At 43.1% G+C, this 57,671-nt stretch carries 59 protein-coding genes, 2 tRNA genes and 2 rRNA genes (1 of these 63 only partly in view); 62 read left to right on the top strand and 1 reads right to left on the bottom strand.

The window, feature by feature from the left end; translation table 11 throughout:
* Positions 1–43 precede the first annotated feature (43 nt).
* The 13 genes from csfB (at position 44) to rsmI (ending at position 9,312) form a co-directional block, all read left to right on the top strand.
* Positions 44–238 carry an anti-sigma-G factor gene (csfB, locus tag NYE20_RS00180; protein ID WP_003243294.1) on the top strand — a complete coding sequence of 65 codons (195 nt, stop codon included), beginning with the start codon at positions 44–46 and terminating at the stop codon, positions 236–238.
* Positions 239–357: 119 nt separating this feature from the next.
* Positions 358–972, top strand: a complete 615-nt coding sequence (locus NYE20_RS00185) for a 5-bromo-4-chloroindolyl phosphate hydrolysis family protein (RefSeq protein WP_072174172.1) — start codon at positions 358–360, stop codon at positions 970–972.
* 18 nt (positions 973–990) lie between these two features.
* On the top strand, positions 991–2,151 hold the full coding sequence (locus tag NYE20_RS00190) for a toxic anion resistance protein (protein WP_064672102.1): 1,161 nt from the start codon (positions 991–993) through the stop codon (positions 2,149–2,151).
* Positions 2,152–2,232: 81 nt separating this feature from the next.
* A complete protein-coding gene (locus NYE20_RS00195; protein WP_038827633.1) occupies positions 2,233–3,675 on the top strand; it encodes an aminotransferase class I/II-fold pyridoxal phosphate-dependent enzyme in 1,443 nt (480 codons plus the stop codon).
* Positions 3,672–4,310 carry a dTMP kinase gene (tmk, locus tag NYE20_RS00200; protein ID WP_069322312.1) on the top strand — a complete coding sequence of 213 codons (639 nt, stop codon included), beginning with the start codon at positions 3,672–3,674 and terminating at the stop codon, positions 4,308–4,310. The genes NYE20_RS00195 and tmk overlap by 4 nt, the downstream gene beginning before the upstream one ends.
* Before the next feature lie 73 nt (positions 4,311–4,383).
* Positions 4,384–4,713 carry a cyclic di-AMP receptor DarA gene (gene darA, locus NYE20_RS00205; RefSeq protein ID WP_003242755.1) on the top strand — a complete coding sequence of 110 codons (330 nt, stop codon included), beginning with the start codon at positions 4,384–4,386 and terminating at the stop codon, positions 4,711–4,713.
* A gap of 12 nt (positions 4,714–4,725) precedes the next feature.
* Entirely contained in the window at positions 4,726–5,166 is a 441-nt protein-coding gene (locus NYE20_RS00210; RefSeq protein WP_009966249.1) for a YaaR family protein, read from the top strand.
* An 11-nt stretch (positions 5,167–5,177) separates the two neighbouring features.
* Positions 5,178–6,167 (top strand): DNA polymerase III subunit delta', encoded by a 990-nt coding sequence (gene holB / locus NYE20_RS00215; protein WP_003226770.1) that lies wholly within the window; start codon positions 5,178–5,180, stop codon positions 6,165–6,167.
* 2 nt (positions 6,168–6,169) lie between these two features.
* Positions 6,170–6,997, top strand: coding sequence for a competence/sporulation regulator complex protein RicT (ricT, locus tag NYE20_RS00220; protein WP_003226767.1), 828 nt, complete (start codon positions 6,170–6,172; stop codon positions 6,995–6,997).
* Positions 6,998–7,011: 14 nt separating this feature from the next.
* Complete coding sequence (yabA, locus tag NYE20_RS00225; protein ID WP_003218308.1) at positions 7,012–7,371, top strand: replication initiation-control protein YabA; 360 nt, start codon at positions 7,012–7,014, stop codon at positions 7,369–7,371.
* A gap of 58 nt (positions 7,372–7,429) precedes the next feature.
* Positions 7,430–8,173 carry a tRNA1(Val) (adenine(37)-N6)-methyltransferase gene (locus NYE20_RS00230; RefSeq protein WP_161621072.1) on the top strand — a complete coding sequence of 248 codons (744 nt, stop codon included), beginning with the start codon at positions 7,430–7,432 and terminating at the stop codon, positions 8,171–8,173.
* On the top strand, positions 8,160–8,459 hold the full coding sequence (locus NYE20_RS00235) for a GIY-YIG nuclease family protein (RefSeq protein ID WP_103804198.1): 300 nt from the start codon (positions 8,160–8,162) through the stop codon (positions 8,457–8,459). The genes NYE20_RS00230 and NYE20_RS00235 overlap by 14 nt, the downstream gene beginning before the upstream one ends.
* Positions 8,434–9,312 carry a 16S rRNA (cytidine(1402)-2'-O)-methyltransferase gene (rsmI, locus tag NYE20_RS00240; RefSeq protein ID WP_087614199.1) on the top strand — a complete coding sequence of 293 codons (879 nt, stop codon included), beginning with the start codon at positions 8,434–8,436 and terminating at the stop codon, positions 9,310–9,312. The genes NYE20_RS00235 and rsmI overlap by 26 nt, the downstream gene beginning before the upstream one ends.
* A gap of 48 nt (positions 9,313–9,360) precedes the next feature.
* Here the strand turns inward: rsmI and abrB are convergent, their stop codons facing one another.
* Positions 9,361–9,651, bottom strand: coding sequence for a transition state genes transcriptional regulator AbrB (gene abrB, locus NYE20_RS00245; RefSeq protein ID WP_003226760.1), 291 nt, complete (start codon positions 9,649–9,651; stop codon positions 9,361–9,363).
* A gap of 494 nt (positions 9,652–10,145) precedes the next feature.
* Here abrB and metG point away from each other — a divergent pair, with 494 nt between their 5' ends.
* The 49 genes from metG to NYE20_RS00490 form a co-directional block, all read left to right on the top strand.
* Positions 10,146–12,140, top strand: a complete 1,995-nt coding sequence (gene metG / locus NYE20_RS00250) for a methionine--tRNA ligase (RefSeq protein WP_015253011.1) — start codon at positions 10,146–10,148, stop codon at positions 12,138–12,140.
* A gap of 78 nt (positions 12,141–12,218) precedes the next feature.
* Positions 12,219–12,986: a TatD family hydrolase gene (locus tag NYE20_RS00255; RefSeq protein WP_038827637.1), complete on the top strand. Its 768-nt coding sequence runs from the start codon at positions 12,219–12,221 to the stop codon at positions 12,984–12,986.
* 155 nt (positions 12,987–13,141) lie between these two features.
* On the top strand, positions 13,142–14,455 hold the full coding sequence (locus NYE20_RS00260; protein ID WP_015715099.1) for a ubiquitin-like domain-containing protein: 1,314 nt from the start codon (positions 13,142–13,144) through the stop codon (positions 14,453–14,455).
* 144 nt (positions 14,456–14,599) lie between these two features.
* Positions 14,600–15,160 (top strand): ribonuclease M5, encoded by a 561-nt coding sequence (gene rnmV, locus NYE20_RS00265; RefSeq protein ID WP_151870504.1) that lies wholly within the window; start codon positions 14,600–14,602, stop codon positions 15,158–15,160.
* On the top strand, positions 15,153–16,031 hold the full coding sequence (gene rsmA / locus NYE20_RS00270; protein ID WP_015253009.1) for a 16S rRNA (adenine(1518)-N(6)/adenine(1519)-N(6))-dimethyltransferase RsmA: 879 nt from the start codon (positions 15,153–15,155) through the stop codon (positions 16,029–16,031). The genes rnmV and rsmA overlap by 8 nt, the downstream gene beginning before the upstream one ends.
* 161 nt (positions 16,032–16,192) lie before the next feature.
* On the top strand, positions 16,193–17,065 hold the full coding sequence (gene prtG, locus NYE20_RS00275) for a sporulation-specific protease PrtG (RefSeq protein ID WP_014475574.1): 873 nt from the start codon (positions 16,193–16,195) through the stop codon (positions 17,063–17,065).
* 210 nt (positions 17,066–17,275) lie between these two features.
* Complete coding sequence (locus NYE20_RS00280) at positions 17,276–17,536, top strand: Veg family protein (protein ID WP_003218330.1); 261 nt, start codon at positions 17,276–17,278, stop codon at positions 17,534–17,536.
* A gap of 159 nt (positions 17,537–17,695) precedes the next feature.
* Positions 17,696–17,881 carry a small, acid-soluble spore protein, alpha/beta type gene (locus tag NYE20_RS00285; RefSeq protein WP_003218333.1) on the top strand — a complete coding sequence of 62 codons (186 nt, stop codon included), beginning with the start codon at positions 17,696–17,698 and terminating at the stop codon, positions 17,879–17,881.
* Between the two features lie 147 nt (positions 17,882–18,028).
* Positions 18,029–18,898, top strand: a complete 870-nt coding sequence (gene ispE / locus NYE20_RS00290) for a 4-(cytidine 5'-diphospho)-2-C-methyl-D-erythritol kinase (RefSeq protein WP_003226742.1) — start codon at positions 18,029–18,031, stop codon at positions 18,896–18,898.
* Between the two features lie 55 nt (positions 18,899–18,953).
* Positions 18,954–19,811 carry a pur operon repressor gene (gene purR / locus NYE20_RS00295; RefSeq protein WP_003218342.1) on the top strand — a complete coding sequence of 286 codons (858 nt, stop codon included), beginning with the start codon at positions 18,954–18,956 and terminating at the stop codon, positions 19,809–19,811.
* Positions 19,808–20,185, top strand: coding sequence for a 2-iminobutanoate/2-iminopropanoate deaminase (gene ridA / locus NYE20_RS00300; protein WP_003226738.1), 378 nt, complete (start codon positions 19,808–19,810; stop codon positions 20,183–20,185). The genes purR and ridA overlap by 4 nt, the downstream gene beginning before the upstream one ends.
* 194 nt (positions 20,186–20,379) lie before the next feature.
* Positions 20,380–20,673 (top strand): septation regulator SpoVG, encoded by a 294-nt coding sequence (gene spoVG, locus NYE20_RS00305; protein WP_003218346.1) that lies wholly within the window; start codon positions 20,380–20,382, stop codon positions 20,671–20,673.
* A gap of 192 nt (positions 20,674–20,865) precedes the next feature.
* A complete protein-coding gene (gene glmU, locus NYE20_RS00310) occupies positions 20,866–22,236 on the top strand; it encodes a bifunctional UDP-N-acetylglucosamine diphosphorylase/glucosamine-1-phosphate N-acetyltransferase GlmU (protein WP_015382564.1) in 1,371 nt (456 codons plus the stop codon).
* A 22-nt stretch (positions 22,237–22,258) separates the two neighbouring features.
* Positions 22,259–23,212: a ribose-phosphate diphosphokinase gene (locus tag NYE20_RS00315; RefSeq protein ID WP_003218353.1), complete on the top strand. Its 954-nt coding sequence runs from the start codon at positions 22,259–22,261 to the stop codon at positions 23,210–23,212.
* Positions 23,213–23,296: 84 nt separating this feature from the next.
* Positions 23,297–23,911: a 50S ribosomal protein L25/general stress protein Ctc gene (locus NYE20_RS00320; RefSeq protein WP_161621070.1), complete on the top strand. Its 615-nt coding sequence runs from the start codon at positions 23,297–23,299 to the stop codon at positions 23,909–23,911.
* 106 nt (positions 23,912–24,017) lie between these two features.
* Positions 24,018–24,584 (top strand): aminoacyl-tRNA hydrolase, encoded by a 567-nt coding sequence (pth, locus tag NYE20_RS00325; protein ID WP_003226727.1) that lies wholly within the window; start codon positions 24,018–24,020, stop codon positions 24,582–24,584.
* Between the two features lie 59 nt (positions 24,585–24,643).
* Positions 24,644–24,874, top strand: a complete 231-nt coding sequence (fin, locus tag NYE20_RS00330; RefSeq protein WP_003243417.1) for an anti-sigma-F factor Fin — start codon at positions 24,644–24,646, stop codon at positions 24,872–24,874.
* Positions 24,875–24,943: 69 nt separating this feature from the next.
* Positions 24,944–28,477, top strand: coding sequence for a transcription-repair coupling factor (gene mfd / locus NYE20_RS00335; RefSeq protein WP_339184174.1), 3,534 nt, complete (start codon positions 24,944–24,946; stop codon positions 28,475–28,477).
* A gap of 135 nt (positions 28,478–28,612) precedes the next feature.
* Positions 28,613–29,149 (top strand): stage V sporulation protein T, encoded by a 537-nt coding sequence (spoVT, locus tag NYE20_RS00340; protein WP_003218365.1) that lies wholly within the window; start codon positions 28,613–28,615, stop codon positions 29,147–29,149.
* A gap of 181 nt (positions 29,150–29,330) precedes the next feature.
* Positions 29,331–30,929: a polysaccharide biosynthesis protein gene (locus NYE20_RS00345; RefSeq protein ID WP_161621069.1), complete on the top strand. Its 1,599-nt coding sequence runs from the start codon at positions 29,331–29,333 to the stop codon at positions 30,927–30,929.
* A complete protein-coding gene (gene mazG / locus NYE20_RS00350) occupies positions 30,919–32,388 on the top strand; it encodes a nucleoside triphosphate pyrophosphohydrolase (protein WP_161621068.1) in 1,470 nt (489 codons plus the stop codon). The genes NYE20_RS00345 and mazG overlap by 11 nt, the downstream gene beginning before the upstream one ends.
* Positions 32,389–32,390: 2 nt before the next feature.
* Positions 32,391–32,651, top strand: a complete 261-nt coding sequence (locus NYE20_RS00355) for a S4 domain-containing protein (protein ID WP_003226716.1) — start codon at positions 32,391–32,393, stop codon at positions 32,649–32,651.
* 78 nt (positions 32,652–32,729) lie between these two features.
* Positions 32,730–33,032: a sporulation protein YabP gene (yabP, locus tag NYE20_RS00360; RefSeq protein ID WP_003226714.1), complete on the top strand. Its 303-nt coding sequence runs from the start codon at positions 32,730–32,732 to the stop codon at positions 33,030–33,032.
* Entirely contained in the window at positions 33,029–33,664 is a 636-nt protein-coding gene (yabQ, locus tag NYE20_RS00365; RefSeq protein WP_021479720.1) for a spore cortex biosynthesis protein YabQ, read from the top strand. Before yabP ends, yabQ begins: the two co-directional genes overlap by 4 nt.
* A gap of 17 nt (positions 33,665–33,681) precedes the next feature.
* On the top strand, positions 33,682–34,059 hold the full coding sequence (gene divIC / locus NYE20_RS00370) for a cell division protein DivIC (protein WP_003243211.1): 378 nt from the start codon (positions 33,682–33,684) through the stop codon (positions 34,057–34,059).
* Between the two features lie 80 nt (positions 34,060–34,139).
* Positions 34,140–34,526, top strand: a complete 387-nt coding sequence (locus NYE20_RS00375; protein WP_003218379.1) for a S1 domain-containing RNA-binding protein — start codon at positions 34,140–34,142, stop codon at positions 34,524–34,526.
* 168 nt (positions 34,527–34,694) lie between these two features.
* Positions 34,695–34,771, top strand: a tRNA-Met gene (locus NYE20_RS00380).
* Positions 34,772–34,780: 9 nt separating this feature from the next.
* Positions 34,781–34,852: transfer RNA gene (locus NYE20_RS00385), tRNA-Glu, on the top strand.
* 199 nt (positions 34,853–35,051) lie between these two features.
* A complete protein-coding gene (gene spoIIE / locus NYE20_RS00390; RefSeq protein WP_015253002.1) occupies positions 35,052–37,535 on the top strand; it encodes a stage II sporulation protein E in 2,484 nt (827 codons plus the stop codon).
* An 84-nt stretch (positions 37,536–37,619) separates the two neighbouring features.
* A complete protein-coding gene (locus NYE20_RS00395; RefSeq protein WP_003243782.1) occupies positions 37,620–38,357 on the top strand; it encodes a VWA domain-containing protein in 738 nt (245 codons plus the stop codon).
* Entirely contained in the window at positions 38,323–39,339 is a 1,017-nt protein-coding gene (gene prkT / locus NYE20_RS00400) for a serine/threonine protein kinase PrkT (RefSeq protein ID WP_213419825.1), read from the top strand. Before NYE20_RS00395 ends, prkT begins: the two co-directional genes overlap by 35 nt.
* A 103-nt stretch (positions 39,340–39,442) precedes the next feature.
* On the top strand, positions 39,443–40,861 hold the full coding sequence (gene tilS, locus NYE20_RS00405; protein WP_070548359.1) for a tRNA lysidine(34) synthetase TilS: 1,419 nt from the start codon (positions 39,443–39,445) through the stop codon (positions 40,859–40,861).
* The gene (gene hpt / locus NYE20_RS00410) at positions 40,858–41,400 is read left to right on the top strand and encodes a hypoxanthine phosphoribosyltransferase (protein ID WP_003226700.1); all 543 of its coding nucleotides are present in this window, start codon (positions 40,858–40,860) and stop codon (positions 41,398–41,400) included. The genes tilS and hpt overlap by 4 nt, the downstream gene beginning before the upstream one ends.
* Before the next feature lie 97 nt (positions 41,401–41,497).
* Positions 41,498–43,411: an ATP-dependent zinc metalloprotease FtsH gene (ftsH, locus tag NYE20_RS00415; RefSeq protein ID WP_003243881.1), complete on the top strand. Its 1,914-nt coding sequence runs from the start codon at positions 41,498–41,500 to the stop codon at positions 43,409–43,411.
* A gap of 194 nt (positions 43,412–43,605) precedes the next feature.
* Entirely contained in the window at positions 43,606–44,382 is a 777-nt protein-coding gene (locus tag NYE20_RS00420) for a type III pantothenate kinase (protein ID WP_010886388.1), read from the top strand.
* Positions 44,383–44,393: 11 nt separating this feature from the next.
* Positions 44,394–45,269 (top strand): redox-regulated molecular chaperone HslO, encoded by an 876-nt coding sequence (hslO, locus tag NYE20_RS00425; protein WP_003226695.1) that lies wholly within the window; start codon positions 44,394–44,396, stop codon positions 45,267–45,269.
* Between the two features lie 46 nt (positions 45,270–45,315).
* The gene (locus NYE20_RS00430) at positions 45,316–46,209 is read left to right on the top strand and encodes a peptidyl-prolyl cis-trans isomerase (RefSeq protein WP_124048694.1); all 894 of its coding nucleotides are present in this window, start codon (positions 45,316–45,318) and stop codon (positions 46,207–46,209) included.
* A gap of 75 nt (positions 46,210–46,284) precedes the next feature.
* Positions 46,285–47,211, top strand: a complete 927-nt coding sequence (gene cysK / locus NYE20_RS00435; protein WP_003218399.1) for a cysteine synthase A — start codon at positions 46,285–46,287, stop codon at positions 47,209–47,211.
* Between the two features lie 166 nt (positions 47,212–47,377).
* Positions 47,378–48,790 (top strand): anthranilate synthase component I family protein, encoded by a 1,413-nt coding sequence (locus tag NYE20_RS00440; RefSeq protein WP_072173763.1) that lies wholly within the window; start codon positions 47,378–47,380, stop codon positions 48,788–48,790.
* Positions 48,791–48,803: 13 nt separating this feature from the next.
* Positions 48,804–49,388: an aminodeoxychorismate/anthranilate synthase component II gene (pabA, locus tag NYE20_RS00445; protein ID WP_017696363.1), complete on the top strand. Its 585-nt coding sequence runs from the start codon at positions 48,804–48,806 to the stop codon at positions 49,386–49,388.
* On the top strand, positions 49,388–50,269 hold the full coding sequence (gene pabC / locus NYE20_RS00450; RefSeq protein ID WP_161621767.1) for an aminodeoxychorismate lyase: 882 nt from the start codon (positions 49,388–49,390) through the stop codon (positions 50,267–50,269). Before pabA ends, pabC begins: the two co-directional genes overlap by 1 nt.
* On the top strand, positions 50,251–51,108 hold the full coding sequence (folP, locus tag NYE20_RS00455; protein WP_161621067.1) for a dihydropteroate synthase: 858 nt from the start codon (positions 50,251–50,253) through the stop codon (positions 51,106–51,108). The genes pabC and folP overlap by 19 nt, the downstream gene beginning before the upstream one ends.
* On the top strand, positions 51,101–51,463 hold the full coding sequence (folB, locus tag NYE20_RS00460; RefSeq protein ID WP_014478613.1) for a dihydroneopterin aldolase: 363 nt from the start codon (positions 51,101–51,103) through the stop codon (positions 51,461–51,463). The genes folP and folB overlap by 8 nt, the downstream gene beginning before the upstream one ends.
* Positions 51,460–51,963, top strand: coding sequence for a 2-amino-4-hydroxy-6-hydroxymethyldihydropteridine diphosphokinase (gene folK, locus NYE20_RS00465; RefSeq protein WP_161621066.1), 504 nt, complete (start codon positions 51,460–51,462; stop codon positions 51,961–51,963). Before folB ends, folK begins: the two co-directional genes overlap by 4 nt.
* Positions 51,915–52,124, top strand: coding sequence for a helix-turn-helix transcriptional regulator (locus NYE20_RS00470; RefSeq protein ID WP_003226678.1), 210 nt, complete (start codon positions 51,915–51,917; stop codon positions 52,122–52,124). Before folK ends, NYE20_RS00470 begins: the two co-directional genes overlap by 49 nt.
* Positions 52,125–52,147: 23 nt before the next feature.
* Positions 52,148–53,149 carry a tRNA dihydrouridine synthase DusB gene (dusB, locus tag NYE20_RS00475; protein ID WP_014475588.1) on the top strand — a complete coding sequence of 334 codons (1,002 nt, stop codon included), beginning with the start codon at positions 52,148–52,150 and terminating at the stop codon, positions 53,147–53,149.
* Positions 53,150–53,240: 91 nt separating this feature from the next.
* Positions 53,241–54,740, top strand: coding sequence for a lysine--tRNA ligase (gene lysS / locus NYE20_RS00480; RefSeq protein WP_003226674.1), 1,500 nt, complete (start codon positions 53,241–53,243; stop codon positions 54,738–54,740).
* Positions 54,741–55,114: 374 nt separating this feature from the next.
* Positions 55,115–56,664 (top strand): 16S ribosomal RNA (locus tag NYE20_RS00485).
* A gap of 170 nt (positions 56,665–56,834) precedes the next feature.
* Positions 56,835–57,671: ribosomal RNA gene (locus NYE20_RS00490) — 23S ribosomal RNA — on the top strand (it continues 2,091 nt past the right edge of the window).
* Together the 16S and 23S rRNA genes form the textbook arrangement of a ribosomal RNA operon.

The raw sequence follows: 57,671 nt of genomic DNA on the forward strand, positions 1-57,671 counted from the left end.
ATATCCGTTTTAAGGGGAGGCTAATTGTACGGAGGTGGAGAAGATGGACGAAACAGTTAAACTTAATCATACATGTGTGATTTGTGATCAAGAGAAGAATAGAGGCATTCATCTTTATACGAAATTCATATGCTTAGATTGTGAGAGAAAAGTAATTTCTACATCAACTTCTGATCCTGACTATGCGTTTTACGTAAAAAAACTAAAGAGCATTCATACACCGCCATTATATTCATAGACCTGAAAAGGTCTTTTTTTGTACTCTTAATAATAAAAAGAAGATGAAACTTGTTTAAGGATTGAACGTAGTAGATAATAATATTAAAACTGAGTATAGACACAGGAGTCGATTATCTCATGCAGAGATTTTTTCACTTTTTGATGTGGAGTTTAACTAGCAGTGCGACTTTTGTTTTCATTGGAATATTGAGCTTTTTTGGTTTAAACCAGTCGCTTTTTTTATCTATTGTTTATGGGCTTGCTTCTGGAGCAGCCGTATATATAGCTGGCATCTGGAATGCAAGACGGTTATTTCTTAAAAAGCATGAATTGACAGGAAGAGAGTATGCTTACATTAAGAAAAACTTAGAGGAAGCAAGGCAGAAAATGGTCCGTCTTAGGAAAACCTTGTTTCAGGCTAAAAGTATTCAAATGTTTAAGCAAAATGCAGAAATGCTAAGGATTGTGAGAAGGATTTATCTCCTCACCAAAAAAGAGCCAAAGCGGTTTTATCAGGCAGAACGATTTTTTTATCAAACTCTCGATTCGGTTGTTGAATTGACAGAGAAGTATGCTTTTCTATCATCTCACGCAAAAAAAAGCAAAGAACTGTCGATGTCGTTAAGTGAGACACGCATCACTCTTACTGAATTGACCAAGCGTTTAGAGGAAGATTTAACTCAAGCAATGGGTGATGAAATTGACGAGTTGCAGTTTGAATTAGACGCAGCAAAACATTCATTAAAGAAATAAGGGAAGAGGGTAAGAGCGATGAACCGAGACCAAAGCGACCTTCATATAGATGAATTATTGGCAGATCCTTTTGGTGGTAACATAGAGATACCAGGTTCGGAGGCTGTAAAAGCAGAGAAAGAGCAAGTACGGCTTGTTGATGTTCTTCCTGAGGAAAACAAGGAAAAAGCAATTCAGCTTGCTGGACAGATTGATCATAAAAATATGCAAAGCATTGTCTTATACGGTTCACAAGCTCAATCTAAACTGCTGAACTTTTCTCATGATATGATTAATCATGTTCAAAAGAAGGATGTCGGGGAGATTGGCGAAATACTTGGAGAGCTGATGAAAAAGCTGGAGCAAGTAAATCCTGATGATCTCCAATCTAAGAAAAAGGGTATTTTGGCACGCATGTTTGGAAGAGTATCAAGTTCTCTTCAAGAGGTGCTGTCTAAATACCAAAAGACCAGTGTGCAGATAGACAGAATCAGCTTGAAGCTGGAGCACTCTAAAAATGCTTTAATCAGTGACAACAAGCTGTTAGAGCAGTTATATGAAAAAAATAAAGAATATTTTGCCGCGCTGAATGTTTATATTGCTGCAGGAGAACTGAAGCTGGAGGAATTAAAAACAAAAACGATTCCTGAACTGAAGCAACAGGCTGAATCGAGTGATCATAACCAAATGGCCGTTCAAGAGGTGAATGATTTAATTCAATTTGCTGACCGGTTAGATAAAAGGGTGCATGATTTGCTGCTGAGCAGGCAAATTACAATTCAAAGTGCACCGCAAATCAGGCTGATTCAAAATACAAACCAAGCGTTAGCTGAAAAGATTCAGTCATCCATTGTGACAGCGATTCCGTTATGGAAAAATCAAGTTGCCATTGCGCTGACGCTTTTAAGGCAGCGCAATGCAGTGGATGCACAACAGAAAGTATCTGATACAACCAATGAGCTTTTGCTGAAAAATGCGGAGCTTTTAAAAACCAATACAATTGAAACTGCACGGGCAAATGAAAGAGGCCTTGTTGATATAGATACCTTGAAGAAGGTGCAGGAAAGCTTAATAAGCACGCTTGAAGAAACACTGACTATACAAGAAGAAGGACGAATCAAACGCCGTCAGGCAGAAGAAGAGCTCATGATGATGGAAGGCGACCTGAAGCAAAAGCTGCTTACAATAAAGGAAAGATAGTTACCAGTAAGTCTGGCTTTAAGTTCTGTCAGAGGCACGATATAATAAGGTGTAAGAAGACACATTCAAAGGATTGTTTTCATGAACACACCTTTATATAAAGCATTAATTCAACATGCGAGAAGAAATTCTCATTCATTTCATGTTCCGGGACATCACAATGGAGATGTCTTTTTTGATGACGCTAAGTCAATATTCGATCCGCTTCTCACCATTGATGTAACTGAACTGGCAGGACTGGATGATCTCCATCATCCTTCCGGGGTGATTAAGGAAGCTCAGGAGCTTGTCAGTCAATTATATGGATCGGCGGAAAGTTTTTTTCTGGTAAATGGTACGACTGTCGGAAACTTAGCGATGATTTTATCTGTTTGTGAACCTGGTGATACAATTCTGGTTCAAAGAAACTGTCATAAATCTGTATTTCATGCTGTTGATTTGGCCGGTGCTGAGCCGGTTTATCTTGCACCTGACGTTGATTCAGCGATGCATGTGCCTACGCATGTTCCGCTTGGAACAATTAAAGAGGCCCTGGCAGCATATCCAGATGCGAAAGGCTTGGTACTGACCAATCCGACATATTACGGACATAGTGCTGATTTGACTGAGATCATTACTGAAGCCCATCATTACGGGATTCCTGTTTTGGTCGATGAAGCGCATGGCGCACATTTTATTTTAGGTGAGCCTTTTCCGGTCTCAGCTTTAAAAATGGGGGCAGATATTGTTGTTCAGTCGGCCCACAAAACGCTGCCTGCCATGACGATGGGTTCTTATTTGCATCTCAACACCAGCTGCAGGATTAACAGGGATCGGGTGGCAGAGTATTTAAACCGATTACAAAGCAGCAGCCCGTCTTATCCGATTATGGCTTCGTTAGATATTGCCCGCGCTTATGTACAGCATATTATAGAAGAACAAAAGCTTTCTGACATTCTGCAGCGGATACAAACACTTAAACAAACGTTTGATTCACTTACAAATGCAGAAGCTGTTAACCCTGCTAATCCACTGATCATCACGGACCCGCTGAAGCTCACAATTCGTTCAAAACGCGGGCATTCTGGCTATACGCTGCAAAGCATATTAGAGCGTGCCAACATATTCACTGAGCTTGCTGATGAAAATCAAGTTCTGCTCGTTCTCCCATTGGGAGGAAAACGGAGAATAAACGCTGAAACCATTAGAAGCATCGATGAAGAGATTGAGAAAACGCCTCCGGATCAGACGTTTGTTTCTGCAGAATGGGGTGTGCAGCCTGTTACTGTCTTGCCTTATCCAAAAAAGGTCTTACATTCGTTTAAGAAAGAATATGTGAGCTTTGAGGAAGCAGCTGGCCGGCTGAATGCAGAAGATATCATCCCTTATCCTCCGGGTATCCCGATGATTATGGCGGGAGAAAGAATAACAAAAGAAAGTGTGCAAAAGCTCAGCCGCTTGATCAGCATGAAAACGCATGTTCAAGGGAATATGAAAATCAAAGAGAAACAACTACTTGTTTATATAGAAGAGGAGAAATCATGAGCGGTTTATTTATTACATTCGAAGGTCCTGAAGGTGCAGGAAAAACGACTGTTCTGCAGGAGATCAAAAACATACTGACAGCAGAAGGCCTTCAGGTTATGGCAACTCGAGAGCCAGGCGGAATAGATATTGCAGAACAAATTCGAGAGGTTATTCTGAATGAGAACAATACATTAATGGACCCAAAAACAGAAGCTCTCTTATATGCGGCTGCAAGACGCCAGCATTTAGTTGAAAAAGTAAAACCTGCTTTAGAACAGGGGTTTATCGTTCTTTGCGACAGATTCATAGACAGTTCTCTTGCGTATCAAGGATATGCAAGAGGACTTGGAATTGATGAGGTTCTGTCCATTAATGAATTTGCCATTGGAGATATGATGCCCCATGTAACGGTTTATTTTTCAATTGATCCGGAAGAAGGACTGAAGCGTATTTACGCAAACGGCTCACGGGAGAAAAACAGGCTCGATTTAGAAAAACTGGACTTTCATACAAAAGTACAAGAAGGTTATCAAGAGCTGATAAAGCGATTTCCGGAAAGATTTCATTCAGTTGATGCCGGGCAATCCAAAGACCTCGTCGTTCAGGATGTTCTAAAGGTGATCGATGAAGCGTTGAAAAAAATTCAATTGTGACCTGTTTCCCAATAGTTGATATAATAATGTAAACGAGATCACGTTGTTTCCAATCTAAAGGAGGCCTTCACAGATGAAATTGATAGTGGCAGTTGTACAAGATCAGGACAGCAACAGACTTTTGAAAACCTTAACGGATCACAACTTCAGAGTCACAAAGCTTGCGACGACAGGAGGATTTCTTAAATCAGGCAATACAACGTTTATGATCGGTGTCGAGGATATACGCGTCAATAAAGCGTTGAGTCTCATTAAAGAAAACGGGCAGAAACGTGATCAGATGATTGCCCCTGTATCTCCAATGGGCGGAAATGCTGATTCCTATGTCCCTTATCCAGTCGAAGTTGAAGTTGGCGGAGCGACAGTATTTGTCCTTCCAGTCGATGAATTTCATCAATTTTAAGGATCTGAAACTGTGAAAATTAATAAAGATATACGTACATTTATAGATAATAAACAGATTCCCTCTGTGAAAACATCTGAGATCACGGCATCGTTTAAAACATCAATGGAAAACCAAAGCAGCAAAATGAAGCTTGATCAGCTTACCAGGCTGTTATCTGATATAGAAGCATTCGGAAAAAGGCTAACGAAATCTCGGAATTTTAAAGACTTAGCGAGATTTAAAGGACTTGTGAAACGTTTTGTCAAAGAAGCTGTGGACAGCGGCCTTTCACATGAAACATCGAAAAGCTTTGACCTTTACGGGAACAGCAGAACGCTGGGACTTGTGAAAGAAATAGATGACAAATTGATACAGCTTACGGAAGAGATGATGGATCAGGAAAAACCGGCAATTGATTTGCTGGAGCGTATTGGCGAAATAAAAGGTTTATTAATTAACCTTTACACATAGAGAGTGATACAATGGCAATATCCTGGAAGGAAATGAACGAGCTTCAGCCCAGAGTGATGAAGCTTTTATATAATAGTATTGAGAAGGACAGACTATCACACGCTTATTTGTTTGAGGGAAAAAAAGGAACAGGCAAGCTTGATGCCGCGCTGCTTCTTGCAAAAAGCTTCTTTTGTCTGGAGGATGGCGCGGAGCCTTGTGAGAGCTGCCGAAACTGTAAACGGATAGAGTCAGGGAACCATCCTGATCTCCATCTTGTTCAGCCTGATGGCTTATCAATCAAAAAGGCGCAAATTCAAGCGCTCCAAGAAGAGTTTTCTAAGACAGGACTTGAATCGCATAAAAAGCTGTATATTATTTCGCACGCAGATCAAATGACAGCAAATGCGGCGAACAGCCTGCTGAAATTTTTAGAAGAACCGAACAAAGACACAATGGCCGTCCTCATCACTGAGCAGCCCCAAAGGTTATTGGATACCATCATTTCAAGATGCCAAACCCTTCCTTTTCAGCCTTTGCAGCCGAAAGCAATTGAAGATAGACTGATCGAACAGGACGTCTCGCCTCATATGGCAAGGCTTCTGGCCAACATGACCAATAATGTAGCAGAAGCAGTCGAATTAAGTCGAAATGATGAGTTTGCAGAGTCTAGAGCGAAAGTGATAAAATTGTATGAAGTCCTACACCAGCGGAAAGGACATGCTTTTTTCTTTATTCAAGATCAATGGATGCCCTTTTTCAAAGAAAAAACCCATCAAGAAATGGGTCTTGATATGCTCTTATTGATATATCGTGATGTGTTGTCCATCCAAATAGGAAATGAAGATAAATTGATTTATCAAGACTTATTCCAATCAATAAAACAGCATGCGCTACAATCAACACAACAAAGCGTTACGAATCAGATACTTGCTGTTTTAGAAGCAAAGAAACGGCTTCATTCCAATGTGAATGTACAAGGATTAATGGAGCACTTGGTGTTAATGTTGCAGGAGGGATAAGCTTGTACAATGTAATTGGTGTCCGCTTTAAGAAAGCGGGTAAAATATATTATTTTGATCCGAATGGATTTCATATAGAACATGACAGCTGCGTAATTGTAGAAACTGTCAGAGGCGTTGAGTACGGCCAGGTCGTGATTGCAAATAAACAGGTGGATGAGCATGATGTGGTGCTTCCCCTTCGAAAAGTGATACGTGTGGCTGACGAGCGCGATCTTCTCATTGTAGAAGAAAATAAACAGGAAGCACTATCAGCATTTGATATCTGCCAAAAGAAAGTGATTGAGCATGGCTTGGATATGAAGCTGGTCGATGTTGAATTCACGTTTGATCGCAATAAAGTCATTTTTTACTTCACTGCTGACGGTCGAGTCGACTTTAGAGAGCTTGTAAAGGATTTGGCTTCTATCTTTAAGACAAGAATTGAGCTGCGCCAAATCGGAGTGAGGGATGAGGCAAAAATGCTCGGAGGAATCGGTCCTTGCGGAAGAATGCTTTGCTGTTCAACGTTTCTTGGAGATTTTGAACCCGTTTCCATTAAAATGGCCAAGGATCAGAACTTGTCTTTAAATCCTACGAAGATTTCGGGTCTTTGCGGACGGTTGATGTGCTGTCTAAAATATGAGAACGATGAGTATGAGACGGCAAAAGAACAGCTTCCGGATATAGGAGAAATGATTACGACAGCAAACGGCCCCGCGAAGGTCGTCGGACTAAATATTCTGGAACGGGTGCTTCAGGTGGAACTGATAAACCGTGAAAAAGTGATAGAATATACTTGGGAAGAGCTCTTGGAAGAGGGCGTCGTATCCGCACAAACCACAGATTAACGAGGTGTGGAACCTTGGATAAAAAAGAGTTATTTGATACAGTCATTAACTTAGAAGAACAAATTGGCTCACTGTACCGGCAGCTGGGGGATTTGAAGCAGCATATCGGTGAGATGATTGAGGAAAATCATCATTTACAGCTTGAAAACAAGCATTTGCGCAAACGGCTGGACGATACGACGCAGCAGATTGAAAAGTTCAAAGCTGATAAAAAAGAATCAAAAACACAGAAGACAGAGCAAACTGATATAGGGGAAGGATATGATAATCTGGCACGTCTGTATCAAGAAGGATTTCATATCTGCAATGTCCACTATGGAAGTGTTCGAAAAGAGGATTGTCTTTTCTGTCTGTCATTCTTAAATAAAAAATAGGGAAAAGGCTTCCGCATAAGACGGGAGCCTTTTTCAAAGGTACTGAAAGGATAAGAAGATGGTTTCATTACATGATGATGAAAGATTAGACTATTTGCTGGTAGAGGACATGAAAATCATACAAAGCCCAACAGTGTTTGCTTTTTCGTTGGACGCTGTGCTTCTGTCCAAATTTGCGTACGTTCCGATTCAAAAAGGGAAAATCGTTGATTTATGCACCGGCAATGGTATTGTGCCGCTGCTGCTCAGTACAAGATCAAAAGCAGACATTCTGGGAGTCGAAATACAAGAAAGGCTGCATGATATGGCTGTTCGCAGCGTGGAGTATAATAAGCTGCAGGATCAGATTCAGTTCATACATGATGACCTGAAAAACATGCCGGAGAAACTTGGACATAATCGATATGATGTTGTCACCTGCAATCCGCCGTATTTTAAAACACCGAAACAAACTGAACAAAACATGAATGAGCATCTCCGAATTGCAAGACATGAAATCCACTGCACACTGGAGGATGTCATTTCAGTCAGCAGCAAGCTGCTCAAGCAAGGGGGAAAAGCAGCTCTTGTTCACCGGCCGGGAAGGCTTCTAGAGATTTTTGAACTGATGAAGGCTTATCAAATCGAGCCAAAACGTGTACAATTTGTCTATCCGAAGCAAGGGAAAGAAGCCAATACCATTTTGGTTGAAGGTATCAAAGGCGGGCGCCCGGATTTAAAAATTCTTCCTCCTTTATTCGTTTATGATGAACAAAATGAATATACAAAAGAAATCAGGACCATTTTATATGGAGACAAATAACCATTTCTTCTACGTCGTGAAATGTAAGGACAATAGCTGGTATGCCGGGTATACCAACGATCTGCATAAACGAGTGAAAACACACAATGATGGAAAGGGCGCAAAGTACACTAAAGTAAGACGTCCGGTTGAATTAATTTTTGCCGAGAGCTTTTCAACAAAGCGGGAAGCTATGCAGGCGGAATATTATTTCAAAAAACTAACTCGAAAGAAAAAAGAGCTTTATATAGAAGAAAAGCGGAACACCAAGGAGGCTGTATATGTTAAGGCGGCAAATGAGCTTTAATGGAAAGTCGGACATGGGAATTCTTTACTTGGTCCCAACCCCAATCGGAAATCTAGAGGACATGACATTCCGGGCGATCGACACGCTGAAATCAGTGGATGCGATTGCTGCGGAAGATACGAGGCAAACGAAAAAGCTTTGTCATGTATATGAAATTGAAACACCGCTCGTCAGCTATCACGAACACAATAAAGAAAGCAGTGGGCACAAAATTATTGAATGGCTGAAATCGGGAAAAAACATTGCTCTTGTCAGTGATGCCGGTCTGCCGACGATTTCTGATCCCGGAGCGGAAATTGTAAAGGATTTTACGGATATAGGCGGTTATGTTGTTCCGTTGCCGGGAGCAAATGCTGCATTAACAGCTCTTATTGCTTCAGGTATTGTACCGCAGCCTTTTTTCTTTTACGGTTTTCTCAACAGACAGAAAAAAGAAAAGAAGAAGGAGCTTGAAGCCCTTAAAAAACGGCGGGAAACGATCATTTTTTATGAAGCGCCTCACAGATTGAAGGAAACCTTGTCAGCGATGGCAGAGATATTAGGAGATCGGGAAATCGCTGTAACACGTGAACTCACTAAGAAATATGAAGAGTTTATCCGAGGAACCATATCTGAGGTCATTGGTTGGGCAAACGAGGATCAGATACGCGGCGAGTTTTGTCTTGTCGTAGAAGGAAGTAATAATGAAGAGGTAGATGAGGAAGAACAATGGTGGGAAACCCTCACTGCGAAAGAACATGTCGAGCATTACATCTTGAAAGGCGCTACGTCTAAAGAAGCCATTAAAAAAGCAGCAGTCGATCGCAATGTACCAAAGCGTGAAGTGTACGATGCTTACCATATTAAGCAATAAAAAAACGTTCTTGTGTCATAACAAGAACGTTTTTTGTACAAGAAATGATTATTTAAGGTTTTGAAGCTGGTTTTGGATTTCGCTGATGATTTGCTCAGCGCCTTCTTTACTAAGAACCAATTTACCGCCTGCAAGTTTAAGGTTATCATCAGAAACTTCACCAGTTACTTGGCAAGTCATGTTTGGTTTATATTTTTTAAGGATGATTTTTTCATCATCAACATAGATTTCAAGAGCATCTTTTTCTGCGATTCCAAGAGTACGACGCAGTTCGATAGGAATAACTACACGTCCTAATTCATCAACTTTACGTACAATACCAGTAGATTTCATAAACATTCTCCTCCCAAGAGATACTTATTTGTTTAAATTATATTTTTCTTCGTCATTATTCGACAAAATCCTTACCTTCATAGCATAACAAGGTTTCCAATAATCGTCAATCATTTTGTTTACTATTGATTGTAAGAATTAGTTCTTATAGTCAGTAATGTCTTAGAAACTACCGAAATAACAGCATTTTATAAATATTTAATAAAGCTATTATCCTACTAAAAATCCTTTTAAATCAAGACTTTCGAACCAAAGTTTTTTATTTCATTTGATTATATACGACAAAATTCGACACGAACAGACTTTTTTTATTTTCATTAAAGATTTTTAATTTTAATTATTCTTTTTCAGGGCGTATGTATATATTCTTGATCTTAAAGGCTAAGATGGTATCATAGATAAAGGATAAATATAAATAATATTCATATATGATTTGCACTTATCGCCGCTCTCGTCCTTTGGGCGGGAGCTTTTTGACATTCTGATTAGGAGGTTTCAAGATGCCGCAAGAAAACAATACATTTTACATTACAACACCGATTTATTATCCGAGCGGAAAATTACATATCGGCCATGCATATACGACAGTCGCAGGAGATGCAATGGCACGTTACAAAAGATTAAAAGGGTTCGATGTTCGCTATTTAACGGGAACGGACGAGCATGGACAAAAGATCCAGCAAAAAGCTGAACAGGAAAACATTACACCTCAGGAGTATGTGGATCGCGCAGCGGCAGATATTCAAAAACTGTGGAAGCAGCTTGAAATCTCAAACGACGACTTTATCCGCACGACAGAAAAACGGCATAAAGTTGTCATTGAAAAGGTGTTTCAAAAGCTTCTTGATAACGGGGACATCTATCTTGATGAGTATGAAGGCTGGTACAGCATCCCTGATGAAACGTTCTACACGGAAACTCAGCTCGTTGATATTGAGCGGAATGAAAAGGGAGAGGTCATCGGCGGAAAAAGCCCTGACAGCGGTCACCCAGTTGAATTGATCAAAGAGGAATCTTATTTCTTCCGCATGGGGAAATACGCGGATCGTCTTCTGAAATACTATGAAGAAAACCCGACATTCATTCAGCCAGAATCACGCAAAAACGAAATGATTAATAACTTTATCAAACCTGGACTTGAGGATTTGGCAGTATCACGTACCACTTTTGATTGGGGCGTGAAGGTGCCGGAAAATCCAAAGCATGTTGTATATGTTTGGATTGACGCACTATTTAACTATTTAACAGCACTCGGTTATGATACAGAAAATGATGAGCTATATCAAAAATATTGGCCTGCCGATGTTCATTTAGTCGGTAAGGAGATTGTACGATTCCATACTATTTACTGGCCAATTATGCTGATGGCGCTGGATCTTCCGCTGCCAAAGCAAGTATTCGCGCATGGCTGGCTTTTGATGAAAGACGGAAAAATGTCGAAATCAAAAGGAAACGTTGTAGATCCGGTTACATTAATTGAGCGCTATGGTTTAGACGAGCTTCGCTATTACCTGCTTCGCGAAGTGCCGTTCGGATCTGACGGTGTATTCACGCCGGAAGGATTTGTTGAGCGGATTAACTATGATTTAGCGAATGATTTAGGAAATCTATTGAATCGTACTGTTGCGATGATTAATAAGTATTTTGACGGACAAATCGGTTCTTACAAAGGTGCTGTTACGGAATTTGACCAAACGCTCACTTCTGTTGCTGAAGAAACAGTGAAAGCTTATGAGAAAGCAATGGAAAATATGGAGTTCTCGGTAGCACTTTCGACTTTATGGCAGCTCATCAGCCGCACAAACAAATACATTGATGAGACAGCTCCATGGGTGCTTGCGAAAGATCCGGCAAAAGAAGAAGAATTGCGATCAGTTATGTATCACCTCGCTGAATCATTGCGTATTTCAGCGGTACTGCTTCAGCCATTCTTAACAAAAACACCTGAAAAAATGTTCGAGCAGCTGGGCATTACTGATGAATCTTTAAAAGCTTGGGACAGCATTACAGCTTTCGGCCAGCTGAAAGATACAAAAGTACAAAAAGGCGATCCATTGTTCCCTCGTTTAGAGGCAGAAGAAGAAATTGCTTACATCAAAGGGAAAATGCAAGGTTCAGCACCAGCGAAAGAAGAAACAAAAGAAGAAGAGCCGCAAGAGGTCGATCGTTTACCTGAAATTACGATTGATCAATTCATGGATGTAGAGCTTCGCGTAGCTGAGGTCATTGAGGCAGAGCCAGTGAAAAAAGCAGACCGTTTATTGAAGCTGCAGCTCGATCTTGGTTTTGAAAAGCGCCAAGTGGTATCCGGCATTGCGAAGCATTATACGCCTGAAGAGCTTGTTGGAAAAAAACTCGTTTGTGTAACAAATCTAAAACCGGTTAAACTCAGAGGAGAGCTTTCTCAAGGTATGATCCTTGCAGGAGAAGCAGACGGCGTTTTAAAGGTCGTATCTATCGATCAGTCGTTACCAAAAGGCACAAGAATTAAATAATGATAAACAAAAGGTGTTTCACGTGTAACAATTCGTCGAACACCTTTTGTGTTTCGACAAGAAAGGAGTTTTTCACTTATGTTGTTTGACACTCACGCGCATTTAAATGCAGAACAATATGATACTGATCTTGAAGAGGTTATTGAACGGGCAAAAGCTGAAAAAGTTGAACGAATTGTCGTAGTTGGTTTTGACCGTCCGACGATTACCCGTGCGATGGAAATGATTGAGGAATATGATTTTATTTATGCAGCCATTGGCTGGCACCCTGTTGACGCTATTGACATGACAGAGGAAGACTTAGCGTGGATTAAAGAGCTTTCTGCTCATGAGAAAGTGGTAGCGATAGGGGAAATGGGACTGGATTATCATTGGGATAAATCACCTAAAGATATTCAAAAAGAGGTGTTTAGAAAACAAATCGCCTTAGCGAAAGAGGTCAATTTGCCTATTATCATTCATAACCGTGATGCAACGGAGGATGTCGTGACCATTTTGAAAGAGGAAGGCGCAGAAGCTGTGGGCGGAATCATGCACTGCTTTACAGGAAGTGCGGAAGTGGCAAGAGAATGCATGAAAATGAATTTTTATTTATCATTTGGGGGACCGGTGACATTTAAAAATGCGAAGAAACCGAAGGAAGTAGTGAAGGAAATTCCCAATAACCGGCTGCTGATTGAAACGGACTGCCCGTTTCTCACACCGCACCCTTTCCGCGGGAAAAGAAATGAGCCAAGCTATGTGAAATATGTGGCAGAACAAATCGCCGAATTAAAAGAAATGACCTTTGAAGAGATTGCTTCCATCACGACTGAAAATGCGAAAAGACTTTTCCGTATAAACTGACAAAAAACGCTAGCGGGTTTTGTAAGAGCTTGTCCCTTACAGCGTTTTTCTATAAAAGTTCTACATGCTTTCTTCTCCTCATAGGATAGGTTTGTCGACAAGTCTTTCTTCCGTTTCTTAGTGTATTTCAGGATAATGAAGAGGACACTGAGCTTTTGGGAGAAAGAGAAGGGAGGGTTGACAGCCTTTTAGATACTCTATATAATCTCTCCGAGGAGAAGGAGGCGTTTTTCATCACACAAAAAATGAAAAAGCTGTTTTCCGTAAAGCTTAGCAAAAGCAAAGTCATTCTGGTTGCTGCTTGTTTGCTTTTGGCAGGAAGCGGGACTGCGTACGCGGCTCATGAGCTGACGAAACAATCAGTCTCAGTTTCTATCAATGGCAAAAAGAAACATATACGCACACATGCAAATACAGTCGGTGATCTTTTGGAGACGCTTGATATAAAGACAAGAGACGAAGACAAGATCACACCTGCTAAACAGACAAAGATAACAGCAGACATGGACGTTGTGTATGAGGCTGCAAAACCTGTGAAGCTTACAATAAACGGGGAAGAAAAGACATTATGGTCAACAGCAAAAACGGTCGGTGCATTACTGGACGAACAAGATGTTGATGTGAAAGAACAAGATCAAATTGATCCCGCAATAGATACAGATATTTCGAAAGACATGAAGATTAACATAGAGCCCGCATTTCAGGTTACTGTGAATGATGCAGGGAAACAAAAGAAGATCTGGACGACTTCGACTACGGTCGCTGACTTTTTAAAACAGCAAAAGATGAACATAAAAGACGAAGATAAAATCAAGCCTGCGTTAGATGCAAAGCTGACGAAAGGAAAGGCTGATATTACAATTACTCGTATCGAAAAGGTCACCGATGTAGTTGAAGAGAAGATTGCGTTCGATGTGAAAAAGCAAGAAGACGCTTCTCTTGAAAAAGGGAAAGAAAAGGTCGTCCAAAAAGGAAAAGAAGGCAAGCTAAAAAAACATTTCGAAGTCGTTAAAGAAAACGGTAAAGAAGTGTCCAGAGAGCTTGTAAAAGAAGAAACAGCTGAACAAAGCAAAGATAAAGTGATTGCTGTCGGCACAAAGCAAAGCAGTCCAAAAGTTGAAACGGTCAGTGCTTCAGGTGATTCAAAAACAGTTGTGTCCCGCAGCAATGAATCAACAGGCAAAGTCATGACTGTATCATCTACGGCTTATACGGCAAGCTGCAGTGGTTGTTCAGGACATACAGCGACAGGCGTCAATTTAAAAAATAATCCGAATGCCAAAGTCATCGCTGTGGATCCAAATGTCATTCCGCTAGGCTCCAAAGTCCACGTGGAAGGCTATGGATATGCCATTGCTGCAGATACCGGTTCAGCGATTAAAGGGAACAAGATAGACGTCTTTTTCCCAGAGAAATCATCGGCGTACCGATGGGGAAATAAAACAGTCAAAATTAAAATCTTAAATTAATATATACTTATGTATTCAGAGGGTTTTGCGCCCTCTGTTTTTTTCGTTATAATAGACAAAGTGCATTTTCTGCTTATTAGACGCTCGACATAAGAAAAAGTTTCATGAATATACAAAAGTTTTTATTTTGTCTTGGAGGAAATAATGAAAATTAAAGAGATCATTGTGGTCGAGGGGCGTGATGATACGGCCCGCATCAAATTGGCTGTTGATGCAGACACAATTGAAACAAATGGTTCAGCCATCGATGATCATGTGATTGACCAAATCCGTTTGGCCCAGAAGACCAGAGGCGTCATTGTTTTAACGGATCCGGACTTTCCGGGAGAGAAGATTCGCAAAACCATCTCAGAGGCTGTACCCGGCTGTAAGCATGCATTTTTGCCAAAACATCTTGCCAAACCTAAAAACAAGCGGGGAATTGGTGTGGAGCATGCATCGGTTGAAAGTATTAGGGCATGTTTAGAAAATGTGCATGAGGAGATGGAAGCGCAGCCGAGTGACATTTCAGCTGAGGATTTGATTCATGCCGGACTAATAGGCGGATCTGCGGCCAAACGCCGCCGGGAACGACTGGGTGATCTGTTGAAAATCGGCTATACAAATGGCAAACAGCTTCAAAAGCGGCTGCAAATGTTTCAAATTAAAAAAAGTGATTTTATGAGTGCGCTCGATACCGTTATGCGGGAGGAACAGAATGAATAAAGATATTGCGACACCGATTAGAACAAAAGAGATACTGAAGAAATACGGTTTTTCTTTTAAAAAGAGCCTAGGACAGAATTTCTTAATTGATACGAACATTTTAAACAGAATTGTCGATCACGCGGAAGTGACGGAGAAAACAGGTGTCATTGAAATCGGCCCGGGAATCGGGGCTTTAACCGAACAGCTTGCCAAGCGGGCGAAAAAGGTCGTGGCATTTGAGATTGACCAGCGATTATTGCCGATTCTGAAGGATACGCTGTCACCTTACGACAATGTTACTGTCATTCATCATGACGTGTTAAAGGCTGATGTCAAATCGGTCATTGAAGAACAATTTCAAGATTGTGATGAGATCATGGTAGTTGCCAACCTTCCTTATTACGTAACAACACCGATTATCATGAAACTGCTTGAAGAACATCTTCCGCTGAAAGGGATTGTGGTCATGCTGCAAAAAGAAGTGGCTGAGCGCATGGCGGCTGATCCTTCATCTAAGGAATACGGCTCGCTTTCAATCGCGGTGCAGTTTTATACAGAAGCCAAAACGGTGATGATCGTTCCGAAAACCGTATTTGTTCCTCAGCCTAATGTCGATTCCGCAGTCATCCGTCTGATTCTCCGAGACGGCCCGGCAGTGGACGTGGAAAACGAATCCTTTTTCTTTCAGCTCATCAAGGCAAGCTTTGCACAGCGCCGTAAAACGCTGCTCAATAACTTAGTTAACAATCTGCCTGAAGGAAAAGCGCAAAAATCAACGATTGAGCAAGTGCTCGAAGAAACAAATATTGACGGTAAGCGCCGAGGTGAATCCCTGTCTATTGAGGAGTTCGCAGCGCTGTCTAACGGATTGTATAAAGCCCTTTTCTAAAAGGGCTTTTTGTTTTGCGCACCACATGGACTGCCGCTACATAGGCTAGAGAAGGACCTTTCATTCAATGATAAGAAAAAACTTGGACTCAGCGAAAAAAGGCGCTTTCTCAAGGCTCTTTCTTTCATGATGAGGCTTAGTCTATGTGTGGAGTGAGGAACGTGCAATTTCAAATAGGGGATATGGTAGCCAGAAAATCCTATCAGATGGATGTTTTGTTTCGAATTATAGGAATAGAGCAAACAAGCAAAGGAAATTCAATTGCCATTTTGCATGGAGATGAAGTCAGGCTGATTGCTGATTCGGATTTTTCTGATCTGGTGGCAGTGAAAAAGGATGAGCAGATGATGCGGAAAAAGAAAGATGAGAGCAGAATGAATGAGTCGCTCGAATTACTCCGCCAAGATTATAAGCTGCTCAGAGAAAAGCAGGAGTACTATGCGACAAGCCAATATCAGCATCAGGAGCATTATTTCCATATGCCGGGCAAAGTGCTTCATCTGGATGGTGACGAAGCATATCTGAAAAAATGCCTGAATGTCTATAAAAAAATTGGAGTGCCGGTCTATGGCATCCATTGCCATGAAAAGAAAATGTCTGCTTCTATTGAAGAATTGCTCGACAAATATCGACCTGATATCCTGGTGATCACAGGGCATGATGCGTATTCGAAGCAAAAGGGCGGCATTGATGATTTGAATGCGTACAGACATTCTAAGCACTTTGTTGAAACTGTTCAAACAGCCCGAAAAAAAATCCCTCACTTAGATCAGCTTGTTATTTTTGCGGGGGCCTGCCAATCCCATTTTGAATCACTCATCAGAGCGGGTGCGAATTTTGCAAGTTCACCGTCAAGAGTCAATATTCATGCGCTTGATCCGGTATATATCGTCGCGAAGATCAGCTTTACGCCGTTTATGGAACGGATTAATGTATGGGAAGTGCTCCGTAATACGCTGACAAGAGAGAAAGGGCTTGGAGGTATTGAAACAAGAGGAGTTCTGAGAATTGGTATGCCTTATAAGTCCAATTAACAGTTGAAAACCTGCATAGGAGAGCTATGCGGGTTTTTTATTTTACATAATGATACATAATTTACCGAAACTTGCGGAACATAATTGAGGAATCATAGAATTTTGTCAAAATAATTTTATTGACAACGTCTTATTAACGTTGATATAATTTAAATTTTATTTGACAAAAATGGGCTCGTGTTGTACAATAAATGTAGTGAGGTGGATGCAATGGCGAAGACGTTGTCCGATATTAAAAGATCGCTTGATGGGAATTTAGGTAAAAGGCTGACGTTAAAAGCAAACGGTGGCCGCCGAAAAACGATTGAGCGTTCGGGCATTTTAGCTGAGACGTACCCTTCTGTTTTTGTGATACAACTAGATCAAGACGAGAACTCGTTTGAAAGAGTTTCATACAGTTATGCTGATATTTTGACTGAGACTGTTGAGCTGACATTTAATGATGACGCCGCAAGCTCAGTGGCATTTTAACGGGCAGTGAACCTTTTGTTTACTGCTTTTTGTTTTGCCCTTTTTTGGTTTCCAGTAATTTTAACGAAAGTTCCATCTGATTTAACAAAAGATAAAACAGTCACATATTATCGTGACGTGCACGAATGGCTATCACTTCTAAAAAAGGGGTTGTTTCGTTTGGGCAGACGTCGTGGAGTTATGTCAGATGAGTTTAAATATGAGCTTGCTAAAGACCTTGGTTTTTATGACACAGTAAAAAATGGCGGCTGGGGCGAAATTCGGGCTCGCGATGCCGGTAACATGGTAAAGCGCGCTATAGAAATCGCCGAACAGCAAATGGCTCAGAATCAGAATAACCGATAAGGATGTGACCCGGGGGACGTGCTGTTCCCTGGTTTTTTTATTTTGGATATAAATACATAATGGGCTGAATATGGATATGTTCATCCTGTACTTCAAATGTGATACAATGTTCATACTTATGTTTAGATGGAGAAGTAGGTGAAAGCTATGCGTATTTTAGAAAAAGCGCCAGCTAAGATCAATCTGTCACTTGACGTCACCCGAAAACGCCCGGATGGCTATCATGAAGTCGAAATGATCATGACGACAATTGATTTAGCTGATCGAATTGAATTGACGGAGCTTGCAGAGGATGAAGTGAGGGTTTCCTCCCACAACCGATTTGTGCCTGATGACCAAAGAAACTTAGCTTATCAGGCTGCCAAGCTGATCAAGGACAGATACAACGTGAAAAAGGGAGTTTCCATCATGATTACGAAGGTAATTCCGGTGGCTGCCGGTCTTGCCGGCGGAAGCAGTGATGCGGCGGCGACACTCAGAGGGCTGAACAGACTGTGGAATTTAAATCTGTCCGCGGAAACGCTTGCTGAGCTTGGAGCGGAAATTGGCTCTGACGTTTCATTTTGTGTCTATGGCGGAACTGCATTAGCAACAGGGCGCGGCGAGAAAATTAAACATATAAGCACGCCTCCGCACTGCTGGGTCATTTTAGCGAAGCCGACAATCGGTGTTTCAACTGCTGAAGTGTACAGAGCGCTGAAACTGGATGGTATAGAGCATCCCGATGTACAAGGCATGATCGAGGCGATAGAAGAGAAGAGTTTTCAGAAGATGTGCAGCCGTTTAGGCAATGTGCTTGAATCTGTTACACTCGACATGCATCCTGAAGTTGCGATGATTAAAAACCAGATGAAACGCTTTGGTGCAGATGCCGTGTTAATGAGCGGGAGCGGCCCGACAGTATTTGGACTGGTTCAGTATGAGTCGAAGGTGCAGAGAATTTATAACGGGTTAAGAGGCTTCTGCGATCAAGTTTATGCGGTGAGAATGATCGGCGAACAGAACGCTCTTGATTAAATCCGTATGTTAAGTTATATTGATCTTAAAATATTCGGATTTTGGGGGTAAGTTCATGAAGTTTCGTCGCAGCGGCAGATTGGTGGACTTAACAAATTATTTGTTAACCCATCCGCACGAGTTAATACCGCTAACCTTTTTCTCTGAGCGGTATGAATCTGCAAAATCATCGATCAGTGAAGATTTAACAATTATTAAACAAACCTTTGAACAGCAGGGGATTGGTACTTTGCTTACTGTTCCCGGAGCTGCCGGAGGCGTTAAATATATTCCGAAAATGAAGCAGGCTGAAGCTGAAGAGTTTGTGCAGACACTTGGACAGTCGCTGGCAAATCCTGAGCGTATCCTTCCGGGCGGTTATGTATATTTAACGGATATCTTAGGAAAGCCATCTGTACTCTCCAAGGTAGGGAAGCTGTTTGCTTCCGTGTTTGCAGAACGCGAAATTGATGTTGTCATGACCGTTGCCACGAAAGGCATCCCTCTTGCGTATGCAGCTGCAAGCTATTTGAATGTGCCTGTTGTGATCGTTCGTAAAGACAATAAGGTAACAGAGGGCTCCACAGTCAGCATTAATTACGTTTCAGGCTCCTCAAACCGCATTCAAACAATGTCACTTGCGAAAAGAAGCATGAAAACGGGTTCAAACGTACTCATTATTGATGACTTTATGAAAGCAGGTGGCACCATTAATGGTATGATTAACCTGTTGGATGAGTTTAACGCAAATGTGGCAGGAATCGGCGTCTTAGTTGAAGCCGAAGGAGTAGATGAACGTCTTGTTGACGAATATATGTCACTTCTTACTCTTTCAACCATCAACATGAAAGAGAAGTCCATTGAAATTCAGAATGGCAATTTTCTGCGTTTTTTTAAAGACAATCTTTTAAAGAATGGAGAGACAGAATCATGACAAAAGCAGTCCACACAAAACATGCCCCAGCGGCAATCGGGCCTTATTCACAAGGGATTATCGTCAACAATATGTTTTACAGCTCAGGTCAAATCCCTTTGACTCCCTCAGGCGAAATGGTGAACGGCGATATTAAGGAGCAGACTCATCAAGTATTCAGCAATTTAAAGGCGGTTCTGGAAGAAGCGGGTGCTTCTTTTGAAACAGTTGTAAAAGCAACTGTATTTATCGCGGATATGGAACAGTTTGCGGAAGTAAACGAAGTGTACGGACAATACTTTGACACTCACAAACCGGCGAGATCTTGTGTTGAAGTCGCGAGACTCCCGAAGGATGCGTTAGTCGAGATTGAAGTTATTGCACTGGTGAAATAATAAGAAAAGTGATTCTGGGAGAGCCCGGGATCACTTTTTTATTTACCTTATGCCCGAAATGAAAGCTTTATGACCTAATTGTGTAACTATATCCTATTTTTTCAAAAAATATTTTAAAAACGAGCAGGATTTCAGAAAAAATCGTGGAATTGATACACTAATGCTTTTATATAGGGAAAAGGTGGTGAACTACTGTGGAAGTTACTGACGTAAGATTACGCCGCGTGAATACCGATGGTCGCATGAGAGCGATTGCATCCATCACGCTGGATCACGAATTTGTTGTACATGATATTCGTGTGATTGATGGAAACAATGGTCTTTTCGTTGCGATGCCGAGTAAACGCACCCCTGATGGAGAGTTCCGCGATATTGCTCATCCTATTAATTCAAGCACGCGAGGAAAGATTCAAGATGCCGTGTTAAATGAGTATCATCGTCTGGGTGACACTGAAGCATTAGAATTCGAAGAAGCTGGAGCTTCTTAAAAAATAACCAAAAAGCAAGGACTGCTGAAAGGGCTGACATAAGCCTTTTGCCGGCGGTCCTTTTTTAATTCTGATTTTTCAAACTTAGTTGCACTCAATAGAAAATTCTTGCACTTCATGAAGTCTCCTTGAAATCAGAAGATATTTAGGATATATTTTTCTATGGATAAAAGGGATATTGGAGGCCAATAAATGGATAAGCGGTTTGCAGTTGTTTTAGCGGCTGGACAAGGAACGAGAATGAAATCGAAGCTTTATAAAGTCCTTCATCCAGTTTGCGGTAAGCCTATGGTAGAGCACGTCGTGGACGAAGCCTTAAAATTATCTTTATCAAAGCTTGTCACGATTGTCGGACATGGTGCGGAAGAAGTGAAAAAGCAGCTTGGTGATAAAAGCGAGTACGCGCTTCAAGCAGAACAGCTTGGCACTGCTCATGCTGTAAAACAGGCACAGCCATTTCTTGCTGACGAAAAAGGCGTCACAATTGTCATTTGCGGAGATACGCCGCTTTTGACAGCAGAGACGATGGAACAGATGCTGAAAGAACATACACAAAGAGAAGCGAAAGCTACGATTTTAACTGCGGTTGCAGAAGATCCAACCGGATACGGCCGCATTATTCGCAGCGAAAACGGAGCGGTTCAAAAAATCGTTGAGCATAAGGACGCCTCTGAAGAAGAACGTCTTGTTACTGAGATCAACACCGGTACGTATTGTTTTGACAATGAAGCGCTATTTCGGGCTATTGATCAGGTGTCTAATGATAATGCCCAAGGCGAGTATTATTTGCCGGATGTCATAGAGATTCTTAAAAATGAAGGCGAAACTGTTGCCGCTTACCAGACTGGTAATTTCCAAGAAACGCTCGGAGTTAATGATAGAGTTGCTCTTTCTCAGGCAGAACAATTTATGAAAGAGCGCATTAATAAACGGCATATGCAAAATGGCGTGACGTTGATCGACCCGATGAATACGTATATTTCTCCTGACGCTGTTATCGGAAGCGATACTGTGATTTACCCTGGAACTGTGATTAAAGGTGAGGTGCAAATCGGAGAAGATACGATTATTGGCCCTCATACGGAGATTATGAATAGTGCCATTGGCAGCCGTACGGTTATTAAACAATCGGTAGTCAATCACAGTAAAGTGGGGAATGATGTAAACATAGGACCTTTTGCTCACATCAGACCTGATTCTGTCATCGGGAATGAAGTGAAGATCGGGAATTTTGTAGAAATTAAAAAGACTCAATTCGGAGACCGAAGCAAGGCATCTCATCTAAGCTATGTCGGCGATGCTGAGGTAGGCACTGATGTAAACCTGGGCTGCGGTTCAATTACTGTCAATTATGATGGAAAGAATAAGTATTTGACAAAAATTGAAGATGGCGCGTTTATCGGCTGCAATTCCAACTTGGTTGCCCCTGTCACAGTCGGAGAAGGCGCTTATGTGGCGGCAGGTTCAACTGTTACGGAAGATGTACCTGGAAAAGCACTTGCTATTGCCAGAGCGAGACAAGTAAATAAAGACGATTATGTGAAAAATATTCATAAAAAATAATCCTAAATTCGGAGGTTTATCCATGTCTAATCAATACGGAGATAAGAATTTAAAGATTTTTTCTTTGAATTCGAATCCAGAGCTTGCAAAAGAAATCGCAGATATAGTTGGAGTTCAATTAGGGAAATGTTCTGTCACAAGATTTAGTGACGGGGAAGTCCAAATTAATATCGAAGAAAGTATTCGCGGATGTGATTGTTACATCATCCAGTCTACAAGTGACCCCGTTAACGAGCATATTATGGAACTGCTGATTATGGTAGATGCGTTAAAACGCGCTTCTGCAAAAACGATTAACATTGTTATTCCTTATTACGGTTATGCGCGTCAAGACAGAAAAGCAAGATCCCGTGAGCCAATCACAGCTAAACTTTTCGCTAACCTGCTTGAAACAGCCGGTGCGACTCGTGTGATTGCACTTGACCTGCATGCGCCGCAAATTCAAGGATTCTTTGATATACCGATTGACCACTTAATGGGTGTTCCGATTTTAGGAGAATATTTTGAAGGCAAAAATCTTGAAGATATCGTCATTGTTTCACCAGACCATGGCGGTGTGACACGTGCCCGCAAACTGGCTGACCGACTAAAAGCGCCAATTGCGATTATCGATAAACGCCGTCCGCGTCCAAACGTGGCGGAAGTCATGAATATTGTAGGTAACATCGAAGGGAAGACTGCTATCCTCATCGATGACATTATTGATACTGCAGGTACGATTACACTTGCTGCTAATGCGCTCGTTGAAAACGGAGCGAAAGAAGTATATGCATGCTGTACACACCCTGTACTATCAGGCCCTGCGGTAGAACGGATTAATAATTCAACAATTAAAGAGCTTGTTGTGACAAACAGCATCAAGCTTCCTGAAGAAAAGAAAATTGAACGCTTTAAGCAGCTTTCAGTCGGACCGCTTCTGGCCGAAGCGATTATTCGCGTTCATGAGCAGCAATCAGTCAGCTATCTGTTCAGCTAAACCATTTTTCGAGGTTTAAATCCTTATCGTTATGGGTATTGTTTGTAATAGGACAACTAAAACGACAATAGGATGGTGCTGAATATGGCAACTTTAACGGCAAAAGAAAGAACGGACTTTACTCGTTCGTCTCTTCGGAATATCCGTACTTCAGGACATGTTCCAGGTATCATATATGGGAAGGATACGGGTAACAAACCTGTGTCATTAGACAGTGTGGAGCTCATCAAAACGCTGAGGGACGAAGGCAAAAATGCAGTCATTACGCTTGAGGTCAGCGGAGAAAAACACTCAGTCATGGTAACAGACCTGCAGACGGACCCGCTGAAAAATGAAATCACTCATGCTGATTTTCAAGTAGTTAATATGAGTGAGGACATTGAAGTGGAAGTTCCGATTCATCTGACCGGAGAAGCCATTGGAGTGAAAAACGGAGGCGTACTGCAGCAGCCGTTATATGCACTTATTGTAAAGGCCAAGCCAAAAGCCATTCCACAAACGATTGAGGCTGATATTTCAAGCCTCGATGTAAATGAAGTACTGACGATTGCGGATTTGCCTGCTGGCGGTGACTACTCCTTTAATCATGAATCAGATGAGGTTGTGGCTTCAATCCTTCCTCCGCAGCAGCAGGAAGCAGCTGAGGTCGATGAAGAGGAATCTGCCGATGCTCAGCCTGAAGGTGAAAACGAACAATAATAGCTTAAGGCGTAACCCTCCCGCGGTTACGTCTTTTGTGCTAGAATGAGAAGAATTATAGCCCGTTTATGAAGACGGGAGTTATGTGACTAAGGGAGGATTCGCCATGCTTGTGATTGCCGGTCTCGGAAACCCGGGGAAGAACTATGAAAATACACGGCATAATGTCGGATTTATGGTGATAGATCAGCTTGCAAAGGAATGGAATATAGAGCTGAATCAAAATAAATTTAACGGATTATACGGAACCGGATTTGTTTCCGGCAAAAAGGTTCTACTTGTTAAACCGCTTACATATATGAATTTATCAGGAGAATGTTTGCGGCCTTTAATGGACTACTATGATGTCGATAACGAAGATTTGACAGTCATTTACGACGACCTTGACCTTCCGACTGGCAAGATCCGTTTAAGAACGAAAGGAAGCGCCGGAGGGCACAATGGCATCAAATCACTGATCCAGCATCTTGGAACATCCGAGTTTGACCGTATCCGCATCGGAATCGGCCGGCCTGTAAACGGCATGAAGGTCGTTGATTATGTGTTAGGCTCCTTTACCAAGGAGGAGGCACCTGAGATCGAAGAAGCGGTTGATAAATCTGTGAAGGCTTGTGAGGCTTCTTTGAGTAAACCGTTTTTAGAAGTCATGAACGAATTTAACGCAAAGGTATAAAATGTAACAACAAAGTCCATACTACACCAAAATGACTTTTTCATCAGGAGGTCCCTTGTATGGCTTTGCATTATTATTGTCGTCATTGCGGAGTGAAAGTAGGCAGTCTCGAATCTTCAATGGTATCGACAGACTCACTTGGATTTCAGCACTTAACAAATGAGGAAAGAAACGATATGATTTCTTATAAAGAAAATGGAGATGTCCATGTTTTGACGATATGTGAAGATTGCCAAGAGGCGCTTGACCGAAATCCGCATTACCACGAATATCACACATTTATTCAATAAAAAGCTTTGGTGTAGACACTAGACCAAAGCGTTTTTCTGTTCTCGCAGGAAACAGAGAGGAGGGGCCATATGGACAACATTCAAACCTTTATAAAAGAAAGCGATGACTTTAAATCCATCATCAACGGTTTACACGAGGGCCTGAAGGAACAGCTGCTCGCGGGTCTGTCGGGTTCCGCGCGTTCTGTTTTTACTTCTGCTCTGGCTAATGAAACGAATAAGCCTATCTTTCTCATCACCCATAACTTATATCAAGCCCAGAAAGTAACAGATGATCTGACTTCACTTCTAGAGGATCGGTCTGTCCTTTTGTACCCCGTCAATGAACTCATTTCATCAGAAATCGCAGTTGCAAGCCCTGAATTGCGGGCGCAGCGATTAGATGTCATTAATAGACTAACGAATGGAGAAGCGCCAATTGTCGTTGCTCCGGTAGCGGCAATCAGAAGAATGCTGCCGCCTGTTGAGGTGTGGAAAAGCAGCCAGATGCTCATTCAAGTAGGCCATGATATCGAACCTGACCAGCTTGCCTCACGGCTGATAGAGGTAGGGTATGAGCGGTCTGATATGGTTTCTGCGCCCGGGGAATTCAGTATTCGCGGGGGAATCATAGACATTTATCCGTTGACTTCAGAGAATCCGGTGAGAATTGAACTTTTTGACACCGAGGTGGATTCAATCCGCAGCTTTAATTCAGATGATCAGCGGTCAATTGAGACCCTTACCTCGATCAATATCGGTCCCGCGAAGGAATTAATTATCAGACCGGAAGAAAAAGCGCGGGCGATGGAGAAAATCGATAGTGGTCTTGCCGCGAGCTTGAAAAAATTAAAGGCTGACAAACAAAAAGAAATACTTCATGCGAATATTTCTCACGATAAAGAACGCTTGTCTGAAGGCCAGACAGATCAGGAGCTCGTGAAGTATCTCTCATATTTCTATGAAAAGCCTGCTAGTTTACTAGATTATACACCTGATAATACACTTCTGATTTTGGATGAAGTCAGTCGGATTCATGAGATGGAAGAACAGCTTCAAAAAGAAGAAGCGGAGTTTATCACAAATCTTCTTGAGGAAAGGAAGATTTTGCATGACATTCGTTTGTCATTCAGCTTCCAAAAAATAGTGGCTGAGCAAAAACGGCCTCTGCTGTACTACTCTTTATTTTTGCGGCATGTACACCATACGAGCCCGCAAAACATCGTCAATGTGTCAGGCCGGCAAATGCAGAGTTTCCATGGCCAAATGAACGTGCTTGCGGGCGAAATGGAGCGTTTTAAAAAATCAAATTTCACTGTTGTGTTCTTAGGAGCAAACAAGGAACGTACACAGAAATTGTCATCTGTTTTGGCTGATTATGATATCGAGGCCGCCGTGACAGACAGCAAAAAAGCGCTTGCTCAGGGACAGGTCTATATCATGGAAGGCGAGCTCCAATCGGGATTTGAGCTGCCGTTAATGAAGCTTGCCGTTATTACGGAAGAAGAACTGTTCAAAAACCGTGTGAAAAAGAAGCCGCGAAAACAGAAGCTTACCAATGCAGAGCGTATTAAGAGCTATTCTGAGCTTCAAATTGGAGATTATGTCGTTCATATTAATCACGGGATCGGAAAATACCTGGGGATTGAAACTCTTGAAATCAACGGCATTCATAAAGACTATTTAAATATACATTATCAGGGCAGTGACAAGCTTTACGTTCCTGTAGAACAAATTGATCAGGTCCAAAAATATGTCGGCTCCGAAGGAAAAGAGCCAAAGCTGTATAAATTAGGCGGAAGTGAATGGAAGCGGGTCAAGAAAAAAGTAGAGACATCCGTTCAGGATATTGCTGACGACTTAATTAAGCTGTATGCCGAAAGAGAAGCGAGCAAGGGCTATGCGTTTTCTCCTGACCATGAGATGCAGCGTGAATTCGAATCGGCTTTCCCTTATCAAGAGACTGATGATCAGCTCCGTTCGATTCACGAAATCAAAAAAGACATGGAAAGAGAACGTCCGATGGACCGCTTGCTGTGCGGAGATGTGGGCTACGGTAAAACAGAGGTTGCCATACGTGCCGCGTTTAAGGCGATCGGTGACGGAAAGCAGGTAGCTCTGCTCGTTCCGACAACAATTTTGGCACAGCAGCATTATGAAACCATAAAAGAGCGCTTCCAGGACTATCCGATTAATATCGGACTTCTCAGCAGGTTCAGAACGAGAAAAGAAGCAAACGAAACAATCAAAGGGCTGAAAAACGGAACAGTTGATATCGTCATCGGGACGCATCGGCTGCTATCAAAGGATGTCGTGTATAAAGATTTAGGGCTCCTCATCATTGATGAAGAGCAGCGTTTCGGTGTAACCCATAAAGAAAAGATCAAGCAAATAAAAGCCAATGTTGATGTATTAACGTTAACAGCAACACCGATTCCGCGTACGCTGCATATGTCTATGCTTGGCGTAAGGGACCTTTCAGTCATCGAGACTCCGCCGGAAAATCGCTTCCCTGTACAGACGTATGTTGTGGAATATAACGGCGCTCTTGTCAGAGAGGCGATTGAACGTGAGCTTGCACGCGGAGGCCAGGTCTATTTCTTGTACAACCGGGTAGAGGACATTGAGCGGAAAGCGGATGAAATTTCAATGCTAGTCCCTGACGCGAAGGTAGCATATGCGCATGGGAAAATGACAGAAAATGAATTAGAAACCGTTATGCTAAGTTTCCTTGAAGGAGAATCAGACGTTCTCGTCAGCACAACCATTATCGAAACTGGCGTGGACATCCCGAACGTCAATACGCTGATCGTATTTGACGCCGACAAGATGGGACTTTCTCAGCTTTACCAGCTGCGGGGGCGTGTCGGCCGTTCTAACCGTGTGGCGTATGCGTACTTCACGTATCGCCGGGATAAAGTGCTGACAGAAGTGGCTGAAAAAAGGCTGCAGGCTATTAAAGAATTCACAGAGCTAGGTTCCGGTTTTAAAATCGCAATGCGTGACTTAACGATTCGCGGAGCCGGGAATCTTCTTGGTGCCCAGCAGCATGGCTTCATCGATTCGGTCGGATTTGACCTCTATTCACAAATGCTGAAGGAGGCCATTGAGGAGCGTAAAGGAGACACAGCGAAGACAGAGCAGTTTGAAACAGAAATTGATGTCGAGCTTGATGCGTATATTCCGGAAACTTATATTCAAGACGGCAAACAGAAAATTGATATGTATAAACGCTTCAGGTCTGTGGCGACAATCGAAGAGAAGAATGAGCTTCAAGATGAAATGATCGACCGCTTTGGAAACTATCCAAAAGAAGTCGAATACTTGTTTACTGTTGCAGAAATGAAGGTCTATGCGAGACAGGAACGTGTCGAGCTGATTAAGCAGGATAAAGATGCTGTCAGATTGACAATTTCTGAAGAAGCAAGTGCTGAAATTGACGGACAGAAGCTGTTTGAGCTTGGCAATCAATATGGCAGACAAATCGGACTGGGAATGGAAGGGAAAAAACTCAAAATCTCCATACAGACGAAAGGCCGTAGTGCTGATGAATGGCTCGACACCGTGATGGGCATGCTGAAGGGCTTAAAAGATGTGAAGAAGCAAACCATTTCATCAACGTAAATTTTGTTACTCTCTGGTGTATATTACATTTGATGTGACGGATACTAATTTCAAGCGAGGCGGAAGGTACATAAAGTAACTGCTTTAGGTCTTTCCCACATGTATATACCATCAAATGAAAGAGAGGCACCAGAGATGAAAGCAACCGGTATCGTACGTCGTATTGATGACTTAGGTCGGGTCGTGATTCCTAAAGAAATTCGAAGAACTCTGAGAATCAGGGAAGGCGATCCGCTTGAGATTTTTGTAGATCGTGACGGAGAAGTGATTTTGAAAAAGTACTCTCCGATCAGTGAGCTTGGAGACTTTGCAAAGGAGTATGCAGACGCGCTTTACGACAGCCTCGGCCATTCAGTGCTGATTTGTGATCGTGATGTATATATTGCCGTGTCTGGCAGCTCCAAAAAAGATTACTTAAACAAGTCAATCAGCGAAATGCTGGAAAGAACAATGGATCAGCGCAGCTCCGTGCTTGAGAGTGATGCGAAATCAGTACAGCTTGTGAATGGAATTGATGAGGACATGAATTCTTATACTGTCGGCCCAATTGTGGCGAACGGTGATCCGATAGGTGCTGTGGTGATTTTTTCAAAAGATCAGACAATGGGCGAAGTAGAGCATAAAGCCGTTGAAACAGCAGCTGGATTTTTGGCTCGTCAAATGGAACAGTAGGTCTTATTCCTTTCTTCGAAAATAGGTATGTAAAGAACAGCTCTCCTTGGGACGCTGTTCTTTTTCATGCGTGCGGAAAAAGGAATCCAAGGGTTGGGATGTGGTATAATAACCTCGTTTTTATTTGTGCCGCGGTAATACGTGAACCGTATTGCCCCTGACGTTGGGAAGGAGCTTTTGGATGGACGATTCAATAGGCGTTAAACGGCATTGGATTTGGCAGGGGGCTTTTGTTTTAATTCTGGCAGGCGTCATCACAAAAATTTTAAGCGCTGTTTACAGAGTCCCGTTTCAAAACATTGTCGGCGATGTTGGATTTTATATATATCAGCAGGTATATCCCTTTCTTGGTATTGCGGTCATGCTGTCCACATCAGGATTTCCAGTCATTATTTCAAAGCTGATGAATGATTATAGTGAAAAAAATCATCACACCATATTAAAAATATCAGCGTTATTTTTGTCTTTAATCGGTATTTTATTATTTCTTTGTTTATATCTGGGTGCTGTTCCTATTGCACTCTTTATGGGGGATTCGCATCTAGCCGTGTTAATTCAAGTGACCGCGTACGCGTTTCTGCTGTTCCCATTTGTCGCGTTGCTTAGAGGCGGTTTTCAGGGCCGGCACGAAATGCTCCCTTCAGCCTTATCACAGATGACAGAGCAGTTTCTGCGTGTTGCGGTGCTCTTGGGTTTATCATTTTGGCTCGTGAAAAAGGGAGCCTCGCTTTATACTGCGGGAGCGGCAGCCGCTTCAGGCTCTCTTGCCGGAAGTTTGGTTGCATTGATAATACTGGGGTTTTTTTGGTTCAAAACGAAAAGAGACAACCAAACGGATAGGCAAAACGAAAATGTCATCACAACAAAAGAATTGACGAAAAAACTGCTTTTATATTCGGTTACAATTTGTGTAAGCAGTTTGCTGCTTTTGTTTATCCAGCTTGTTGATGCTTTGAATTTATATGCATTGCTTTCGGGTGGTGAGGCAAGCGAAGAAGCAAAACGCCTAAAGGGGATCTATGATCGGGGGCAACCCTTGCTGCAGCTCGGCTCAGTTTTTGCCGTAAGCATTGCGACGTCACTCGTTCCGTATATTTCTATGGCTGTAAAAAACAAAGAGCTGAAGATCATGAAAGAAAAAATCACGTCATCTTTAAAACTATGCCTTGTACTCGGTACAGGCGCATCGGCTGGGTTGATTTGCATTCTAAAGCCGGTAAATATCATGCTGTTTCAAAATGGAGAAGGGACAGGTGCGTTACAAGTATTTAGCTGCTCCATTTTATTTGCATCCTTGGCGGTAACGGCAGCGGCAGTCTTACAGGGAGCGGGATACACAGTTTTTCCTGCGATAGCGGTGGGCGCGGGTGTTGCAGTGAAATGGGTGTTAAACACACTTTTGGTTCCGCGCTATGGGATTGAAGGCGCATCGCTTGCGACAGCGGCTTCCTTTGCAGCTGTCGCCGGCCTTAACTTGTATCAGCTTCGGCAAAAGGAATGGCTCGATAAGCTTAGAGGCGTTTTGATTCCGATTATTGGATCTGCTCTTTTGATGTCAGCTGTTTTGCTTGCGTATACGCGTCTATGGACTTTCTTGTTTCCTGCAACAGGAAGAGGAGTTGCTGTGATTGAGAGTCTTTCTGCTGTTGCAATTGGTGGCGCGGTGTTTATTTATTGTATGATGAGATTGGGAATATTTACAGGTGAAGAGCTGAACAGTGTGCCATTCGGCAGCAAGTTAAGCAAATTCATGAGAAGGAGAGAACAAAATGGCGGGTAAAATTACAGTCGTGGGACTTGGTGCCGGAGACATGGACCAGTTGACAATTGGTATACACAAGCTGTTGACGAAGGCAGATACGCTGTATGTCAGAACCAAGGATCATCCTTTAATTGAGGAGCTTGAAAAAGAAACGAAGAACATCCGTTTCTTTGATGATATATATGAGAAACATGATCAGTTCGAGGCGGTATATGAAGAAATTGCTGATATCCTCTTTGAAGCGGCGCGGCGTGAGGACGTGGTTTATGCTGTGCCGGGACACCCTTTTGTCGCAGAAAAAACAGTTCAGCTGCTGACGGAGCGGCAGGAAAAGGAAAACGTTCAAGTGAAAGCCGCGGGTGGACAAAGTTTCCTTGATGCCACATTCAATGCCTTGCAAATTGACCCGATTGAAGGTTTTCAATTTGTGGATGCCGGCACATTGTCTGCGGATGAGCTTGAGCTCAGACATCATCTGATCATATGTCAGGTTTACGACCAAATGACGGCTTCTGAAGTCAAGCTGACATTGATGGAGAAACTGCCTGATGATTATGAGGTCGTCATTGTGACTGCAGCAGGCAGCCGTGGCGAGGAGATCAGGACAGTGCCATTATTTGAGCTGGACCGCAATGTCGCCTTGAACAACTTAACAAGTGTGTATATTCCGCCGATTAAAGAAGAGAAGCTGCTTTATCACGAATTCTCCACGTTCCGAAGCATCATCAGAGAGCTTCGCGGACCTAATGGATGTCCGTGGGATAAAAAGCAGACGCATCAGTCATTAAAGCAGTACATGATTGAAGAATGTTATGAGCTTCTCGAAGCTATTGACGAAGAAGACACAGACCATATGATCGAAGAGCTTGGCGACGTTTTGCTTCAGGTCTTGCTTCACGCGCAAATTGGTGAAGATGAAGGTTATTTCACAATTGATGATGTCATAAAAGGAATCAGTGAAAAAATGGTCCGAAGACATCCCCATGTGTTTAAAGATGTTAAGGTTCAGGATGAAAACGATGTTTTGGCCAATTGGGAAGATATAAAAAAGGCCGAAAAAAATACATCTGAATCATCGTTACTAGACAGCGTACCGAAAACCCTTCCAGCTCTTTCGAAAGCTGCTAAATTGCAGAAAAAAGCAGCGAAGGTCGGTTTTGACTGGGAAGACGTCAGCGATATTTGGGAAAAGGTAAGTGAGGAAATGAAGGAATTTTCTTCTGAGGTTTCTGAAGCTCCTCACGAACACAATCTTAAAGCTGAGTTTGGCGACATTTTGTTCGCGCTGGTGAATGTAGCCCGCTTCTACAAAATAGAGCCAGAGGAAGCGCTGACCATGACTAATGACAAATTCCGGAGACGGTTCTCGTACATTGAGGAAACAGCGAAGGAAGAGGGAGTCGAGTTGGCTGATATGTCCCTTGAGGACATGGACAAACTGTGGAATGAAGCAAAAGAAACTGAGAGGAGATCATAGATATGAGATTAGATAAATTTTTGAAAGTATCACGGCTGATCAAACGGCGTACACTAGCGAAGGAAGTAGCTGACCAAGGACGAATCTCTATTAACGGAAACCAAGCTAAAGCAAGCTCTGACGTAAAACCGGGAGATGAACTAACGGTCCGCTTCGGCCAAAAGCTTGTAACGGTTCAAGTTAATGAATTGAAAGACACGACGAAAAAAGAAGAAGCTGCAAACATGTACACGATTCTAAAAGAAGAAAAACTCGGCGAATAGGCTTGTTCTAAAAAAATTCCCTACCTCATACAATGCAGTAATAATGCTAAAAGTATCGAGGATATGGGGGCTGAATAGATGAATTCATATTATGATCAAAAAGGTTCTTCGTCTGTTCCGGAACAACATGATGTGACAATGAAAGGCCGGAAGCATTTAGATATTTCTGGGGTTAAGCATGTGGAGAGTTTTGATAACGAAGAATTCCTGCTGGAAACGGTGATGGGAATGCTCTCCGTCAGAGGCCAAAACCTACAGATGAAAAATCTTGATGTGGAAAAAGGGATTGTTTCGATTAAAGGCAGGGTATTTGATTTAGTGTACTTAGACGAACAACAAGGGGATAAAGCTAAAGGGTTTTTTAGCAAGTTGTTTAAATGACGCTGACGACACAATTCTATACAATGCTGGCGATGTCCGGTATGGGTCTCTGGCTTGGTGCTTCGCTTGATACATACCGGCTCTTTGTCATTCGTGCCAAAACAGCCAGATGGCTATTATTTATTCATGATATTCTTTTCTGGATTGTGCAAGGGCTGCTTTTCTTTTATGTTTTGCTTCATGTAAATGAGGGAGAATTCAGGATTTACATCTTTTTAGCGGTTCTGCTGGGCGTTGCGACGTATCAGAGCCTTTGCAAACGAATCTATATAAAAATACTGAAATTCTTCATTTACCTTGTTGTTTCTGTTTATCAATTCTTCAAAAAACTCATTCAGCACGTGTTATTTCGTCCTATTGTGTGGACATGCGGAGCGATCATCTGGCTGGCGGCATTTTTATTCAAGAAAACATACAGCCTGATAGGTTTTCTCCTGCTGTGTCTATATAAAATAGTCATGGTTCTGTGTTTTCCGATCCGTTTTATCGCGAAACAATGTTTGAAACTTCTTCCTGTGAAAATGCGTCTAACTTTTAGACGTTATTTTGAAAAAGGTGCAGGATTTCTCAAAAAGAAGAAGAAACTATTGATAACCATAAGAACGACCATTACACGGTTTTTGAAGAAATGAAAGGAGGACCGTCTGGTTTGAATTTTTCCAGGGAACGAACGATAACTGAAATACAAAACGACTATAAAGAACAAGTAGAACGGCAAAATCAGCTGAAGAAACGAAGACGCAAAGGGCTGTACAGACGGTTAACTGTATTCGGCGCCCTAGTATTCCTGACGGCAATTGTGCTGGCAAGCTCTGTCTGGTCTCAAACATCTTCCCTTAGTGCAAAAGAAGAAAAGAAAGAACAGCTTGAAAAAGAACTGAAAAGTTTAAAGACAAAACAAACGGATTTAAAAGAAGAAATATCCAAATTGAAGGATGAGGATTACGTCACAGAGCTTGCCAGAAGGGACTTATTCATGTCTGGAGACGGAGAAATTATCTTCAATGTGGAGAAGAAGAGCAAGTAGCCTTGTTGACACTTAAATTTTTATTTAGGTATAATTAAGCAAACGATCTTTTTATAAGCCTAAGGAGGAGCACTTTTTTTATGTCGATTGAAGTTGGCAGCAAGTTGCAAGGGAAAATTACAGGTATTACAAATTTTGGAGCATTTGTTGAATTGCCTGGAGGCTCAACCGGTCTCGTTCACATTAGTGAGGTAGCTGATAATTATGTCAAAGACATTAACGACCACTTAAAAGTCGGCGACCAAGTTGAAGTGAAAGTCATCAACGTTGAAAAAGACGGGAAAATTGGTTTATCTATTAAAAAAGCTAAAGACCGTCCGCAAGCCAGACCTAGAAATGATTTCCGTCCGAAAGAATCTTTTGAACAGAAAATGAATAAGTTTTTAAAAGACAGCGAAGATCGCTTGTCATCTTTAAAACGCAATACGGAATCAAAACGTGGAGGGCGCGGAGCAAGAAGAGGATAACTTGCTGCTTTCTATAAAATAAATGAAGCATCCGTTCATCCCGACGGATGCTTTTTTATTATCCTCATCCTCTTTAAGAGTCAGAAAATTACAACATTAAAGTTTCTGTTGACGAAAGAGACAAACCTTTGTATTATATAACTTGTGCTTAGAAGCACAAAACAATATGGCGGTGTAGCTCAGCTGGCTAGAGCGTACGGTTCATACCCGTGAGGTCGGGGGTTCGATCCCCTCCGCCGCTACCATATTTGTTTGGCCCGTTGGTCAAGCGGTTAAGACACCGCCCTTTCACGGCGGTAACACGGGTTCGAATCCCGTACGGGTCATCCTAAAAAATCGGTTTCTCTTGCAGAAGCCGATTTTTTTCATTTTTAGACAACATTCCGGAAATTCTTCTCATAAACGAATATCAAGGCAGAAACCGTCGAAGATTTCTTTGGTATTGTTACCTTCTTTTGACAAAATCCTATCTGTGCTTTCGCTATAATGACAGGCAACGAATATAACAGGTGGGAGATGAGAGGAATGGAAAAAGCAGAAAGAAGAGTGAACGGGCCAATGGCGGGACAAGCTTTGGAAAAACTCCAATCGTTTTTTAACAGGGGCACGAAGCTGGTGACTCATCATTTGCATTCACTGTTTTTCTATAAAGGATTCATTTATGTTGTCATCGGATTTTTGCTTGGACGGGCTTTCATATTATCCGAGGTGCTTCCTTTCGCACTTCCTTTCTTTGGAGCGATGCTTCTTATCAGAAGAGACAAAGCGTTTTATGCGGTTTTGGCTGTGCTTGCAGGTGCGCTGACCATATCTCCAAAGCACTCATTGCTCATACTGGCGGCATTGCTGGCATTCTTCGTATTTTCTAAAGTGGCTGCCTTCATTACCGACGATCGTGTAAAAGCACTCCCGATTGTCGTGTTCTTCTCGATGGCCGCAGCAAGAGCCGGGTTTGTTTATGCCCAAAATGGCGTATTTACAACCTATGATTATGTAATGGCTATCGTTGAGGCTGGACTATCGTTTATCTTAACACTGATTTTCCTTCAGAGCCTTCCGATTTTTACTGTGAAAAAAGTGAAACAATCATTAAAAATAGAGGAAATCATTTGCTTTATGATTCTTATTGCCTCTGTTTTAACGGGGCTGGCCGGCTTGTCCTACCAAGGGATGCAGGCAGAACATATATTGGCTCGTTATGTTGTATTGAGTTTTTCCTTTATTGGCGGAGCAAGCATCGGCTGTACGGTTGGTGTTGTGACCGGCCTGATTCTTGGCTTGGCGAATATCGGAAACCTATATCAAATGAGTCTGCTTGCTTTTTCCGGTTTATTGGGCGGTTTACTGAAGGAAGGAAAAAAAGCGGGTGCAGCAATCGGTCTTATCGTTGGTTCACTTCTTATATCTTTATATGGTGAAGGCTCTGCCGGTCTGATGACAACGCTCTATGAGTCATTAATCGCAGTCGGCCTGTTTTTGCTCACACCTCAATCTATTACAAGGAAAGTGGCGAGATATATTCCGGGAACTGTCGAGCATCTTCAAGAGCAACAGCAATACGCTAGAAAAATCCGTGATGTCACTGCTCAGAAGGTAGACCAGTTCTCCAATGTATTTCACGCGCTGTCTGAAAGCTTTGCAACCTTTTACCAAGCGTCAGACGAACAGACAGATGACAGCGAAGTTGATCTGTTCTTAAGCAAAATCACGGAGCATTCCTGTCAGACGTGCTACAAGAAAAACAGGTGCTGGGTACAGAACTTTGATAAAACATATGATTTAATGAAACAAGTTATGCTTGAAACAGAGGAAAAAGAATATGCATCAAACCGAAGGCTGAAAAAAGAGTTTCAACAGTATTGTTCTAAATCCAAGCAGGTTGAAGAGCTGATTGAGGATGAGCTCGCACATCATCATGCCCATTTGACACTCAAGAAAAAAGTCCAAGACAGCAGGCGCCTTGTTGCTGAACAGCTTTTAGGCGTTTCTGAGGTTATGGCCGACTTTTCTCGGGAAATAAAAAGAGAGCGAGAACAGCACTTTCTGCAGGAAGAGCAAATCATAGAAGCGCTTCAGCATTTCGGAATTGAGATTCAGCATGTCGAGATCTATAGTCTTGAACAAGGAAATATCGATATTGAAATGACCATTCCGTTCAGCGGACATGGAGAAAGTGAAAAAATCATTGCTCCTATGCTTTCTGACATTCTGGAAGAACAAATTCTTGTGAAAGCCGAACAGCACTCTCCGCATCCGAATGGATACAGCCATGTCGCCTTTGGATCAACAAAATCATACAGGGTGTCCACGGGAGCTGCTCACGCTGCGAAGGGCGGCGGCCTTGTCTCCGGTGACAGCTACAGCATGATGGAGCTTGGAGCCAGAAAATATGCTGCAGCAATCAGTGACGGAATGGGCAATGGCGCAAGAGCGCACTTTGAAAGCAATGAAACGATCAAGCTTCTTGAAAAAATCCTTGAATCGGGAATTGATGAAAAAATAGCAATTAAAACGATCAACAGCATACTGTCTCTAAGGACAACTGACGAAATATATTCCACGCTTGACCTATCTATTATCGATCTTCAAGATGCCAGTTGTAAATTTTTGAAGGTTGGATCGACGCCTAGCTTTATCAAACGGGGTGACCAGGTCATGAAAGTTCAAGCGAGCAATCTGCCAATCGGTATTATTAATGAATTCGATGTGGAGGTTGTGAGTGAACAGTTGAAAGCGGGTGACCTCTTAATTATGATGAGTGATGGCATTTTTGAGGGGCCTAAGCATGTGGAAAATCACGACTTATGGATGAAGCGTAAAATGAAAGGGTTGAAAACAAATGACCCGCAGGAGATTGCCGATTTGCTTATGGAAGAAGTCATCCGCACAAGATCCGGCCAAATTGAGGACGATATGACTGTTGTTGTCGTCCGGATTGATCACAATACACCGAAGTGGGCATCCATTCCTGTTCCGGCAATCTTTCAAAACAAACAAGAAATTTCATAACGCTTCCGTATAAATCAAATTTCTTCTGGCGAAGATGGGAATATATGAATCTGAGAATCCTCGTATTCTCCAGGAGGAATGAATGTGAACAACGGACATTTAAATCAAATTTTGCTGATAACGGATGGCTGCTCAAACCATGGGGAAGACCCGCTTGCAATGGCTGCTTTTGCTAAAGAGCAGGGGATTACGGTAAATGTCATTGGTATAATGGAAGAAAATCAAATTGACCCTGAGGCAATGAAGGAAGTCGAAGGGATTGCACTTGCCGGAGGAGGCGTGCACCAAGTCGTTTATGCATCTCAGCTTTCACAAACTGTTCAAATGGTAACAAAAAAAGCGATGACGCAAACCTTACAAGGTGTAGTCAATCAAGAACTGAAACAGATTCTCGGAAAGAATGTGGAAATGGAAGAGCTTTCTCCGGAAAAACGCGGCGAAGTCATGGAAGTGGTAGACGAGCTTGGAGAAACGGTGCATCTTCAGGTTTTGGTTCTTGTTGATACAAGTGCAAGTATGGCGCCAAAGCTTCCAACAGTAAAAGAGGCGCTGATTGATTTGTCTGTAAGCCTCAATTCCCGAATCGGGAATAACGAATTTGCGATGTGTATATTTCCCGGGAAAAAACAAGAGGTCGAGCTTGTGCTGAACTGGACACCGAAGCTGCAATCTCTTTCCACACTCTTTGCAAAGCTTTCGACAGGCGGCATCACGCCGACAGGTCCGGCGATTCGTGAAGCGACACTGCAGTTTGAAAAAATACGCTCAAGAAGGGGCATGCTGGCAGATGATGAACGACGCTTTGACGAGTTTGGCATGTAGCCTCAAGCCGGGTACGACAATCAAAGGCAAGTGGAATGGAAACACTTATACATTGCGTAAACAGCTTGGTAAAGGGGCCAATGGAATTGTGTATTTGGCAGAAACATCAGATGGACATGTTGCCTTAAAGGTGAGTGATGACAGCCTGTCTATTACTTCTGAAGTGAATGTCTTGAAATCTTTCTCAAAGGCCCAGTCCGTTACGATGGGGCCTTCTTTTTTTGATACGGATGATGCCTATATTCCCAGTGCCAATACGAAAGTTTCATTTTATGCAATGGAATACATAAAAGGGCCGCTGCTTTTGAAGTATGTCAGTGATAAAGGAGCAGAGTGGATACCTGTATTAATGATTCAGCTGTTATCCAGCTTATCGGTGCTTCACCAGCAAGGATGGATATTCGGCGATCTTAAACCTGATAATCTGATCGTAACTGGTCCGCCCGCAAGGATCCGCTGCATTGATGTGGGCGGCACGACAAAGGAAGGCCGGGCGATAAAAGAGTATACGGAGTTTTATGACAGAGGCTATTGGGGGTATGGAACAAGAAAGGCAGAGCCATCCTATGATCTGTTCGCAGTTGCCATGATTATGATCAACAGTGTGCATAAAAAAGAATTTAAGAAAACGAACCAGCCCAAAGAACAGCTTAGGTCTCTCATCGAAGGAAACCCGCTGCTTCAAAAGTATAAAAAAGCACTTTTTTCAGCCTTGAACGGAGATTATCAATCCGCAGATGAAATGAAAAAGGATATGCTAGACGCGGGGCAAAAAGCATCACAAAGAAAACAGCCTATAAAAGCATCACCGCAGCCTGCCACACGACAAAGACAGCAAATACCGCGCCAAGGAAAAATAACGAAGACGCGATATACCCCAAAACAGAAACCGGCTAAGTCGGGGGGGTTATTTGAAACAACGCTTATCGTGATCAGTGTTTTAGCGCTTTATTTCGCCTATATTATCTTTTTCTTAATCTGAATGGCGCAAACTGCAGAGCCTATGCTTCTTCTTTGCTTGGAGGGGTTGAAAGTGTTAGGATATGAATATCTTTAAAATACCTGCTCATTGTGAGGAGGACATTGTGAAAAGTGTCAAAGATTTTTTAAACAAACACAATCTTACGTTAAAAGGGGCGACAATCATTGTAGGCGTTTCCGGCGGTCCGGACTCAATGGCTCTTCTTCACGCGTTGCATACGTTATGCGGCCGTTCAGCGAATGTTATTGCAGCTCACGTTGACCATCGGTTCAGAGGTGCGGAATCCGAGGAGGACATGCGTTTTGTCCAAGCTTATTGTAAAGCTGAACAGCTCGTGTGCGAAACGGCTCAAATCAATGTAACCGCATATGCACAGGAAAAAGGACTCAATAAGCAGGCTGCAGCACGCGATTGCCGCTACCAGTTTTTTGAGGAAATCATGTCGAAGCACCAAGCGGACTATCTGGCTCTTGCGCATCATGGTGATGACCAGGTTGAAACAATGCTTATGAAACTGGCTAAGGGTACGCTTGGAACGGGACTTGCGGGAATGCAGCCGGTTAGACGTTTTGGGACGGGGCGGATCATCAGGCCGTTCTTACCCATTACAAAGGAAGAGATCCTTCACTATTGCCGTGAAAACGGCTTGAGCTACCGGACGGATGAAAGCAACGCCAAAGATGACTACACAAGAAACAGATTCAGAAAAACAGTGCTCCCGTTTTTGAAGCAGGAATCTCCGGATGTGCATAAAAGGTTTCAGAAAGTGAGTGAAGCACTGACGGAAGATGAGCAATTCTTACAGTCATTAACGAAAGATGAAATGAATAAAGTAATCACAAGCCAGTCTAATACATCAGTTGAAATCAATTCCTCTCAATTGCTTGCCCTCCCGATGCCTTTACAAAGAAGAGGAGTTCAACTAATATTAAACTATCTTTATGAAAACGTTCCATCATCCTTTTCAGCCCATCACATTCAGCAGTTTCTCGATTGGGCGGAAAATGGCAGTCCTTCAGGAGTACTGGACTTTCCGAAAGGACTGAAGGTGGTCAAATCATATCAGACATGTTTGTTTACATTTGAACAATGGCAGTGCAAAAATGTTCCCTTTGAATACCAAATTAGCGGAGCTGCTGATGAAACGGCAGTACTCCCTAATGGATATCTGATAGAGGCAAAGCATTATGCGGACTCGCCTGAAGAACATGGGAATGCTGTTTTTATCACAAGTGAAAAAAAGGTGCGGTTTCCCTTAACAATCCGGACGAGAAAAGCTGGAGACCGGATCAAACTAAAAGGGATGAACGGCTCAAAAAAGGTAAAGGATATATTTATTGATAAGAAACTGCCTCTCCAAGAAAGAGACAACTGGCCGATTGTGACGGACGCAAGCGGTGAAATTATCTGGATACCTGGCTTGAAAAAATCAATTTTTGAAGATCTTGTGATTCCAAACAGCGACCGCATTGTATTACAATATAGACAGCATGAAAAGTGTAGGGGGCAAGCAAAATCATGATGAAACATGATATCGAGAAAGTACTGATCTCAGAGGAAGAGATACAAAAGAAAGTAAAAGAGTTAGGTGCAGAATTAACGAGCGAGTATCAAGATACATTTCCGTTGGCAATCGGTGTGTTAAAAGGAGCACTTCCTTTTATGGCGGATCTTATCAAGCATATTGATACATATTTGGAAATGGATTTCATGGATGTATCAAGCTACGGAAATTCTACGGTTTCTTCTGGAGAAGTAAAAATCATTAAAGATTTGGATACATCTGTAGAGGGCCGGGACATCTTAATTATTGAAGATATCATCGACAGTGGGTTAACCTTAAGTTATCTCGTAGAGCTCTTCCGATACCGTAAAGCAAAATCAATTAAGATTGTTACCCTTTTGGATAAACCGAGCGGAAGAAAAGCAGACATCAAAGCAGACTTTGTCGGTTTTGAAGTTCCTGACGCGTTTGTAGTGGGTTACGGACTTGATTATGCTGAGCGCTATCGCAATCTGCCTTATATCGGAGTGTTAAAACCGGCAGTTTATGAAAGCTGATCGGCAGCCTGCTTCCGAGATGGTTATTGTTTGTATTGGAATGATTTTCTATGGTACTATTGAACATAGTTGTGCTTACTGTGGGAGGAGGTAAGGAATGAATCGGGTCTTCCGTAATACCATTTTTTATTTACTTATTTTATTAGTAGTAATCGGGGTTGTGAGCTACTTCCAGACCTCAAATCCGAAAACAGAAAATATGTCGTACAGTACGTTCATCAAAAACCTGGATGACGGGAAAGTTGATAGCGTATCGGTTCAGCCTGTCAGAGGTGTTTATGAGGTAAAAGGGCAGCTGAAAAACTACGACAAAGATCAATACTTTTTGACTCATGTTCCTGAAGGAAAGGGAGCAGACCAGATATTTAACGCTTTGAAAAAGACAGACGTAAAGGTTGAGCCCGCGCAAGAAACAAGCGGATGGGTGACGTTCCTGACGACCATCATCCCATTTGTCATTATCTTTATTCTGTTTTTCTTCCTGCTCAATCAGGCTCAAGGCGGCGGCAGCCGTGTCATGAACTTTGGCAAGAGTAAAGCGAAGCTGTATACAGAGGAAAAGAAACGCGTCAAATTTAAAGACGTTGCAGGGGCTGACGAAGAAAAGCAAGAACTTGTTGAAGTTGTTGAGTTTCTGAAAGATCCCCGCAAGTTTGCCGAGCTCGGCGCCAGAATACCGAAAGGCGTGCTTTTAGTCGGACCTCCGGGTACCGGTAAAACATTGCTTGCCAAGGCTTGTGCAGGAGAAGCCGGCGTACCTTTCTTCAGCATCAGCGGATCTGATTTCGTTGAAATGTTTGTAGGGGTCGGTGCTTCCCGTGTGCGTGACTTGTTTGAAAATGCGAAAAAGAATGCGCCTTGTTTGATCTTCATTGATGAAATTGACGCAGTCGGACGCCAGCGTGGCGCTGGTCTCGGCGGTGGACACGATGAACGTGAACAGACGCTAAACCAATTGCTTGTTGAAATGGACGGATTCAGCGCTAATGAAGGAATTATCATCATTGCTGCGACGAACCGTGCGGACATCTTGGACCCAGCCTTACTTCGTCCGGGACGTTTTGACCGTCAAATTACAGTGGACCGTCCAGATGTCATTGGCCGTGAAGCTGTATTGAAAGTCCATGCGAGAAACAAACCGCTGGATGAAACGGTTAACCTAAAATCAATTGCCATGAGAACACCAGGCTTCTCGGGCGCTGACTTAGAAAACCTCTTGAATGAAGCTGCGCTTGTAGCGGCTCGTCAAAACAAGAAAAAAATCGATGCGCGTGATATTGACGAAGCAACGGACCGTGTAATTGCCGGACCTGCTAAGAAGAGCCGCGTTATCTCCAAGAAAGAACGCAATATCGTGGCTTATCACGAAGGCGGACACACCGTTATCGGTCTCGTTTTAGATGAGGCAGATATGGTTCATAAAGTAACGATTGTTCCTCGGGGCCAGGCTGGCGGTTATGCTGTTATGCTGCCAAGAGAAGACCGTTATTTCCAAACAAAGCCGGAGCTGCTTGATAAAATTGTCGGCCTCTTGGGCGGACGTGTTGCTGAAGAGATTATCTTCGGTGAAGTCAGCACAGGGGCGCACAATGACTTCCAGCGTGCGACGAATATTGCAAGACGAATGGTTACGGAATTCGGTATGTCAGAAAAACTGGGACCGTTGCAATTTGGACAGTCTCAGGGCGGTCAGGTATTCTTAGGCCGTGATTTCAACAATGAACAGAACTACAGTGATCAAATCGCTTATGAAATTGATCAGGAAATTCAGCGCATCATCAAAGAATGTTATGAGCGTGCGAAACAAATCCTGACTGAAAATCGTGACAAGCTTGAATTGATTGCCCAAACGCTTCTGAAAGTTGAAACGCTTGACGCTGAACAAATCAAACACCTTATCGATCATGGAACATTACCTGAGCGTAATTTCTCAGATGATGAAAAGAACGATGATGTGAAAGTAAACATTCTGACAAAAACAGAAGAAAAGAAAGACGATACGAAAGAGTAATTCGCTTTCTTTCTAAAAAAACTGCCGGCTGACGCTGGCAGTTTTTTTATGTAAATGATGTGCTCAGGTGCGGCTTTTACAATCATCCAATTCTGGTATCGATTTGTTTACAAATGAGCCGCTGATCGTGTATGGTATTGTAGAATGTTTGTAAAAAGTAAAGTAGAGAAACTATTCAAAAGTGGTGATAGAGGTTGTTACTGGTTATCGATGTGGGGAACACCAATACTGTACTTGGTGTATATCATGATGGAAAATTAGAATATCACTGGCGTATAGAAACAAGCAGGCATAAAACAGAAGATGAGTTTGGGATGATTTTGCGCTCCTTATTTGATCACTCAGGGCTTATGTTTGAACAGATAGATGGCATTATTATTTCGTCCGTAGTGCCGCCAATCATGTTTGCGTTAGAAAGAATGTGCACAAAATACTTTCATATCGAGCCTCAAATTGTTGGTCCAGGTATGAAAACCGGTTTAAATATAAAATATGACAATCCGAAAGAAGTGGGGGCAGACAGAATCGTAAATGCTGTCGCTGCGATACACTTGTACGGCAATCCATTAATTGTTGTCGATTTCGGAACCGCCACAACGTACTGCTATATTGATGAAAACAAACAATACATGGGCGGGGCGATTGCCCCTGGGATTACAATTTCGACAGAGGCGCTTTACTCGCGTGCAGCAAAGCTTCCGCGTATCGAAATCACCCGGCCCGACAATATTATCGGAAAAAACACTGTTAGCGCGATGCAATCTGGGATTTTATTTGGCTATGTCGGCCAAGTGGAAGGAATCGTTAAGCGAATGAAATGGCAGGCAAAACAGGAACCAAAGGTCATTGCGACAGGAGGCCTGGCGCCGCTCATTGCGAACGAATCAGATTGTATAGACATCGTTGATCCATTCTTAACCCTAAAAGGGCTGGAATTGATTTATGAAAGAAACCGCGTAGGAAGTGTATAGGAGGTTTAGTAATGGATTATTTAGTAAAAGCACTTGCGTATGACGGAAAAGTTCGGGCTTATGCGGCGAGAACGACTGATATGGTAAATGAGGGGCAGAGACGCCATGGTACGTGGCCGACAGCATCCGCTGCATTGGGCCGCACAATGACAGCTTCACTCATGCTCGGCGCTATGCTGAAGGGCGATGATAAGCTGACCGTGAAAATCGAGGGCGGAGGTCCGATCGGAGCTATTGTAGCTGATGCCAATGCCAAAGGAGAAGTCAGAGCCTATGTCTCTAACCCGCAAGTTCATTTTGATTTAAATGAACAAGGCAAGCTTGATGTCAGACGTGCGGTTGGAACAAACGGAACGTTAAGTGTCGTAAAAGATTTAGGTTTGCGCGAGTTCTTCACAGGACAAGTAGAAATCGTTTCAGGAGAATTAGGAGATGATTTCACTTACTATCTTGTATCATCTGAGCAGGTTCCTTCATCAGTGGGCGTAGGTGTGCTCGTGAATCCTGACAATACCATTCTTGCGGCAGGGGGCTTTATTATTCAGCTGATGCCGGGAACAGATGATGAAACAATCACAAAAATTGAACAGCGTCTATCTCAAGTAGAGCCGATTTCTAAGCTCATCCAAAAAGGGCTGACACCAGAAGAAATTTTAGAAGAAGTCCTAGGCGAGAAACCTGAGATTTTGGAAACGATGCCTGTCAGATTCCATTGCCCTTGTTCAAAAGAACGGTTCGAAACAGCCATTTTAGGACTAGGCAAAAAAGAAATTCAAGATATGATAGAAGAAGATGGACAAGCCGAAGCAGTATGCCATTTTTGTAATGAAAAGTACTTATTTACAAAAGAAGAGCTGGAAGGGCTTCGTGACCAAACTACCCGCTAAGCTCTTTAGCGGGTTTTTAATTTGAGAAAAGGGGCTGAAAGCAGGTTTGAAATCAAGAACAATCTGGACCATTATTTTAGGGGCGCTGTTGGTTTGCTGTATTGCTGTTGCATATACGCTGACGAAATCCCAAGCCGGCGCTTCGTCATCCGGTGAGTCTATTGCAACTATCGGAGGCAAGAGTGTAACAAGAGAAGAATGGCTGAAAGAAATGGAAGACCAGTATGGTAAGTCAACGCTTGAAGATATGATCAATGTCCGAGTTGTTCAGCAGCTGGCTAAAAAGAACAACCTTAAAGTATCCAAAAGCGAAGTAGATCGTGAGTTTTTGCTGATTAAAGCGGTCAACAATTCCTTTTACGAAGATGAACATACGACGGAGAAAGAGTGGAAAGATCAAATTCGTTATAATATCCTCCTTGAGGAATTGTTAACAAGGGATATCGATATCTCAAACAAAGAATTGAAATCATTCTATAATAAAAATAAGGAACTATATCAGTTTGATGATTCGTATCGAATTCGGCACATTGTTGTAAAAGATGAAGAAGAAGCGAGAGAAGTCCTGAAAGAACTGAAAGGCGGATCAAGCTTTGAAGCTGTCGCTGCCGAAAGATCTACAGACAGATATACATCACCATACGGCGGAGATTTAGGTTTTGTTACAGAGGCATCAGACAACATTCCATCAGCATACATTGAAGAGGCGAAAACACTCAAAGAGGATGAATGGTCTCAGGAACCAATAAAGGTCAGCAACGGATATGCCATTATCCAGCTGAAAGAAAAACTAAAGGCAAGAACGTTCTCATTTGATGAAGTAAAGGACCAGATCAGACGGCAAATCGCAATGGATCAGCTAGGTGATAAAGCGACAGTTAAGACCCTTTGGAAAGAAGCCGATGTATCTTGGTTTTATGGGGAAAAAAGTACTAAGTGATTGACAAAAAATTTTGAAATTGATAGATTATATACATAATACCAATACAAATAGTCGGAAATTGAGGTGTCGAGAATGGTACGTGTAGCAAACTCCATTACTGAATTAATTGGGAATACGCCAATCGTTAAATTAAATCGCCTTGCAGATGAAAACAGTGCGGATGTATATCTAAAACTTGAATACATGAACCCTGGAAGCAGTGTAAAAGACCGTATCGGTTTAGCCATGATTGAAGCGGCTGAAAAAGAAGGAAAATTAAAAGCCGGTGATACAATCATTGAACCGACAAGCGGAAATACTGGAATCGGGCTTGCAATGGTTGCTGCTGCTAAAGGATTAAAAGCCATTTTGGTTATGCCTGATACAATGAGCATGGAGCGCCGCAACCTTCTTCGCGCATACGGTGCTGAGCTTGTGCTGACTCCTGGTGCGGAAGGCATGAAAGGCGCCATTAAGAAAGCTGAAGAGCTTGCTGAAAAGCACGGATACTTTGTGCCGCAGCAGTTTAACAACCCTTCTAACCCCGAAATTCACCGCCAAACAACGGGTAAAGAAATCGTTGAGCAATTCGGTGATGACCAGCTTGACGCATTTGTAGCCGGAATCGGAACGGGCGGAACGATTACGGGAGCGGGCGAAGTGCTGAAGGAAGCATACCCTTCCATCAAGATTTACGCTGTTGAACCGTCAGATTCCCCAGTGCTTTCAGGAGGAAAACCAGGCCCCCACAAAATTCAGGGAATCGGAGCTGGATTCGTGCCGGACATCTTAAACACTGAAGTATATGATGAAATCTTCCCTGTGAAGAATGAAGAAGCATTCGAATATGCCCGCAGAGCTGCACGTGAAGAAGGAATTCTCGGAGGCATCTCATCAGGTGCGGCAATTTATGCTGCTCTTCAAGTAGCAAAAAAACTCGGAAAAGGCAAAAAAGTATTGGCCATCATTCCAAGTAACGGCGAACGTTATCTAAGCACGCCGCTGTATCAATTCGATTAAAAAAAGCCAAAACTCCCGGTCCGCCGGGAGTTTTTTTATATTTCGTGCATCAAATATGCCATGTCTGCGACGAATGTTATTCTTGGAAGAGAAATTCACTTTTTTCACTAACAACATTGCTTTACAATTAAAAACAAGTAAAAAAGAAAATAGAGGAATGATACAAATGGCACAACGCAGACCGGCAGGCAAAAAAGTACCTTTTCAAAAAGACTCATTCTTACAACAATTTGAGAAACTTGCGCAATCCCGGAAACATCATGTACTTCTTGAAAGTGCAAGAGGCGGCAGATATAGTATAGCCGGTCTTGATCCAATTGCGACTGTGAAAGGAAAAGACGGAATAACTACAATTAAGCATGGTGATGAGATGCTGTTTAAAGAAGGTGATCCATTACGGGCCTTCCACAGCTGGTTTAAAACGCTGGAAACAGAAACGAATCATGAGTTCCCTGACTTTCAAGGCGGGGCAATCGGGTTTCTCAGCTATGATTACGCACGGTACATTGAAAATTTTAAAATGCTCTCATTAGATGATCTAGAAACACCAGATATTTATTTTCTTGTTTTTGATGATATAGCAGTTTATGACCATCAAGAAGAGTCTCTATGGCTGATTACTCATGTTAATGGTTCTGATCAGGAAACAGCGGATGTGAAGCTATCTGAGTTAGAGCAGATGTGGCTGACTGAGCTTCCCGCTGTCTCTTCGCGAGAGATGAACCCTGAAACAGATGGTTCTTTCGCGGCGCCATTTACCGAGGATGGGTTCTCACAAGCTGTAGAGAAAATCAAACAATACATTGCCAGCGGAGATGTGTTTCAAGTCAATCTATCAATAAGGCAGTCACAGTCACTGTCTGTCCACCCATATCAAATTTACAAAACCTTGAGAGAAGTAAATCCTTCTCCTTATATGGCGTATTTAGAAACACCTGATTTTCAGATCATTTGCGGATCGCCTGAACTGCTTGTCAGCAAAAAGGGCCAGCTATTAGAGACGAGACCGATTGCGGGCACCCGTTCCAGAGGGAAAACAAATGAAGAAGACGAGGCGCTTGCAAACGAATTGATACACAATGAAAAAGAACGCGCGGAACATGTCATGCTGGTTGATCTTGAGCGAAATGATCTGGGAAGAGTATCACGGTACGGGTCTGTGCGCGTAAATGAATTCATGGCAATTGAAAAATACTCGCATGTGATGCACATTGTGTCTAATGTCCAAGGTGAACTGCAGGATGGGTATGATGCTGTAGATATTATTCATGCTGTGTTTCCCGGAGGAACCATTACTGGTGCACCGAAAGTAAGAACGATGGAAATTATAGAAGAACTTGAGCCGACACGCCGAGGGCTTTATACTGGATCTATAGGGTGGTTTGGATATAATCACGATCTGCAGTTTAATATCGTCATTCGAACCATTTATGCAACCGGAGGGCAGGCATTTATGCAGTCCGGCGCAGGAGTTGTGATTGATTCTGTTCCGAAGCACGAATACAAGGAATCATTCAAAAAAGCTTTTGCGATGCAAAGAGCATTAGAGCTGAGCAAAGAAGAGACAAAAATTAGATGAGGTGAGCGGAGAAATGATTTTAATGATTGATAACTACGATTCATTCACGTACAACTTGGTACAGTATTTGGGCGAGCTTGGGGAAGAGCTGGTTGTGAGACGCAATGACAGCATCACAATCGAAGAAATTGAAGAACTGTCTCCGGACTTTCTGATGATATCTCCCGGACCGTGCAGCCCTGATGAGGCGGGAATCAGTCTCGAAGCAATTAAACATTTCGCAGGGAAAATTCCTATTTTCGGTGTATGTCTCGGACATCAGTCCATCGCACAAGTGTTCGGCGGTGATGTTGTTAGGGCAGAACGGCTTATGCACGGGAAAACCTCGGATATCGAGCATGACGGCAAGACCATTTTTGAAGGGTTGAAAAACCCCCTTGTTGCGACGCGATACCACTCGCTGATCGTAAAACCTGAGACGCTGCCAAGCTGTTTTACAGTAACAGCACAAACGAAAGAAGGAGAAATCATGGCTATTCGCCACAATGACCTCCCGATAGAGGGCGTGCAATTTCACCCAGAGTCTATTATGACCTCCTTTGGGAAAGAAATGCTCAGAAATTTTATTGAGACATATCGCAAGGAAGTTATTGCGTGATGATATATGTGAACGGCCGGTATATGGAGGAGAAAGATGCAGTTCTTTCTCCTTTTGACCATGGGTTTTTATATGGGATCGGTGTTTTCGAAACCTTCAGGCTCTACGAAGGCTGTCCGTTTTTGCTTGATTGGCATATAGAAAGGCTTGAACGAGCGCTTAAGGACCTGCAAATCGAATATACTGTTTCAAAGCATGAGATCCTTGAGATGCTGGACAAGCTGCTTAAGCTAAATAATATCAAGGATGGCAATGCCCGCGTCAGACTGAACATATCAGCGGGGATCAGCGATAAAGGCTTTGTCGCCCAGACGTACGATAAGCCGACCATTTTATGCTTTGTGAATCAGCTGAAACCAGAAAGCCTTCCTTTGCAAAAAGAAGGGAAGGTTTTATCGATACGGAGAAACACTCCTGAGGGATCGTTCCGGTTAAAATCTCATCATTATCTAAATAATATGTATGCGAAACGGGAAATTGGAAATGATCCGCGTGTCGAGGGAATTTTCTTAACGGAGGATGGAGTTGTTGCAGAGGGTATCATATCTAATGTCTTCTGGAGAAAAGGTCGCTGTATCTATACGCCATCGCTTGATACCGGTATTCTGGACGGCGTCACGAGACGTTTTATCATAGAAAATGCAAAGAATATCGGCCTGGAGCTCAAAACGGGCCGATATGAGCTAGAAGCTCTCTTGACAGCTGACGAAGCGTGGATGACGAACTCGGTTCTTGAAATCATCCCGTTTACTAAAATAGAAGAAGTAAACTATGGAAGCCAAAGCGGAGAAGCAACCTCCGCTCTTCAATTGTTATACAAAAAAGAAATAAAGAACATGATGTATGAAAAGGGAGGAAGAGCATGGCGCAGCACACAATAGATCAAACACAAGTAATCCACACTAAGCCCAGCGCTTTATCATATAAAGAGAAGACGCTGGTGATGGGAATTTTAAACGTAACGCCTGACTCTTTCTCGGACGGCGGAAAATATGACAGCTTGGACAAGGCGCTGCTGCACGCGGAAGAGATGATCGATGATGGTGCCCATATCATTGATATCGGAGGGGAATCGACAAGGCCTGGCGCTGAGTGCGTATCTGAGGATGAGGAGATGTCCAGAGTCATTCCGGTGATTGAGCGGATTACGAAAGAGCTTGGTGTTCCTATTTCTGTAGACACGTACAAGGCTTCTGTCGCAGATGAAGCAGTGAAAGCCGGTGCATCCATTATCAATGATATTTGGGGAGCCAAACATGATCCGAAGATGGCTTCCGTTGCAGCTGATCATAATGTTCCAATTGTTCTCATGCATAACCGCCCTGAAAGAAACTACAATGACTTATTGCCGGATATGCTGTCGGACTTAATGGAGAGTGTAAAAATTGCTGTTGAGGCCGGAGTAGACGAGAAGAACATTATTCTTGATCCCGGTATCGGTTTCGCGAAAACCTATCACGATAACTTGGCAGTGATGAACAAACTAGAGATTTTCAGCGGATTGGGATATCCGGTTCTTCTGGCAACCTCCCGAAAAAGATTCATCGGACGTGTTCTGGATCTTCCGCCTGAGGAGCGGGCTGAGGGCACAGGCGCGACTGTGTGTCTCGGCATTCAAAAAGGCTGTGACATTGTCAGGGTCCATGATGTAAAGCAAATTGCCAGAATGGCGAAAATGATGGACGCGATGCTGAATAAGGGAGGGGTGCACCATGGATAAAGTTTATGTAGAAGGTATGGAGTTTTACGGATATCACGGTGTGTTCAAAGAAGAAAACAAACTTGGCCAGCGGTTTAAAGTCGATTTAACCGCTGAGCTGGATTTAAGCAAAGCCGGACAAACAGACGACCTTGAGCAAACGATCAACTATGCTGAGCTCTATCACGTATGTAAAGATATCGTGGAAGGGGAGCCTGTAAAATTGGTAGAAACGCTGGCGGAACGTATTGCTGGCACTGTTCTCGAAAAATTTCAGCCTGTTCAGCAATGTACGGTGAAAGTGATTAAGCCAGACCCGCCAATTCCCGGACACTATAAATCAGTAGCAATTGAAATTACGAGAAAAAAGTCATGAACAACATAGCTTATATTGCACTTGGATCTAATATTGGAGATAGAGAAACGTATTTAAGGCAAGCAGTGGCTTTACTGCATCAGCATGCTGCGGTGACAGTCACTAAAGTGTCGTCTATTTACGAAACTGACCCGGTCGGATACGAAGATCAAGCTCAATTTTTGAATATGGCTGTTGAAATCAAGACATCACTGAACCCTTTTGAACTACTTGAACTGACGCAGCAGATAGAAAATGAATTAGGCAGAACAAGGGAAGTAAGATGGGGACCGCGGACGGCAGACCTTGACATTTTGTTATTTAATCGTGAAAATATTGAAACAGAGCAACTAATTGTTCCGCATCCGAGAATGTATGAGCGTTTGTTTGTCCTTGCGCCGCTTGCGGAAATTTGCCAGCAGGTTGAAAAAGAGGCTAAAAGCGCCGAAACAGACCAAGAAGGTGTAAGAGTATGGAAGCAGAAATCTGGGGTAGACGAATTCGTGCATTCAGAAAGCTGAAAGGTTATACTCAAGAAGGATTTGCAAAAGCATTAGGTATATCAGTTTCTATTCTCGGCGAAATTGAACGCGGAAACCGATTGCCGTCAGCTGCCATCATTCAAGATGCAGCAGATGTTTTAAATATAAGTGCGGACGAATTGGCGCCGCCAGAAAAATAGAACAAATTAAAGGAGGAGAAAAATTGTTCAAAATCGGAGATATTCAATTGAAAAACCGGGTTGTGCTCGCACCTATGGCTGGTGTCTGCAACTCTGCGTTCAGATTGACTGTAAAGGAATTCGGAGCCGGATTGGTATGCGCTGAAATGGTCAGTGACAAAGCGATCCTTTACAACAATGCAAGAACAATGGGTATGCTTTATATCGATGAACGTGAGAAACCACTGAGCCTTCAAATTTTCGGAGGGAAAAAGGAAACCCTTGTGGAAGCGGCGAAGTTTGTAGACCAAAACACAACTGCTGATATCATTGATATTAACATGGGATGTCCCGTTCCGAAGATTACAAAATGCGATGCGGGAGCCAAATGGCTTCTCGACCCTGATAAGATTTACGAAATGGTTTCTGCAGTAGTGGATGCTGTTAATAAACCAGTTACAGTGAAAATGAGAATGGGCTGGGATGAAGACCACATTTTCGCAGTGAAAAATGCACAGGCTGTAGAACGTGCGGGCGGTAAAGCAGTGGCGCTTCACGGCCGTACGAGAGTGCAGATGTACGAAGGAACGGCAAACTGGGATATCATCAAAGAAGTAAAACAATCAGTTTCGATTCCGGTTATCGGAAACGGCGATGTTAAGACACCGCAGGATGCTAAGCGTATGCTCGATGAGACAGGAGTAGACGGGGTCATGATCGGACGCGCTGCATTGGGCAACCCGTGGATGATTTACCGTACGGTTCAGTATCTTGAAACAGGTGAATTAAAAGAAGAGCCGCAAGTACGCGAAAAAATGGCCGTATGCAAACTGCATCTTGACCGCCTGATTGACTTAAAAGGTGAAAACGTAGCGGTAAGAGAAATGAGAAAGCACGCTGCATGGTATCTGAAAGGCGTGAAAGGCAATGCGAACGTTCGTAATGAAATCAATCATTGCGAGACGAGAGAAGAGTTTGTACAGCTTTTAGATGCATTTACGGTTGAAGTTGAGGCAAAAGAGCTTCAAAATGCAAAAGTAGGATAATACTCACCTCTATTTGCTGCTCACTGCTAGTTTTACGCTGGCAGTTTTTCTGCTTTTTTCATGAAACAATATCTGTAATGGAGTGATAACAATGAGTCAAGAAGAGCATAACCATGAAGAATTGAATGATCAGCTGCAAGTCAGACGCGATAAAATGAATCAGCTGAGAGATAACGGCATCGATCCATTCGGCGCACGTTTTGAAAGAACTCATCAGTCTCAAGAAGTTATTTCGGCATATCAAGATCTAACCAAAGAAGAGTTAGAAGAAAAAGCGATTGAAGTTACAATCGCAGGCCGCATGATGACAAAACGCGGCAAAGGAAAAGCCGGCTTTGCCCATCTTCAGGATTTAGAAGGCCAAATCCAAATCTACGTAAGAAAAGACAGTGTCGGTGACGACCAATATGAAATCTTCAAGTCTTCTGACCTCGGTGATCTTATCGGCGTAACCGGAAAAGTCTTCAAAACAAATGTAGGCGAATTGTCTGTTAAAGCAACTTCCTTTGAATTGCTGACAAAAGCGCTTCGTCCGCTTCCTGACAAATACCATGGTTTAAAAGACGTTGAGCAGCGCTACCGTCAGCGCTACCTGGATCTTATCGTAAACCCAGACAGCAAACATACGTTCATTACACGAAGCAAGATCATTCAAGCTATGAGAAGATACCTTGATGATCATGGATACTTAGAAGTAGAAACACCTACAATGCACAGCATTCCTGGGGGAGCTTCTGCACGTCCGTTTATCACTCACCACAACGCGTTAGACATTCCACTCTATATGCGTATTGCTATCGAACTGCACCTAAAACGTCTAATTGTCGGCGGTTTAGAAAAAGTATATGAAATCGGCCGTGTTTTCCGTAACGAAGGTGTCTCTACACGCCATAACCCTGAATTTACAATGATTGAGTTATATGAAGCGTATGCGGACTATAAAGATATCATGAGCTTAACTGAAAACCTTGTCGCTCATATCGCCCAAGAAGTGCTTGGCACAACTACGATTCAATACGGGGAAGAGCAAATCGACCTTAAACCGGAGTGGAAAAGAATCCATATGGTTGACGCAGTCAAAGAAGCGACCGGCGTTGATTTCTGGGAAGAGGTTACTGTTGAACAGGCGCGTGAATATGCAAAAGAACATGGAGTAGAAATTAAAGACTCTATGACAGTAGGGCATATCATCAACGAATTCTTCGAGCAAAAAATTGAAGAAACGCTTATTCAGCCAACGTTTATTTACGGGCATCCTGTAGAAATTTCTCCTCTTGCTAAGAAAAACCCTGAGGACCCGCGTTTTACAGACCGTTTTGAGCTGTTTATCGTTGGACGTGAACATGCCAACGCGTTTACAGAGCTGAATGATCCTATTGATCAAAGAGAACGCTTTGAAGCGCAATTAAAAGAGCGTGAAGCCGGTAATGATGAAGCTCATCTAATGGATGAAGACTTTGTTGAAGCTCTGGAATACGGTATGCCGCCAACAGGAGGTTTAGGCATCGGTATCGACCGTCTGGTTATGCTGCTGACGAATGCCCCTTCTATTCGCGATGTGCTGTTATTCCCGCAAATGAGACAACGCTAATAAGGAAGAGCGGTATCCTCCATAGGAAAAGGATGCCGCTCTTTTTAAATTCCTTAGTATTTCTTCAAAAAAACTATTGCACTATTATTTACTAGGTGGTATATTATTATTCGTTGCCGCTAAACAAGGCGATAACGAAAAAAAGAACTTCAAAAAAAGTTATTGACTTCACTGAGTCAACGAGTTATAATAATAAAGTCGCTTGAACGAAGTGAACAAAATGATCTTTGAAAACTAAACAAGACAAAACGTACCTGTTAATTCAGTTTTTAAAAATCGCACAGCAATGTGCGTAGTCAGTCAAACTAGGGCCTGCACGACGCAGGTCACACAGGTGTCGCCGTGGGATGCGGCGAACTTAACCTGTGATCCATTTATCGGAGAGTTTGATCCTGGCTCAGGACGAACGCTGGCGGCGTGCCTAATACATGCAAGTCGAGCGGACAGATGGGAGCTTGCTCCCTGATGTTAGCGGCGGACGGGTGAGTAACACGTGGGTAACCTGCCTGTAAGACTGGGATAACTCCGGGAAACCGGGGCTAATACCGGATGGTTGTTTGAACCGCATGGTTCAAACATAAAAGGTGGCTTCGGCTACCACTTACAGATGGACCCGCGGCGCATTAGCTAGTTGGTGAGGTAACGGCTCACCAAGGCAACGATGCGTAGCCGACCTGAGAGGGTGATCGGCCACACTGGGACTGAGACACGGCCCAGACTCCTACGGGAGGCAGCAGTAGGGAATCTTCCGCAATGGACGAAAGTCTGACGGAGCAACGCCGCGTGAGTGATGAAGGTTTTCGGATCGTAAAGCTCTGTTGTTAGGGAAGAACAAGTACCGTTCGAATAGGGCGGTACCTTGACGGTACCTAACCAGAAAGCCACGGCTAACTACGTGCCAGCAGCCGCGGTAATACGTAGGTGGCAAGCGTTGTCCGGAATTATTGGGCGTAAAGGGCTCGCAGGCGGTTTCTTAAGTCTGATGTGAAAGCCCCCGGCTCAACCGGGGAGGGTCATTGGAAACTGGGGAACTTGAGTGCAGAAGAGGAGAGTGGAATTCCACGTGTAGCGGTGAAATGCGTAGAGATGTGGAGGAACACCAGTGGCGAAGGCGACTCTCTGGTCTGTAACTGACGCTGAGGAGCGAAAGCGTGGGGAGCGAACAGGATTAGATACCCTGGTAGTCCACGCCGTAAACGATGAGTGCTAAGTGTTAGGGGGTTTCCGCCCCTTAGTGCTGCAGCTAACGCATTAAGCACTCCGCCTGGGGAGTACGGTCGCAAGACTGAAACTCAAAGGAATTGACGGGGGCCCGCACAAGCGGTGGAGCATGTGGTTTAATTCGAAGCAACGCGAAGAACCTTACCAGGTCTTGACATCCTCTGACAATCCTAGAGATAGGACGTCCCCTTCGGGGGCAGAGTGACAGGTGGTGCATGGTTGTCGTCAGCTCGTGTCGTGAGATGTTGGGTTAAGTCCCGCAACGAGCGCAACCCTTGATCTTAGTTGCCAGCATTCAGTTGGGCACTCTAAGGTGACTGCCGGTGACAAACCGGAGGAAGGTGGGGATGACGTCAAATCATCATGCCCCTTATGACCTGGGCTACACACGTGCTACAATGGACAGAACAAAGGGCAGCGAAACCGCGAGGTTAAGCCAATCCCACAAATCTGTTCTCAGTTCGGATCGCAGTCTGCAACTCGACTGCGTGAAGCTGGAATCGCTAGTAATCGCGGATCAGCATGCCGCGGTGAATACGTTCCCGGGCCTTGTACACACCGCCCGTCACACCACGAGAGTTTGTAACACCCGAAGTCGGTGAGGTAACCTTTTAGGAGCCAGCCGCCGAAGGTGGGACAGATGATTGGGGTGAAGTCGTAACAAGGTAGCCGTATCGGAAGGTGCGGCTGGATCACCTCCTTTCTAAGGATATTATACGGAATATAAGACCTTGGGTCTTATAAACAGAACGTTCCCTGTCTTGTTTAGTTTTGAAGGATCATTCCTTCGAAACGTGTTCTTTGAAAACTAGATAACAGTAGACATCACATTCAATTAGTAACACAAGATATCACATAGTGATTCTTTTTAACGGTTAAGTTAGAAAGGGCGCACGGTGGATGCCTTGGCACTAGGAGCCGATGAAGGACGGGACGAACACCGATATGCTTCGGGGAGCTGTAAGCAAGCTTTGATCCGGAGATTTCCGAATGGGGAAACCCACCACTCGTAATGGAGTGGTATCCATATCTGAATTCATAGGATATGAGAAGGCAGACCCGGGGAACTGAAACATCTAAGTACCCGGAGGAAGAGAAAGCAAATGCGATTCCCTGAGTAGCGGCGAGCGAAACGGGATTAGCCCAAACCAAGAGGCTTGCCTCTTGGGGTTGTAGGACACTCTGTACGGAGTTACAAAAGAACGAGGTAGATGAAGAGGTCTGGAAAGGCCCGCCATAGGAGGTAACAGCCCTGTAGTCAAAACTTCGTTCTCTCCTGAGTGGATCCTGAGTACGGCGGAACACGTGAAATTCCGTCGGAATCCGGGAGGACCATCTCCCAAGGCTAAATACTCCCTAGTGACCGATAGTGAACCAGTACCGTGAGGGAAAGGTGAAAAGCACCCCGGAAGGGGAGTGAAAGAGATCCTGAAACCGTGTGCCTACAAGTAGTCAGAGCCCGTTAACGGGTGATGGCGTGCCTTTTGTAGAATGAACCGGCGAGTTACGATCCCGTGCAAGGTTAAGCAGAAGATGCGGAGCCGCAGCGAAAGCGAGTCTGAATAGGGCGCATGAGTACGTGGTCGTAGACCCGAAACCAGGTGATCTACCCATGTCCAGGGTGAAGTTCAGGTAACACTGAATGGAGGCCCGAACCCACGCACGTTGAAAAGTGCGGGGATGAGGTGTGGGTAGGGGTGAAATGCCAAT

Source organism: Bacillus sp. FSL R5-0416 (genome assembly GCF_037975425.1).
GTDB lineage: Bacteria > Bacillota > Bacilli > Bacillales > Bacillaceae > Bacillus > Bacillus subtilis.

Bases quoted from the DNA above. Each gene is read 5' to 3' on its own strand.
- csfB (WP_003243294.1), top strand. From the start codon at position 44: ATGGACGAAACAGTTAAACTTAATCATACATGTGTGATTTGTGATCAA.
- NYE20_RS00185 (WP_072174172.1), top strand. From the start codon at position 358: ATGCAGAGATTTTTTCACTTTTTGATGTGGAGTTTAACTAGCAGTGCG.
- NYE20_RS00190 (WP_064672102.1), top strand. From the start codon at position 991: ATGAACCGAGACCAAAGCGACCTTCATATAGATGAATTATTGGCAGAT.
- NYE20_RS00195 (WP_038827633.1), top strand. From the start codon at position 2,233: ATGAACACACCTTTATATAAAGCATTAATTCAACATGCGAGAAGAAAT.
- tmk (WP_069322312.1), top strand. From the start codon at position 3,672: ATGAGCGGTTTATTTATTACATTCGAAGGTCCTGAAGGTGCAGGAAAA.
- darA (WP_003242755.1), top strand. From the start codon at position 4,384: ATGAAATTGATAGTGGCAGTTGTACAAGATCAGGACAGCAACAGACTT.
- holB (WP_003226770.1), top strand. From the start codon at position 5,178: ATGGCAATATCCTGGAAGGAAATGAACGAGCTTCAGCCCAGAGTGATG.
- NYE20_RS00230 (WP_161621072.1), top strand. From the start codon at position 7,430: ATGGTTTCATTACATGATGATGAAAGATTAGACTATTTGCTGGTAGAG.
- NYE20_RS00235 (WP_103804198.1), top strand. From the start codon at position 8,160: ATGGAGACAAATAACCATTTCTTCTACGTCGTGAAATGTAAGGACAAT.
- rsmI (WP_087614199.1), top strand. From the start codon at position 8,434: ATGTTAAGGCGGCAAATGAGCTTTAATGGAAAGTCGGACATGGGAATT.
- abrB (WP_003226760.1), bottom strand. From the start codon at position 9,651: ATGTTTATGAAATCTACTGGTATTGTACGTAAAGTTGATGAATTAGGA.
- metG (WP_015253011.1), top strand. From the start codon at position 10,146: ATGCCGCAAGAAAACAATACATTTTACATTACAACACCGATTTATTAT.
- NYE20_RS00255 (WP_038827637.1), top strand. From the start codon at position 12,219: ATGTTGTTTGACACTCACGCGCATTTAAATGCAGAACAATATGATACT.
- rnmV (WP_151870504.1), top strand. From the start codon at position 14,600: ATGAAAATTAAAGAGATCATTGTGGTCGAGGGGCGTGATGATACGGCC.
- rsmA (WP_015253009.1), top strand. From the start codon at position 15,153: ATGAATAAAGATATTGCGACACCGATTAGAACAAAAGAGATACTGAAG.
- NYE20_RS00280 (WP_003218330.1), top strand. From the start codon at position 17,276: ATGGCGAAGACGTTGTCCGATATTAAAAGATCGCTTGATGGGAATTTA.
- ispE (WP_003226742.1), top strand. From the start codon at position 18,029: ATGCGTATTTTAGAAAAAGCGCCAGCTAAGATCAATCTGTCACTTGAC.
- purR (WP_003218342.1), top strand. From the start codon at position 18,954: ATGAAGTTTCGTCGCAGCGGCAGATTGGTGGACTTAACAAATTATTTG.
- ridA (WP_003226738.1), top strand. From the start codon at position 19,808: ATGACAAAAGCAGTCCACACAAAACATGCCCCAGCGGCAATCGGGCCT.
- glmU (WP_015382564.1), top strand. From the start codon at position 20,866: ATGGATAAGCGGTTTGCAGTTGTTTTAGCGGCTGGACAAGGAACGAGA.
- NYE20_RS00315 (WP_003218353.1), top strand. From the start codon at position 22,259: ATGTCTAATCAATACGGAGATAAGAATTTAAAGATTTTTTCTTTGAAT.
- NYE20_RS00320 (WP_161621070.1), top strand. From the start codon at position 23,297: ATGGCAACTTTAACGGCAAAAGAAAGAACGGACTTTACTCGTTCGTCT.
- pth (WP_003226727.1), top strand. From the start codon at position 24,018: ATGCTTGTGATTGCCGGTCTCGGAAACCCGGGGAAGAACTATGAAAAT.
- fin (WP_003243417.1), top strand. From the start codon at position 24,644: ATGGCTTTGCATTATTATTGTCGTCATTGCGGAGTGAAAGTAGGCAGT.
- mfd (WP_339184174.1), top strand. From the start codon at position 24,944: ATGGACAACATTCAAACCTTTATAAAAGAAAGCGATGACTTTAAATCC.
- spoVT (WP_003218365.1), top strand. From the start codon at position 28,613: ATGAAAGCAACCGGTATCGTACGTCGTATTGATGACTTAGGTCGGGTC.
- NYE20_RS00345 (WP_161621069.1), top strand. From the start codon at position 29,331: ATGGACGATTCAATAGGCGTTAAACGGCATTGGATTTGGCAGGGGGCT.
- mazG (WP_161621068.1), top strand. From the start codon at position 30,919: ATGGCGGGTAAAATTACAGTCGTGGGACTTGGTGCCGGAGACATGGAC.
- NYE20_RS00355 (WP_003226716.1), top strand. From the start codon at position 32,391: ATGAGATTAGATAAATTTTTGAAAGTATCACGGCTGATCAAACGGCGT.
- yabP (WP_003226714.1), top strand. From the start codon at position 32,730: ATGAATTCATATTATGATCAAAAAGGTTCTTCGTCTGTTCCGGAACAA.
- yabQ (WP_021479720.1), top strand. From the start codon at position 33,029: ATGACGCTGACGACACAATTCTATACAATGCTGGCGATGTCCGGTATG.
- NYE20_RS00375 (WP_003218379.1), top strand. From the start codon at position 34,140: ATGTCGATTGAAGTTGGCAGCAAGTTGCAAGGGAAAATTACAGGTATT.
- spoIIE (WP_015253002.1), top strand. From the start codon at position 35,052: ATGGAAAAAGCAGAAAGAAGAGTGAACGGGCCAATGGCGGGACAAGCT.
- prkT (WP_213419825.1), top strand. From the start codon at position 38,323: ATGATGAACGACGCTTTGACGAGTTTGGCATGTAGCCTCAAGCCGGGT.
- hpt (WP_003226700.1), top strand. From the start codon at position 40,858: ATGATGAAACATGATATCGAGAAAGTACTGATCTCAGAGGAAGAGATA.
- ftsH (WP_003243881.1), top strand. From the start codon at position 41,498: ATGAATCGGGTCTTCCGTAATACCATTTTTTATTTACTTATTTTATTA.
- hslO (WP_003226695.1), top strand. From the start codon at position 44,394: ATGGATTATTTAGTAAAAGCACTTGCGTATGACGGAAAAGTTCGGGCT.
- cysK (WP_003218399.1), top strand. From the start codon at position 46,285: ATGGTACGTGTAGCAAACTCCATTACTGAATTAATTGGGAATACGCCA.
- NYE20_RS00440 (WP_072173763.1), top strand. From the start codon at position 47,378: ATGGCACAACGCAGACCGGCAGGCAAAAAAGTACCTTTTCAAAAAGAC.
- pabA (WP_017696363.1), top strand. From the start codon at position 48,804: ATGATTTTAATGATTGATAACTACGATTCATTCACGTACAACTTGGTA.
- pabC (WP_161621767.1), top strand. From the start codon at position 49,388: ATGATATATGTGAACGGCCGGTATATGGAGGAGAAAGATGCAGTTCTT.
- folP (WP_161621067.1), top strand. From the start codon at position 50,251: ATGGCGCAGCACACAATAGATCAAACACAAGTAATCCACACTAAGCCC.
- folB (WP_014478613.1), top strand. From the start codon at position 51,101: ATGGATAAAGTTTATGTAGAAGGTATGGAGTTTTACGGATATCACGGT.
- folK (WP_161621066.1), top strand. From the start codon at position 51,460: ATGAACAACATAGCTTATATTGCACTTGGATCTAATATTGGAGATAGA.
- NYE20_RS00470 (WP_003226678.1), top strand. From the start codon at position 51,915: ATGGAAGCAGAAATCTGGGGTAGACGAATTCGTGCATTCAGAAAGCTG.
- lysS (WP_003226674.1), top strand. From the start codon at position 53,241: ATGAGTCAAGAAGAGCATAACCATGAAGAATTGAATGATCAGCTGCAA.